General features: G+C 71.0%; 37 protein-coding genes and 1 pseudogene. 14 read left to right on the top strand and 24 right to left on the bottom strand.

Annotated elements, in window-relative coordinates; all coding sequences use genetic code 11:
* Window positions 1–117: 117 nt before the first annotated feature.
* Both HCA58_RS19155 and HCA58_RS19150 read right to left on the bottom strand, forming a co-directional pair.
* Entirely contained in the window at window positions 118–807 is a 690-nt protein-coding gene (locus tag HCA58_RS19155; RefSeq protein WP_205809101.1) for a TrkA family potassium uptake protein, read from the bottom strand.
* Between the two features lie 2 nt (window positions 808–809).
* Entirely contained in the window at window positions 810–1472 is a 663-nt protein-coding gene (locus tag HCA58_RS19150) for a TrkA family potassium uptake protein (protein ID WP_169599202.1), read from the bottom strand.
* A 152-nt stretch (window positions 1473–1624) separates the two neighbouring features.
* On the opposite strand from HCA58_RS19150, the gene HCA58_RS19145 reads away from it, so the two are divergent.
* The 3 genes from HCA58_RS19145 (at window position 1625) to dxs (ending at window position 7065) form a co-directional block, all read left to right on the top strand.
* Complete coding sequence (locus HCA58_RS19145; protein WP_169599201.1) at window positions 1625–3688, top strand: APC family permease; 2064 nt, start codon at window positions 1625–1627, stop codon at window positions 3686–3688.
* Window positions 3689–3734: 46 nt separating this feature from the next.
* A complete protein-coding gene (locus HCA58_RS19140) occupies window positions 3735–4955 on the top strand; it encodes a TRAM domain-containing protein (protein WP_169599200.1) in 1221 nt (406 codons plus the stop codon).
* A gap of 169 nt (window positions 4956–5124) precedes the next feature.
* On the top strand, window positions 5125–7065 hold the full coding sequence (dxs, locus tag HCA58_RS19135; protein WP_169599199.1) for a 1-deoxy-D-xylulose-5-phosphate synthase: 1941 nt from the start codon (window positions 5125–5127) through the stop codon (window positions 7063–7065).
* Window positions 7066–7177: 112 nt separating this feature from the next.
* Here dxs and HCA58_RS19130 read toward each other — a convergent pair whose 3' ends face one another.
* Window positions 7178–8353 (bottom strand): hypothetical protein, encoded by a 1176-nt coding sequence (locus HCA58_RS19130; protein ID WP_205809097.1) that lies wholly within the window; start codon window positions 8351–8353, stop codon window positions 7178–7180.
* A gap of 359 nt (window positions 8354–8712) precedes the next feature.
* Between HCA58_RS19130 and HCA58_RS19125 the strand changes: the two genes are divergently transcribed.
* Together HCA58_RS19125 and HCA58_RS19120 are read left to right on the top strand one after the other, a co-directional pair.
* Window positions 8713–10512: a hypothetical protein gene (locus tag HCA58_RS19125; RefSeq protein WP_169599215.1), complete on the top strand. Its 1800-nt coding sequence runs from the start codon at window positions 8713–8715 to the stop codon at window positions 10510–10512.
* Window positions 10512–12335 (top strand): hypothetical protein, encoded by a 1824-nt coding sequence (locus HCA58_RS19120; protein ID WP_205809068.1) that lies wholly within the window; start codon window positions 10512–10514, stop codon window positions 12333–12335. The genes HCA58_RS19125 and HCA58_RS19120 overlap by 1 nt, the downstream gene beginning before the upstream one ends.
* 48 nt (window positions 12336–12383) lie before the next feature.
* On the opposite strand, the gene HCA58_RS19115 is transcribed toward HCA58_RS19120, so the two are convergent.
* Window positions 12384–14219 carry a hypothetical protein gene (locus HCA58_RS19115; RefSeq protein WP_346776042.1) on the bottom strand — a complete coding sequence of 612 codons (1836 nt, stop codon included), beginning with the start codon at window positions 14217–14219 and terminating at the stop codon, window positions 12384–12386.
* 82 nt (window positions 14220–14301) lie between these two features.
* On the opposite strand from HCA58_RS19115, the gene HCA58_RS19110 reads away from it, so the two are divergent.
* From HCA58_RS19110 to HCA58_RS19100, 3 genes are all read left to right on the top strand, one after another.
* A complete protein-coding gene (locus HCA58_RS19110) occupies window positions 14302–15594 on the top strand; it encodes a PQQ-binding-like beta-propeller repeat protein (RefSeq protein ID WP_169599195.1) in 1293 nt (430 codons plus the stop codon).
* A 124-nt stretch (window positions 15595–15718) separates the two neighbouring features.
* Window positions 15719–16387, top strand: a complete 669-nt coding sequence (locus tag HCA58_RS19105) for a response regulator transcription factor (protein ID WP_169599194.1) — start codon at window positions 15719–15721, stop codon at window positions 16385–16387.
* Between the two features lie 20 nt (window positions 16388–16407).
* Entirely contained in the window at window positions 16408–17559 is a 1152-nt protein-coding gene (locus HCA58_RS19100) for a HAMP domain-containing sensor histidine kinase (RefSeq protein WP_169599214.1), read from the top strand.
* A 129-nt stretch (window positions 17560–17688) separates the two neighbouring features.
* On the opposite strand, the gene HCA58_RS19095 is transcribed toward HCA58_RS19100, so the two are convergent.
* The gene (locus HCA58_RS19095) at window positions 17689–18561 is read right to left on the bottom strand and encodes an aldo/keto reductase family oxidoreductase (protein ID WP_277351277.1); all 873 of its coding nucleotides are present in this window, start codon (window positions 18559–18561) and stop codon (window positions 17689–17691) included.
* Between the two features lie 130 nt (window positions 18562–18691).
* Here HCA58_RS19095 and HCA58_RS19090 point away from each other — a divergent pair, with 130 nt between their 5' ends.
* A complete protein-coding gene (locus tag HCA58_RS19090; RefSeq protein ID WP_169599212.1) occupies window positions 18692–19117 on the top strand; it encodes a helix-turn-helix domain-containing protein in 426 nt (141 codons plus the stop codon).
* A gap of 138 nt (window positions 19118–19255) precedes the next feature.
* On the opposite strand, the gene HCA58_RS19085 is transcribed toward HCA58_RS19090, so the two are convergent.
* The 5 genes from HCA58_RS19085 to HCA58_RS19065 all read right to left on the bottom strand — a co-directional run bounded on the left by HCA58_RS19085 (window position 19256) and on the right by HCA58_RS19065 (window position 25744).
* Window positions 19256–20086, bottom strand: coding sequence for a hypothetical protein (locus tag HCA58_RS19085; protein ID WP_205809067.1), 831 nt, complete (start codon window positions 20084–20086; stop codon window positions 19256–19258).
* Between the two features lie 134 nt (window positions 20087–20220).
* Complete coding sequence (locus HCA58_RS19080; RefSeq protein ID WP_169599193.1) at window positions 20221–22320, bottom strand: 3-hydroxyacyl-CoA dehydrogenase NAD-binding domain-containing protein; 2100 nt, start codon at window positions 22318–22320, stop codon at window positions 20221–20223.
* Window positions 22317–23528 (bottom strand): acetyl-CoA C-acyltransferase, encoded by a 1212-nt coding sequence (locus HCA58_RS19075; protein ID WP_169599192.1) that lies wholly within the window; start codon window positions 23526–23528, stop codon window positions 22317–22319. The genes HCA58_RS19080 and HCA58_RS19075 overlap by 4 nt, the downstream gene beginning before the upstream one ends.
* A gap of 224 nt (window positions 23529–23752) precedes the next feature.
* On the bottom strand, window positions 23753–25093 hold the full coding sequence (locus HCA58_RS19070) for a ribonuclease D (RefSeq protein ID WP_169599191.1): 1341 nt from the start codon (window positions 25091–25093) through the stop codon (window positions 23753–23755).
* Between the two features lie 78 nt (window positions 25094–25171).
* Window positions 25172–25744, bottom strand: coding sequence for a DUF3000 domain-containing protein (locus HCA58_RS19065; protein ID WP_169599190.1), 573 nt, complete (start codon window positions 25742–25744; stop codon window positions 25172–25174).
* 179 nt (window positions 25745–25923) lie between these two features.
* Here HCA58_RS19065 and hemE point away from each other — a divergent pair, with 179 nt between their 5' ends.
* Genes hemE through hemQ form a run of 3 tightly spaced genes read left to right on the top strand, consistent with a single transcriptional unit; the run spans window position 25924 to window position 29128 of the window.
* On the top strand, window positions 25924–27021 hold the full coding sequence (gene hemE / locus HCA58_RS19060; protein WP_169599189.1) for a uroporphyrinogen decarboxylase: 1098 nt from the start codon (window positions 25924–25926) through the stop codon (window positions 27019–27021).
* A gap of 5 nt (window positions 27022–27026) precedes the next feature.
* Window positions 27027–28430 carry a protoporphyrinogen oxidase gene (gene hemG / locus HCA58_RS19055; protein WP_169599188.1) on the top strand — a complete coding sequence of 468 codons (1404 nt, stop codon included), beginning with the start codon at window positions 27027–27029 and terminating at the stop codon, window positions 28428–28430.
* Window positions 28427–29128: a hydrogen peroxide-dependent heme synthase gene (hemQ, locus tag HCA58_RS19050; protein WP_169599187.1), complete on the top strand. Its 702-nt coding sequence runs from the start codon at window positions 28427–28429 to the stop codon at window positions 29126–29128. Before hemG ends, hemQ begins: the two co-directional genes overlap by 4 nt.
* Before the next feature lie 18 nt (window positions 29129–29146).
* Here the strand turns inward: hemQ and HCA58_RS19045 are convergent, their stop codons facing one another.
* Both HCA58_RS19045 and msrB read right to left on the bottom strand, forming a co-directional pair.
* Window positions 29147–29614 (bottom strand): GNAT family N-acetyltransferase, encoded by a 468-nt coding sequence (locus HCA58_RS19045; protein WP_169599186.1) that lies wholly within the window; start codon window positions 29612–29614, stop codon window positions 29147–29149.
* 9 nt (window positions 29615–29623) lie between these two features.
* Window positions 29624–30028: a peptide-methionine (R)-S-oxide reductase MsrB gene (gene msrB / locus HCA58_RS19040; RefSeq protein WP_169599185.1), complete on the bottom strand. Its 405-nt coding sequence runs from the start codon at window positions 30026–30028 to the stop codon at window positions 29624–29626.
* Window positions 30029–30075: 47 nt separating this feature from the next.
* Between msrB and ligD the strand changes: the two genes are divergently transcribed.
* Entirely contained in the window at window positions 30076–31101 is a 1026-nt protein-coding gene (gene ligD / locus HCA58_RS19035; protein WP_169599184.1) for a non-homologous end-joining DNA ligase, read from the top strand.
* An 80-nt stretch (window positions 31102–31181) separates the two neighbouring features.
* Here the strand turns inward: ligD and HCA58_RS19030 are convergent, their stop codons facing one another.
* The 12 genes from HCA58_RS19030 to HCA58_RS18975 form a co-directional block, all read right to left on the bottom strand.
* Complete coding sequence (locus HCA58_RS19030) at window positions 31182–32744, bottom strand: alpha/beta hydrolase (protein WP_169599211.1); 1563 nt, start codon at window positions 32742–32744, stop codon at window positions 31182–31184.
* A gap of 54 nt (window positions 32745–32798) precedes the next feature.
* Window positions 32799–33899 (bottom strand): ATP-dependent DNA ligase, encoded by a 1101-nt coding sequence (locus HCA58_RS19025; protein WP_169599183.1) that lies wholly within the window; start codon window positions 33897–33899, stop codon window positions 32799–32801.
* Between the two features lie 91 nt (window positions 33900–33990).
* Window positions 33991–34869, bottom strand: a complete 879-nt coding sequence (locus HCA58_RS19020; protein ID WP_169599210.1) for a DNA-3-methyladenine glycosylase 2 family protein — start codon at window positions 34867–34869, stop codon at window positions 33991–33993.
* Window positions 34870–35025: 156 nt separating this feature from the next.
* The gene (locus HCA58_RS19015; RefSeq protein ID WP_169599182.1) at window positions 35026–35700 is read right to left on the bottom strand and encodes a hypothetical protein; all 675 of its coding nucleotides are present in this window, start codon (window positions 35698–35700) and stop codon (window positions 35026–35028) included.
* 214 nt (window positions 35701–35914) lie between these two features.
* A complete protein-coding gene (locus HCA58_RS19010; protein WP_169599181.1) occupies window positions 35915–36691 on the bottom strand; it encodes a zf-HC2 domain-containing protein in 777 nt (258 codons plus the stop codon).
* Window positions 36688–37380: a sigma-70 family RNA polymerase sigma factor gene (locus HCA58_RS19005; protein WP_169599180.1), complete on the bottom strand. Its 693-nt coding sequence runs from the start codon at window positions 37378–37380 to the stop codon at window positions 36688–36690. Before HCA58_RS19005 ends, HCA58_RS19010 begins: the two co-directional genes overlap by 4 nt.
* An 86-nt stretch (window positions 37381–37466) precedes the next feature.
* On the bottom strand, window positions 37467–38324 hold the full coding sequence (locus HCA58_RS19000) for a fused MFS/spermidine synthase (RefSeq protein WP_169599179.1): 858 nt from the start codon (window positions 38322–38324) through the stop codon (window positions 37467–37469).
* On the bottom strand, window positions 38324–39292 hold the full coding sequence (locus tag HCA58_RS18995) for a hypothetical protein (RefSeq protein WP_169599178.1): 969 nt from the start codon (window positions 39290–39292) through the stop codon (window positions 38324–38326). The genes HCA58_RS19000 and HCA58_RS18995 overlap by 1 nt, the downstream gene beginning before the upstream one ends.
* A 7-nt stretch (window positions 39293–39299) precedes the next feature.
* Complete coding sequence (locus HCA58_RS18990; RefSeq protein WP_169599177.1) at window positions 39300–41774, bottom strand: SMC family ATPase; 2475 nt, start codon at window positions 41772–41774, stop codon at window positions 39300–39302.
* On the bottom strand, window positions 41774–42922 hold the full coding sequence (locus HCA58_RS18985; protein ID WP_169599176.1) for an exonuclease SbcCD subunit D: 1149 nt from the start codon (window positions 42920–42922) through the stop codon (window positions 41774–41776). Before HCA58_RS18985 ends, HCA58_RS18990 begins: the two co-directional genes overlap by 1 nt.
* Before the next feature lie 75 nt (window positions 42923–42997).
* Window positions 42998–44749, bottom strand: a complete 1752-nt coding sequence (locus HCA58_RS18980; RefSeq protein WP_169599175.1) for an ATP-binding protein — start codon at window positions 44747–44749, stop codon at window positions 42998–43000.
* 140 nt (window positions 44750–44889) lie between these two features.
* Entirely contained in the window at window positions 44890–45681 is a 792-nt protein-coding gene (locus HCA58_RS18975; RefSeq protein WP_169599174.1) for a pyrimidine reductase family protein, read from the bottom strand.
* A 151-nt stretch (window positions 45682–45832) separates the two neighbouring features.
* On the opposite strand from HCA58_RS18975, the pseudogene HCA58_RS18970 reads away from it, so the two are divergent.
* Window positions 45833–45943 (top strand): annotated as a pseudogene (locus HCA58_RS18970) (plasmid pRiA4b ORF-3 family protein); the annotation flags it as partial.
* Window positions 45944–46178: the final 235 nt, after the last annotated feature.

Raw genomic sequence — 46178 nt, 5'->3', positions numbered from 1 at the left:
ATCGAAGAGGTCCAGCTGCTGCGACGCTATGCCCAACGTCATCCCAGCAAACTACCCGAAATAGATTCAAAACGATGGCCGCCACGCCGATGGCAGCCATCGTTTAACACCAGTCACCTAGCGTGACTCGCGGGTGCGTTCGACGCTGTCCGGGCCGAGCACCACCGCCCGTACCGCGTCCTCCATCTCGGCGGTGCAGACGAAGACCAGTTCGTCGCCGGCCTCGACCGGGTCGTCCGGGCTGGGCACCAGAACCCGTTTGCCGCGCAGGATCGCCACGAGCGCGGAGTCCCGGGGCAGTGGCACCTCACGCAGCGGATGCCCGACGTAGGGCGCGGTAGGCGGCAGGGTGATCTCGACCAGGTTCGCCTCACCCTGCCGGAACGTCATCAGGCGGACCAGGTCACCGACGGTCACCGCCTCCTCGACCAGCGCCGCCATCACCCGTGGCTTGCTGACCGCCACGTCCACGCCCCACTGCTCGGTGAACAGCCACTCGTTCTCCGCCCGGTTGACCCGGGCGACCACCCGGGGTACCGCGAACTCGGTCTTGGCCAGTAGTGAGACCACGAGGTTGACCTTGTCGTCGCCGGTCGCCGCGACCACCACGTCGCAGCCATCCAGCTCGGCCTCCTCCAGGCTGGTCAGCTCGCAGGCGTCGGCCAGCACCCACTCCGCGTCCGGCACCCGGGCCGGTCGGAGCATCCGGGGCTGCCGTTCGATGAGCATCACCTGATGGCCGTTCTCGATCAGCTCCTGGGCGATGGAACGGCCCACGTTGCCCGCACCGGCGATGGCGACCCGCATGGTCACTGACCTCCTTCCGGCGTCGCCGTCACGGATGTGACCGCCGCCACCATGTCGTCGGTGACCAGCATGAAGACCTGATCGCCCTCCTGCACCACGCTGGCCACGGTGGGCAGGGTGCCGATGCCGAACCGGGTCAGGTACGCCACCCGGGCACCGGTCGCCTCCTCCAGAGCCCGCACCGGACGGCCGATCCAGTCCTTGTGTACGGGCACCTCGACGATCGAGACGGTGCTTGTGGGGTCGCGGAAGATTTCCACGTTGCCCTCGGGGAGCAGGTGCCGCAGCATCCGGTCGGCTGTCCACCGGACGGTGGCCACGGTGGGGATGCCCAGCCGTTCGTAGACCTGCGCCCGGCGCTGGTCGTAGATGCGGGCCGCGACCCGGACCACGCCGAAGGTCTCCCGGGCCAGCCGGGCCGAAATGATGTTGGAGTTGTCGCCGCTGGACACCGCGGCGAAGGCGTCCGCGCGCTCGATGCCGGCCTGGCGTAGCACGTCGCCGTCGAAGCCGGCCCCGGTGACCGTGACACCGGCGAAGTCGGGCCTCAGCCGGCGGAAGGCGTCGGCGTCCTGGTCGATGACGGCCACCGAGTGCCCCCGGGCCTCCAGGTTGTGCGCCAGGGTCGAACCGACCCGGCCACAACCCATGATCACGACATGCACGCTGCCTCCCACGATGCGTACCACTGCGCCTCGTTGCCTGCGAGCCTGCCACGTCGGGACCGCGGGCGGGGACCGACGGTACTCCGGCGCCGGACGGGCCCGTAGCCGACCACCCCACGAGCCCATTGTCGGTGGTCGTACGCTTGGCCGTTGTGGCCCGATCCACCTCCCTGCTGAAGCGGCTGCTCGTCGGCCGGCCGTTCCGGTCCGACCGGCTCAAGCACACCCTCCTGCCGAAGCGCATCGCCCTGCCCGTCTTCGCCTCGGACGCGTTGTCGAGCGTGGCGTACGCGCCGGACGAGATCCTGCTGATGCTCTCCATCGCGGGTGCCTCGGCGTTCGTGTTCTCGCCGTGGGTGGCCCTCGGCGTGGTGGTGGTCATGCTGACCGTGGTGGCCAGCTACCGGCAGAACGTGCACGCCTACCCCTCGGGCGGCGGCGACTACGAGGTGGCCACGGTGAACCTCGGCCCACGCGCCGGGGTGGGGGTGGCCAGTGCGCTGCTTGTCGACTACGTGCTCACCGTCGCCGTGTCGGTTTCCTCCGGGGTGGCCAACCTCGGCTCGGTGATCCCCTTCGTGGCGACCCACAAGGTGCTCATCGCGGTCTCCGCCGTGGTGCTGCTGACCGCGGTCAACCTGCGCGGTATCAAGGAAGCGGGCAGCGCGTTCGCGATCCCCACCTACGGCTTCATGATCGTCATCATCGGCATGATCCTCACCGGGCTGGTCCGTGTCGTCGTGCTCGGTGAGGACCTGCGTGCCCCCAGCGCAGACCTGGTCATCGCCGCCGAGTGGCACGACACCACCGGCTGGGCGATGGCGTTCCTGCTGCTGCGTAGCTTCTCTTCCGGCTGTGCCGCGCTGACCGGAGTGGAGGCGATCTCCAACGGGGTGCCGGCGTTCAAGGCACCGAAGAGCCGCAACGCCGCCACCACGCTGCTGATGCTCGGCCTGGTCGCGGTGACCATGCTCGTCGGCATCGTCTTCCTGGCCCGGCTCACCGGGTTGCAGTTCGTCGAGGACCCGGACCTGCAGATCGTCTCCGGCCCACCGGGGTACGTGCAGAAGACCGTCACCGCGCAACTCGGTGAGACGATCTTCGGATCGAACTCGGTGCTGCTGTTCCTGGTCGTCGGAGTGACGGCCATGATCCTGTTCGTGGCCGCCAACACAGCCTTCAGCGGCTTCCCGGTGCTCGGCTCGATCCTGGCCCAGGACCGCTACCTGCCCCGGCAGTTGCACACCAGGGGTGACCGGCTCGCCTTCTCCAACGGAATCCTCTTCCTGGCAGGTTTCGCGATCCTGCTGATCATCGGCTTCCAGGCCGAGGTGACCAAGCTCATCCAGCTCTACATCGTGGGTGTCTTCGTCTCGTTCACCCTCTCCCAGGCCGGAATGATCCGGCACTGGAACCGGCTGCTGCACACCGAGCGGGACCCGCAGGTGCGCCGCCGGATGGTCCGCTCCCGGGCGATCAACACCTTCGGGATGGCGATGACCGCCGCGGTGCTGGTGATCGTGCTGATCACCAAGTTCCTGCTCGGCGCCTGGATCGCCATCGTCGCGATGGGCCTGATCTACGTGCTGATGCTCGCCATCCGCCGGCACTACGACCGGGTGGCAGTCGAACTGGCCCCGGACGACGGACGCCCGGTGCTGCCTGCCCGCAACCACGCGATCGTGCTGGTCAGCAAGCTGCACCAACCCACCTTGCGGGCGGTGGCGTACGCGCAGGCCACCCGACCGGACACCCTCACCGCGGTCACCGTCAACGTCGACGACCACGACACCCGGCAGTTGCAGGCAGACTGGGACCGGCGTGGGGTGCCGATCCCGCTCACCGTGATCGACTCCCCGTACCGGGAGATCACCCGTCCGATCCTGAACTACGTGGCCGGGGTCCGCCGCGAGTCACCGCGCGACGTGGTCACGGTCTTCATCCCCGAGTACGTCGTGGGTCGCTGGTGGGAGAACCTGCTGCACAACCAGAGCGCACTGCGGCTGAAGGGTCGACTCCTGTTCGAGCCCGGTGTGATGGTGACAAGCGTGCCGTGGCAGCTCGCCTCGACCGCCGGCAAGGACCTGGACCGGATGGACGCCACGCTCGGTCGTGGGCCGGTCCGGGGCCCCCGGGTGGCGCCCCGCAGCACCCTGCCTCCGGTGGCCGCGTCGCCGACCCCGCAGAGTGCGGCCGGGGAGGGTGATCCACGATGAGCGTGCGGACTGCCCGGCGGGACGCCGGACGTGGCGAGGGGGCGCGATGAGTGGGTTGGAGGAGGCGCAGCAGGTCGAGTTGACCGTGGCGGCGGTCGCCCCCGGGGGACACTGCGTGGCCCGGGTGGACGGCCAGGTGGTCTTCGTGCGGCACGCCTTACCGGGCGAACGGGTACTGGCCGAGGTGACCGAGGTGCACCGGGGCTTCGTCCGGGCCGACGCGGTCACCGTGCTGGAGGCCGCACCGGAGCGGGTCACCCCACCCTGCCCGTACGCCCGGCCCGGACGCTGTGGCGGCTGCGACCTGCAACACGTCGCCCCGGACGCGCAGTTGCGCTGGAAGGAGGCGGCGGTCCGGGAGCAGCTCGTCCGCCTCGGTGGTCTGGACGAGGCCGTCTGCGACGCGCTAGGCCTACGGGTCGCCGCCCTGCCGGGTGGACCGCTGGGCTGGCGGTCCCGGGTCCGCTACTCGGTTGACGCGGCGGGTCGTGCCGGGCTGCTCAAGCACCGCTCCCACGAGGTGGTGCCGGTGGACCGTTGCGTCATCGCCCATCCGGCCATCCAGCAACTGCCGGTGCTCACCGCCGCCGGGGTGAGCTGGCCGGACGCCGAGGCGGTGGAGACCGTCGCCAGTACCGGCGGGGACGTGGCGGTGACCGCCGTGACGGCCGGGACCAGCCGCCGGGTGAGTGGCCCGGAACAGGTCCGGGAGCAGGCCGCCGGTCGGCAGTGGGTACTGCCCGCCTCGTCGTTCTGGCAGGTGCATCCCGCCGCCGCGGACACCCTCGTGGATGCGGTACTGGAGCTGACCGACCCGCGACCGGGGGACCGGGCCTGGGATCTCTATGGCGGCGCCGGCCTGTTCGCCGCCGCGCTGGCCGCGCGGGTGGGCGAGTCCGGGCGGACCATCCTGGTCGAGGCGGCCGGGGACGGCATCGCGGCGGCCCGGGAGAATCTGCGTGACCTGCCCACCGTCGAGGTGGTGGCGGCGCGGGTGGAGACCGCGCTGGCCCGCCGCCGGCTCACCGGCCCGGTCGACGTGGTGGTGCTCGACCCGCCCCGCACGGGTGCCGGCGCGCGGGTGGTACGCGACGTGGTTGCCGCCGGTCCGCGCGCGGTGACGTACGTTGCCTGTGATCCGGCGGCGTTCGCCCGGGATCTTCGGGTCTTCACCGAGTCGGGTTGGCGACTGGCCCAGCTGCGCGGGTACGACCTGTTTCCGATGACCCGGCACGTGGAACTGGTCGGGCTGCTGGTGCCGGCCTGACCGGCCGTCCGCCGGAGCGTGTGCCGTCGGGTGGCAGGGGTCCCGACGGGCCGGCGGACCGGTGCGGGGCGCCATGCCGGCTACGGGTGTCGGGCTGACCAGGCGCTCAGTACCGGTGGTCGCCGCGCCCGGGCTGCAAGGTGCGCGCGGGCCGATAGACTCTGCGGTCATGAGTGTTGAAGAGGACACGGCCAACCAGGGTCGGCTGCTGGCCACGGTGCACGGTCCCCAGGACGTCAAGCGGATGTCGGCCACCGAGGTGGACATCCTCGCCGCCGAGATCCGTGATTTCTTGATCGCCAAGGTGTCGCGTACCGGCGGGCACATCGGGCCCAATCTGGGCGTGGTGGAGCTCACCCTGGCTCTGCACCGGGTCTTCGACTCACCCCGGGACCGGCTGCTCTTCGACACCGGCCACCAGGCGTACGTGCACAAGATCCTCACCGGTCGGCAGGGCGGGTTCGACCAGCTGCGTCAGCGTGGTGGGCTCTCCGGCTACCCCAGCCAGGCCGAGAGCGAGCACGACCTGATCGAGAATTCGCATGCCTCGACCGCCCTGTCGTACGCCGACGGCCTCGCCAAGGCGTACGCGCTGCGCGGCGAACAGCGTAGCGTCGTGGCGCTGGTCGGTGACGGTGCCCTGACCGGTGGCATGTGCTGGGAGGCGCTGAACAACATCGCCGCCACCGACAATCCGCTTGTCATCGTGGTCAACGACAACGGCCGGTCGTACGCGCCCACCATCGGTGGTCTCGCCCACCACCTGTCGACGCTGCGGCTCAACCCGGGCTACGAGAAGGTCCTGGACGCCGTCAAGGACGCCCTCGGTTCGACCCCGCTGGTCGGCAGGCCGATGTACGAGGTGCTGCACGCGGTCAAGAAGGGCGTCAAGGACGCGGTCGCCCCGCAGGCGATGTTCGAGGACCTCGGAATCAAGTACGTCGGTCCGGTCGACGGGCACGACGTGGCCGCCGTGGAGACGGCGCTGCGGGCGGCGAAGAACTTCGGCGGCCCGGTCATCGTGCACGCGGTCACCCGCAAGGGCTACGGCTACCGCCCCGCCGAGGAGGACGAGGCGGACTGCTTCCACGGCCCAGGTGCCTTCGACATCGCCACTGGCGTGTCCACCGCCGCCCCGGCGGTGAAGTGGACCCACGTCTTCGCCGACGAGCTGGTCGCGGTCGCCGACGAGCGGCCCGACGTGGTGGGCATCACCGCCGCCATGGCCGAGCCGACCGGCATCGCGAAGCTGGCCCGGAAGCATCCGGAGCGGGTCTACGACGTCGGCATCGCCGAGCAGCACGCGGTCACCTCGGCGGCCGGTCTGGCGATGGGCGGGCTACACCCGGTGGTTGCGGTCTACGCGACTTTCCTCAACCGCGCCTTCGACCAGGTCCTGCTGGACGTCGCGATGCACAAGCTGCCGGTCACCTTCGTCCTGGACCGGGCTGGGATCACCGGCCCCGACGGGCCGAGCCACTACGGCATCTGGGACATGTCGGTCTTCGGGGTGGTGCCGGGCCTGCGGATCGCGGCCCCCCGTGACGCCGCCACCCTGCGCGAGGAGCTGCGCGAGGCGGTCGCCGTCGACGACGGCCCGACCGTGGTCCGCTTCCCGACCGGCGCGGTCGCCGCCGACCTGCCCGCCCTGCGGCGGATCGGGCCGGTCGACGTGCTGGCGGAGTCGGCGCGTACCGACGTGCTGCTGGTCGCGGTCGGTGCCTTCGGCCAGCTCGGCATGGACGTCGCCGCCCGGGTCGCCGAGCAGGGCTACGGGGTGACCGTGGTTGACCCCCGCTGGGTCCGCCCGGTCCCGGCGGAACTGGTCGAGCTGGCCACCGCCCACCGACTGGTCGTCACCGTCGAGGACGGTGTCCGGGTTGGCGGGGTGGGTGACGCACTGGCCCAGGCGATGCGTGACGCCGACGTTCGGGTGCCGCTGCGTGACCTGGGCGTAGCACCCGACTGGCACCCGCACGGCTCCCGTGGCCAGATCCTGGCAGACCTCGGCCTGACCGCCCAGAACGTGGCCCGCGACGTCACCGGCTGGATCTCCCGCCTCGACACCGAGCCCGCCGACTCTCCTCACCTGACCCCCACCCCCAACTGACCCCCCCAACCGCACCGCGCCGATCATGCAGTTGTGGTTGCCGTTCCGGGAGGTACGCACCTTTCGGTGGGTGCCGCAACTGCATGATCGCGGGCGCTGGGGGTGGGGTGGGTCAGGTGCGGGGGGAGCCGGCGGAGCGGTAGTGGGTCTTGTCGTCGGCGGCGAGGCTGAAGGTCTCGCGGCGGTCGGGCAGGGGTGTCACCACCAGACCGGGGCGGTCGACCAGACGAGCCGTGTTCGGTGGCACCGACAGCGTGGTGTCCTTGGCGGCCCGCCAACTCAGCACCACCAGCGGCCGGCCCGGCACCGGCAGCTCGTACACCTGCAGAGGGTCCGTCCGGTCGGCGGGGGAGAGGACCACCGGACCGCCGTCGGCGGGACGGTACACGACCGCGCTCATCGCCCCCTCGGCGCTGTCCCAGGTGAGCTGCTCCAGCTCGGCCGGCTCGCCACCGTCGAGCACGATCTCGCCGAGGGTACGCACCGCGAGTGCCTCCATCGGCCAGGAAGCCGGCACCAACTGAGGAAGATCCCGGTCGCCGACGCGACGCAGGATGCTGCCGAACGGGCCGTCCTCGCCGGCCAGCAGGCAGGTGTCGAGGCCGTTCAGGGCCCGTCGGCCCGAGCCGCTCTCGTCGCGTACCAGCGGATACCGGGGGGCGGCGGTGCCGGTACCGAGGTCGAGCAGTCGATCGTTGGCCCGGCCACGGGGCAGCGACTCGGTGGAACGCAGGGTGGCGGTGACGGTCACCGCCCGACATTCGGGCACCTCGACCGGATCGGTCAGACCATCGGTGCCGGAAAGGGTACGGCCGTCGGGCCCGACCAGCCGCCGAACCCGTTCGGAGGTCAGGTAGCGCCGCCCCCCGGGTGACTGTACCGGCAACACGTCGGAGTAGGCCAGGTAGCCGGGGTCGGTGTACTCGGTGGCGTGGCTGACCGTGTACCGCTCACCGTCGCCGGTGAGCTGGAGCAGCCAGGAAGCGGCCTGCCCGGGTACCGACGCCGCGACCAGAGCCAGCGGCGAGCCGTCGACCTGACCGGAGAAGAGAATGCCGGAGGAGGGTAGATGCGCGCGGTCGTCCACGGGTGAGCGCCAGTCGCGTACGGCCTCGGTGACCGCGGTGGTCGCCGTGGTGTCCTCGGCCAGTGCGCCACGCGGTGGCCACACCGTCAACGAACCGTCCCGGCTGTCGTAGCCCACCCGCAGGTCCTGCGGCTGACGCTGGGCGACCGGCCCGCAGGCGGTGGCGGCGAGCAGCAAGGTGGACAAGCCGGTGGCGGCCAAGCCGCGCCAACGGGCTGGAGCCACCTGTCACGCCTCCCGATCGGATCGCGTCGTCGTGTCGGAGGGCAATAGTACGAGACGTCCCGGCGATGCTTCGGGTGGCCATACGCTGCGTCGCGCGGTCGGCACACCGGCCACAGGAGACACCGCGTTGACTTGGGGCATTTTCCCCACTCGGGTAGACTCCGCCGACTGTGACGCCTGCCGAGACCCGCGCTGCCGCGCTGCCGCGATCCGCCGACGTCGCCGACCCACCGTCCGAAGTTGTCACCGTGCGTGACCGGACGGTTGGCGCTTCCCCTGCGGACCGGATCACCTCCGGCACCGACGAAGCGGCCACGCGGAAGACCGGACCGACGGTGTCCGACGGTACGCGGGAAGCCGATGCCGTTGCTCCCGAAGCGGAACCCCGCCGTCGGTTCCGGTGGACGCCCCGGCGACGGGATCTCGCGGTCTTCGGCGGTTTCCTGCTGACCGCGCTCTGGGTGACCAGTCAGATCTGGGTGGACCCGGCGGGGAGGGTCGCCTCGCTCTACAGCAGTGACCCGGCCCAGGTGCAGTTCTTCCTCGCCCACTCGGTACGGGTGGTACTGCACGGGGAGTACCCGTTCTTCACCGAGCAGCTCAACTACCCCGACGGGGTCAACCTGATGGCCAACACGGCCATCCTCGCCCTGGGCATCCCGATGGTGCCGGTGACCCTGCTCTTCGGACCTGCGGTGACCTTCGTGCTGCTGGTGACGCTCGGTCTCGCCGGGACCGCCTCGGCCTGGTATTTCGTGCTGTCCCGACACGTGGTGAGCAACCGGCTCGCCGCGGTGGTCGGTGGCTGGTTCTGCGGCTTCTCACCGGCGATGCTGTCGCACGCCAGCTGGCACCCGAACATCATCAGCCAGTTCCTGCTGCCGTTCATCGTCTGGCGGGTCATCGTGATCACCCGGTCGATGCGGCCGTACCGGGACGGCGTGCTGCTGGCTCTGCTGGTCACCGCGCAGGCGTTCATCAACGAGGAGATCCTCCTCTTCACCGCGATGGGCTGCGGGATCTTCCTGATCGCGGTGGTCGCCCAGCGGCCCGCGCTCTGGTCGGCGGCCTGGCGACCGTTGGCCAAGGCGCTTGTCACCTGCACGGTGGTCGCGGGCTCGCTGCTGGCGTACCCGCTGTACATCCAGTTCGCCGGCCCGATGGCGTACCACGGGCTCAGTGACGCGGTCCGCGACTACGGCAACGACATTGCTGCCTACTTCGCGCCCGGTTCACCCACCGTCGGCGGTAGCCAGCGGGCGAACGTCAACCTCGCGCCGAACTACTCCGAGGAAAACGCCTTCTTCGGCTGGAGTCTGGTGCTGATCGCGGTCGGGATCGTGCTCTGGCTCCGCCGCGAGGTGCTGGTCCGGGCGCTCGCCGTGACCGCCGCCTTCTACACCGTCCTCTCCCTCGGTGAGCGGATCAGCTGGTGGGACCGGGAACTGATGGTCGGCCCGTGGGAGTGGCTGGTACGGCTGCCGCTGCTCGACGCGGTGGTGCCGACCCGGTTCGGCATGATCACCAGCGTGGTCGTGGCGATCCTGCTGGCCCTGGCCATCGAGCGGACCGGCACGCTGTCCCTGGACCGGCGTACCGTCCGTACGTTGACCGCCGCCGGTCTGGTACTCGCGTTGTTGCCGATCACCCCCATGCCGCTGTCGATGACTTCCCGCCCGCCGGTGCCCGATTTCATCACCTCCGACCGGTGGCGCCCCTACGTCGGACCGGACCAGACTCTGGTGCCGATCCCGGTGCCGAGCATGGGCAACACCCACGGCATGCGGTGGGCCGCTTCCACCAACCTCGACTTCAAGATCCCCGGCGGCTACTTCCTCGCCCCACGCAACGGCAACACCGGTGACCCGGGTCGCTTCGGTGGTCGGCCCAGCGGAGTCGGGAAGCTGCTGGAGGAGGTGGCCACCACCGGGCGGACCCCGCAACTGGACGATCGTCAACGGCGACGGTCCCTCGACGAGTTGCGGCACTGGCGGGCGGCGATCCTGGTGCTGCCGGTCTCGCAGCCGCATTCGGAGCCGCTACGGCAGACCGTCGAGCAACTGGTCGGTCCGGCCCGGCTCGAACTGGACGTCTGGGTGTGGGACGTACGGTCCCTCACCGACCCCCGGGTCTGATGTCCATCGGTACGACCGGACCGGACGACGAGGTCGGCAGCCGTCGCCGGTGGCGGCTCCGCCCGCGTACGCCCGACGCGGTGGTGGTGGCCGGTTACCTGGCACTGGCCGTCTGGCTCACCAACCGGCAGTGGGGTCAGCCGGACCGGCTGTTCCATCAGGCCGGCGACCAGATCCTCTTCGAGTGGATGCTGGCCCACGCCGCACGCGCCGTGGTCCGCTTCGAGGATCCGCTGTGGAGTGACGCGCTGAACGCACCCGGCGGGGTGAATCTGATGGCCAACACCTCGGTGCTGGGCCTGGGCATCCCGTTGACCCCGGTCACGCTGCTGTTCGGCTCGCAGGTGGCTTTCGGGGTGGCGGTGGTCGGCTGCCTCGCCGGTACGGCCACCGCATGGTACGTGCTGCTGCGCCGACGTCTCGTCGAGTCCCGACCGGCCGCCGCACTCGGTGGGCTGGTCTGCGGATTCGCTCCCGGGATGGTCGCCCAGGCCGGATCGCACCTGCACATGGCCGCCCAGTTCCTGGTACCGGTGATCCTGGCTCTGGTGCTCGTCCCGGATAGGGCCGGGGGCACTGCCCGACCGGCGGGGAGCGCGTCGCGGGTGTGGTGGCCCGGCGTGCTGCTCGGTCTGGTCGTGAGTTACCAGGCGTTCCTCGGCGAGGAGGTGCTGCTCCTGGTTGCGCTCGCCACCGGCGTGATCACCCTCGGGTACGCGCTGGCGGACCGGGCCACCACCCGCCGGCTCGCCCCGGTCGTGGCCGGCCGGATCGCGGTCGGTGCGGCGGTGGCGGCGGCGCTGTTGGCCTACCCGCTGTGGTTCCAGTTCTTCGGCCCCGGGCACTACCGGGGGATGCCGTTCCATGCGCACGGCTTTCAGTTGGACGCCGCGTCGTTCACCGCCACGGCCCGGCAGACCGTCTTCGGGGACCACCGCATGCCCGCCCTGCTGGCCCCCAACGCGACCGAGGAGAATTCCTTCTTCGGGCCGGGTCTGCTGGTGCTGGCCCTGGTCGTGACGGTGTGGCTGTGGCGTCGACCGCTGGTCCCGGCCCTCGCCGCCTGCGGCGTCGTCTTCGCCCTGCTCTCCCTGGGCCCGCAGGTTCGCCTCGGCGGCACGGCGACGGATCTGCCGGGCCCGTACCGGCTGATCGCCGGGCTGCCGCTGCTCGACCATGTGGTGCCGGCCCGGTTCTCGCTGGTCTGTGTGCCGGTCCTGGGTGTCCTGCTCGCCCTCTCCGTGGACCGGGTGCAGCGACAGCCGGCGGCCCTCAGTGGTCGACCGGATGCGGTTCCGGTGCGGTTGCTCTGGGCCGGCACGGTGCTGGCGGCGCTACTGCCGCTGACGCCGACCCCGATCCGTACGGTGCCTGTGTGGCCGGTGCCAGCCTTCGTGGCGGAGGGAACCTGGCGGGCGTACGTGCCGGCGGGGCGGACGGTCGTCTCGGTGCCACCGGTGACGAACGCGGGCCGGAGCCCGGCGATGCTCTGGTCCGCCCGCACCGGGCTGGCGTTCACCGCACCAGGCGGCTTCTTCATCGGCCCACGTTCGCCGGAGGACCCCCGGGCACGTTGGGGTGCCCCCGACCGGCCCACCTCCCTGCTGTTGCGTCGGGTGGCCGACTCCGGCGAGGTGCCGGCGATCAGCGAGGTCGACCGCCGGCAGGCGGTGGCCGACCTGCGGCACTGGCGAGCAGCCGTGGTGGTCCAGGGTGGGCTGCACCACGGTGACCCGGTGCGGCGGACGGTCGAGGCCCTGCTCGGGCCGGCCCGGGAGATCGATGGTGCACTGGTCTGGGACGTACGGCACCTCGTGGACTGACGTGCCCGGCGGGGTCAGACCGTCCAGGCGGCCTGTCGTCGAGGCCCGTCACACCCGGTCGCGGACGTCCCAGAGCCAGACGTCGTCGACGCGCTGCGGCTCGTCGAGCAGGGCGGTGAGCAGCTCGCGCAGCACCGGCTCGCGGGGATGCGCGCCGAGCACCACCACCGACGCCCGCCAGAAGCGCAGGTCCTCCACCGCCTGCCGACGGTTCTCCTCGGTCAGCGGGGGAACCTCACCGGCATCCATCGTCCGGTAGATGAGGGTGCTCGTGGGGCGGTTCGGCGCGCCGAAGACACCCTGGCCGTCGAGGTTCGGGCCGATGAAGTAGCCGGCCGGGATCGGGAACTCGTGTCCGGACAGCGCGCTCCACCGCAGGGTCGACAGGCCGTGCACGTTGCTGGGGATGGGCACCGGCACCAGCGTTCGGCCGTCCGGAACGTACGGTCGCCAGGAACCGGAGGTGATGAAGTTCGGCGGCGGGTCGACCGGTTCAGCGGGCAGCGGCCGGGGCAGCAGCGGCAGCACGGCGAGGGTGATCGCGGCGTACCCGACGAGGTGCTGCCAGCGCAGCCGGCGGTCGGTGGCCGGCGCCTCCGGGGTACGCGGAGCCGGCACCGGCCGCCGGTGGCTGCCCGCAACCGCGTCCCAGGCCAGTGCCAGCAGTACGCCGAGTGCGGCGGTGGTCACCAGGGTCAGCCGGGTCGGCATCATCATCTCGACCAGGGGCAGATCCTCGGGGATGTACGACCACGGGCCGGCGATGCCGGTCAGCTCGCCGTTGAACCGGATTTCCGGGCCGAGTGCGGCGACCGAGAAGACCACCACGAGCACGGCCAGGATCCGGGCCATGAACGAGCGGCGGACCAGCAGGATCAGAGCGACCAACGACAACAGCACCAGCGGCCAGCCGAACCAGGTGTTCTGTTCGGTCATACCGATGGTCGCCTCCACCGCCTCGTCACCGGCGATGGTGTCCCGGGGGAAGGTGACGAAGGCGGCGACGTCCTCCCCCCAACTGTGGAACACTCCGCCCTGCAGGCCCCGGTAGGACTGCGGACCGTTGAACTGGAACCAGATCGGGTACGCGGTCAACAGCAGTGCCACCGCGCCGCCGAAGCCCAGCCCGGCCGTGAACGTGCCCACCCGGGCCCGCGCCTGACGCGGACGCATCGCCGCGTACGCGATCACGATGACCAGGCAGGCCAACGCGGTGAGCAGCAGCATCTCCTCGTTGATGAAGATCTGGTACGCGACGAGCAACCCGAGCACCAGCCCGTTGCGCCGCCACCGGCCCGGCTCGGCCAGCCGGAACACCCGTACCACGATCAGCGGCAGCAGGAAGTTGGAGACGAAGTTCGGCTGACCGTTGGCGTGGTGCACGATGCCGGGGGCGAAGCCGAGGAATCCGCCGCCGACGAAGGCCGCCGCCCGGGACCGCACCAGGTGTCGTGACAGCATCCAGTAGGAGGTGCCGGCGGTGGCGGCCAACGCCCCGCCCAGGTAGAGCGCGTAGACCACCTGAGGACCGAGCAGCATGGTGAGTGGCGCCAACGGCAGGGTCACCCCGAGCAGCGAGGTGTTGGCCATCATGTTCACCCCGTCCGGGGCGTTCTGCCGGGCGGTGAAGAGCGGGTTCTCCAGGTGCTGCACCGAGTACGCACCGTGTGCGAAGAGCCACTCGAACCAGCTGTGGTCGGTGGGCAGATGGGACGAAACCCGACTGTTCACGTCCGCCCAGTAGTTCAGGCAGACGACGACGCCGAGCAGCACGTAGGCTCCGATGGCCAGCGCGTCGCCGCGCGTCGGCCCCCGCCGGGGACGTGTTGTCGTTGATCGCGTCTCGACGGTCTCGGAGACGGGGTTCAGCGAGGTATTCACCACCGGCACAGCCACGACGGGCCATCGTACAGGCGGAAACCCGCCCGCCCGACGCGCCTCCGGTGTGTGTCAGGGGAGGACCGGCGTGACGTTGATCGACCTCGGCGAGTTGACCGAGCTACCCGATCCGCCGCGGCGTCGACGTTCCCCGCTGGACCGCAGCCGGGCGGCGGTCGTCGTAATGGCGCTGGTCGCGCTGCTGATGCTGGCCGGTGGCACGCCACCACCCGGACGGATCCACGCGATCGTGCCCGCCCCACTGGGCAGTGACCTGTTCCTCGCCGGGAACCAGATTCTCACCGTCTCCCCGTCGCCGGAAAGCGTCGACGGCAGCCAGCAACTCCTCGCATACGACCGGCCGGATCACCCGACGGCCGTGCCGCAGCGGCTGGAACCACTGTGGCGGGTGCCCGTGCCGCAGGGTAACCGGGTCTACCGGGTGCAGTCGGTCGCCGACGACGGGCTGCTGGTCGCCATGGGCCGCCAGGACACCGGCACCAGCGAGACCGCGCTGCTCGACACGCGCACCGGGCAGGAGCGTTGGCGGGTGCCCGGCATCTCCGTGCTCGACACGCGGGATCGAGCGCTGCTGCGCACGTACCGCGACGAAGCCCTCAACACGCTGCGGGCGATCGACCTGGATGACGGGGCGGAGGTGTGGTCCATGCCGCTGGCGGCGGCCAGTGTCGACTACCGGCAGCGCGACGACGGCACCGTCGACTCCATCGTGGTGGCCACCGTCGACGGTCAGGTCCAGGTGATCGATCCGACAAGCGGCACGGTACGGCACCACCTGCCCACGTCCACCGACCGTCGGGGTAGCTACCAGCAGGCGTGGGTGAGCGGTGACCTCGTGACGGTGGTGCGCAACTCCCACACCGTCGTCGCGCTCACCGTCGACGGTCTGGTACCTCGCTGGCAGGTGACCGTGCCGACGGCGACGTACGTCACCGGCTGCGGGCCCCTGCTCTGCGCCGGGCTGGCCGGCGGCGGACTGCAGGTCCTCGATCCGGCGACCGGGGCGACGCGGTGGAGCACCGAGAACGTGCTCGACATCGTGCTCGTCGGTGCCGACAACGCCCTCGCCGTCGACCGGAACACCGACAGTTTCGTCAGCCTCGACCTCGACACCCGTGCCCTGCTGGCCGAGCACGGGTCATGGGAGATGGTCGGCCGCTACGAGTACGCTCCGCAGCTGCTCGTGGTACGCAGGATCGCCGAGACCGGTCTGGTGCTGGCCCGGCTCGACCCGACGGGGGCACCGGCGCGCCGTATCGACGTCTTGCCGGGTGCCGGTGGTGACTGCCAGAGCCGGTACGACCTCGTTGCCTGCCGCCGGACCGACGGTGGCTACGGCATCTGGCAGCTGCCCGGCTGACAGCCGCCGTCGCCGTGCCGATGGTCGCCGCTGGTTGTCCGGCGGAGGCCCGACGGGCTCCCGTCGGGCGACTTGGCCGGCGACGTTACGTTGTCGGTGGTCGGTGGGCGGCAAAGGGGCGGGCATGCGGGTACTGGTGGTCGAGGACGAGCGCAACCTCGCCGACGCGATCGCGCGGGGGTTGCGTAAACGGGGCATGGCGGTGGACGTCGCGTACGACGGCGACAGCGGCCACGAGATGGCCTTCGTGACCCGGTACGACGTGGTGGTGCTCGACCGCGATCTGCCCGGCCGGCACGGCGACCAGATCTGCGCGGAGTTGGCGGCGTCCGGCGAACTGACCCGGGTGCTGATGTTGACCGCCAGCGGCACCGTCGCCGACCGGGTCGAGGGGTTGCAGCTCGGCGCCGACGACTACCTGCCGAAGCCGTTCGCCTTCGACGAACTGGTCGCCCGGGTGCAGGCGCTGGGCCGACGGGCGACTCCGGCGGCCCCGCCGGTGCTGGAAACCGCCGACCTGGTGGTCGACCCGGCCCGTCGTACCGCCACCCGGGGCGGAGTGCCGGTGGAGCTGACCAACAAGGAATTCGGTGTGCTCTGCGAACTGCTCAAGGCCAGGGGCGCCGTGGTTTCCAGCGAGGAACTGCTGGAACGCGTCTGGGATGCCAACACCGACCCCTTCACCACCATCGTCCGGGTCACGGTGATGACGCTGCGTCGTAAGCTGGGTGATCCACCGCTGATCGAGACTGTGGTCGGAGCTGGCTACCGGACGGCCGAGGTGGCGCAGTGACGGGCACCGCGCGCCGCCGGTTGACCGCCCTGCGGCTACGTCCCACGCTGCGGCTGCGGCTGACCCTGCTCAACGGCGTGTTACTGGTCGGTGCCGGCGCGATCCTGGTGCTGCTGGCCTGGCTGCTGGTGCGGGACGCGTTGCGCCCCACCGACGAGCTGCTGCCCGGCACCACCGTGGTGCTCGCCGACGGGAGCACGCTGGAGGCCGCCGCATGGCAACAGCGGCTCGTCGACGCGGCCTCCGGGGAACTGCTGGCCAAGGGGTTGGCCGCGCTGCTGGCGATCGGCGTGGTCGGGGTGGTCGGGGCGTACGCCGTCGCCGGCCGTGCGCTACGCCCGCTGCACCAGGTCACCGCGACCGCACGCCGGCTCGGCGAGACCACCCTGGACCAGCGGATCGGCTACTCCGGGGCGAACGACGAGGTGGCCGAGCTGGCCGACACGTTCGACGCCATGCTGGACCGGATCGCCGCCGCGTTCGAGGCGCAGAAGCGGTTCGTGGCCAACGCCTCGCACGAGTTGCGGACACCGCTGGCCGTGATGCGTACCGAGATCGACGTGACGCTCAGCGACGACGAGGCGGACCCGGCCGAGTACCGCCGGATGGCGGTCGTGGTGCGCGACGCCTCCGAACGCGCCAACGGGCTGGTAGACGCGTTGCTGATACTGGCGCGCAGCGAGGCGCAGGCCGGTCAACGGCTCGGCCGGCGCAGCGAGTTCGACCTGGCAGCTGGCACCGTCAACGCGCTCTCTGCCGTACGCCGGGAGGTCGAGCGGATCAAACTGGCGGTCCAGACGTCGCTGGAACCGGCACCGGTGGTGGGTGACCCCGGGCTGCTGGACCGGCTGGCCGGCAACCTGATCGAGAATGCGGTCCGCTACAACCATCTGCACGGTCGGCTCTGGGTGCGTACCGGCTCCGACGGGCAGCGATCCTGGCTGGTCGTCGGCAACACCGGCTTCGAGGTGGACCCGGCCGACGTGCCGGGGTTGTTCGAGCCCTTCCGGCGGGGCGGCCGAGAACGGACCGGGGCGCGCGGATCAGGCCTCGGCCTGTCCATCGTGCGGGCGGTCTGTGACGCGCACTGCGGCACGGTGACCGTTGTCGCACAGCCCGGTGGCGGCCTGGAAGTGACGGTGAGCCTGCCGGCGGCCGACGCCGCCCACTGAGACACGGCGAGTACCGTCTACGCCGTGAGGCCACCGAAGCTGCCCCGTCGAGGTGCGTCGATGGTCCCGGTCGCCTCCGCGACCGGGACCATCGACGGCATCAGGCTGAGGATGGGACGTGTGGACGGATCAGCTGCCGATGCCGTCCAGGGTGGCGATGTCCTCGGCGGGCAACGTCAGCCCTGCGCCGGCGATGTTCTCGCGTAGGTGTGCCGTCTTGGACGTACCGGGAATCAGCAGGATGTTGGGGGAGCGCTGCAACAGCCAGGCGAGGGAGACCGGAACCGGTGCCGAGCCCAGTCGGGCGGCGACGGTCGAGAGCGCCTCGGACTGCACCGGCGAGAAGCCACCGAGCGGGAAGAACGGCACGTAGGCGATGCCGTCGCCGGCTAGCTGGACGACGAGGTCGTCGTCGTGCCGGTGGGCGAGGTTGTACATGTTCTGCACGCACACCACCGGTGCGATGGTCCTGGCCTCGGTGACCTGCTCGGCGGTGACGTTGCTGACGCCGAGGTGGCGGATCAGGCCCTGCTGCTGGAGTTCGGCGAGGGTCGCGAACGCCTCGGTGATCGAGCCGGGTCGGGTACCTTCGGCGTCGCCCATGCGCATGTTGACCAGATCGAGTGTCTCGACGCCCAGGGAGCGCAGGTTCTGGTGGACCTGCTCGCGCAGATCCTCGGGGCGGCGGGCCGTGGGCCAGCCGCCCCGGGCGTCGCGGTTCGCCCCCACCTTCGTGGCGATGAGCAGCGACTCGGGGTACGGGTGCAGTGCTTCGCGGATGAGTTCGTTCGTGACGGTTGGCCCGTAGGCGTCGCTGGTGTCGATGTGGGTGATGCCCCGGTCGACGGCTTCCCGCAGCACGGCCAGCGCGGCGTTGTGATCGGCGGGCGGCCCCATCACCCACGGCCCGGCGAGTTGCATCGCGCCGTACCCGAGTCGGGTGACGGGTCGATCGCCGAGCGTCCAGGTGCCGCCGGGCAGTGAAGGAGTAGTGGTGCTCATGGTGTCGCTCTCTTCGGTTGGAGACAGTGGCATCTTTCGTACGTCTGCCTCATTCTTGGAGAGCTACTTCCCGTCGGGAAGAAGCCACTTCAAGGTGCGTAACACTCTGGGAGGAGCCTCGGTGACAACGATGCGGGCGGTTCAACAGCAGGTGCACGCCAAGGAGGACTACGACGCCTTCCTCGCCGTGTGCCCCAGTCGTCAGCTGCTCGACCGGATCTCCAACAAGTGGGTCGTGCTGATCCTGTGCGCGTTGGGCGGTGCCTCCCCGCAAACCGGTGCGTCGGAAGGGCCGAGGACGATGCGTTACTCCGAGCTTTCTCGCCTGCTGGCCGGGGTCAGTCAGAAGATGCTGACCCAGACCCTGCGGTCACTGGAGCGGGACGGGCTGCTGACCCGTACGGTCACGCCGACTGTCCCGGTCACCGTCTCCTACCGGCTGACCGATCTCGGATTGTCGCTACACCACCTGACACGCGAGATCAGAAACTGGGCGCAGGCACACATGGGCGAAGTCCTCGCACACCGCGACGACTACGACGCGGTCGCATCCTGAATCGAGCGGCGCCCGTCGATGCAGCTAGCTGGCGGTTCGGCGACGACGAGGCAGCGCCGCCGGCATGGCCCGCCCGGTCCCGCCGCGCCGGTGGCGGTCGGGACCGGCTCGTGTCCGCCGACCTGTTGTCGGCTCGGGTCAGTCGCGCTGCTGGATCTGACCGCGGATGGTCAGAAACTCGGCCTGGGCGTCGGCACGGGACGAGAAGAACAGCACCACCAGCCCGACGCTGCCCCGGTCCGCCCAGGTGCAGACGCCGAGCGGGACGCCCTCCGTCTCGCCGTCGCCGCAGCGGGCCTCCCCGCCGAGGGGCCCGGCATCGACCAGGGTCATGTTCTTGAGCGCCATCCCCGCGGCGAGACCCTCGACCGCCGCGTCCAGTTCCTGCCCGGGATCGGTTATCAGGCCGGAGGCACCCGCGATCATGACGAGGTTCTCGCCGGTCGGGTCGCCGTAGAACGCGCCCACCGCGCTCGTCTCGTTGCTCACCGTGGACCGGATGTCGCTGACCATCCCATCGGCGGCCTGCTGCAACTCCGGGTCCGTGAGCTTCGGTCGACCGGCCAGGGTGTCCGGGGCGACCATCCGGGTTCGGGTGGCGTCGATGGCTTCACTGACGTCCTCCTTGACCGCGAACCAGATGGCGGTGCCGCCACCACCGCAGAGCACCAGCAGGACCGCGAGAACGATCAGCACGATCACCCCCACCTGGAGTTTCTTCTTCTGCTGTCCGGCCGGCCCTGGACCGGGGAAGCCAGGACCGGGGTGCCCTGGGCCGGCGGAGTACGGCTGGCCCGGCGGCGGGTAGCCGCCGGGTGGGGGTTGCTGCGGCGGTACCGGCTGGGTGCCGGCCGGCGGATACGGAACGGGAGCGGCCGGAGGGTGGGCGCCCGGGTTCGGGTACGTGCCAGGGGGTGGGTACGGACCGGCGGCCGGCGGGTTCTGGTGCGCGTCCGAAGGGTGGGACATGCTGTCAGCTCCTGGATTCGGGTGGGGTCGGTCATCGTAGCCAGCTGCTCCATCCGCACCGGTCGGCACCGAAAGCGAATCGCGGTGGCCACCCTCGTCGGGTGACCACCGCGATCCATGTCGTTCGTCGCCGCTCAGCCGTCCAGGCTGGCGGCGCCGCGCGGCAGGAACCGCCCACCGGTGACCCGCTCGCTGGTGCCGGTGCGGTCCAGGTACGGCGTCACACCGCCCAGGTGGAACGGCCAACCAGCACCGAGGATCATGCACAGGTCGATGTCCTGCGCCTCTGCGACGACACCCTCGTCAAGCATCAGCCGGATCTCCTGTGCCAGTGCGTCGAGCGCGTTCTGGCGTACCTGCTCCTCGGTGAGTGGCTGGTCGCCGACCACCAGCAGCTTCGCCACCTCGGCGTTGATCTCGTCGTCGACGACGATCGGCTGACCGGAGTCGGCGATCCGCTTCAGGTTCTCGCTGACGTCGAACCGGTCCGGGAACGCGGTCTGCAGGGTGCCGCCCACGTGGTACGCGACGGCCGGCCCGACCAACTGGAGCAGCGCGAGGGGACGCATCGGCAGACCCAGCGGGTCCAGTGCCCGGTTCGCCACCTCCAGCGGGGTGCCGGCGTCGACGGCGGCGAACACGGTGCCCAGGAAGCGGGTGAGTAGCCGGTTCACCACGAATGCCGGGGCGTCCTTCACCAGCACACTCGACTTCTTCAGCTGCTTGCCGACCGCGAACGCGGTGGCCAGGGTGGCGTCGTCGGTCTGCTCGCCCCGGACGATCTCCAGCAGGGGCAGCACCGCGACCGGGTTGAAGAAGTGGAAGCCGACCACCCGCTCCGGGTGCTCCAGCTCCGCGGCCATCGCCGTGATCGACAACGAGGAGGTGTTGGTGGCGAGCACCGCCTCCGGCTTGACGATCTTCTCCAGCTCGGCCCAGACCTGCTTCTTGACGTTCAGGTCCTCGAAGACCGCCTCGATGACGAAGTCACAGTCAGCGAACGACGTGAGCTGGCCGGGTGCCGACGCGGCGAAGGCTTCTGCGTTGGGCGAGCCGGACACCAGGCCGTACAGCTTCGCGGCCGTGCCCTTGTCCATCCGGCCCTTGCTGACCGCCTTCTCGATCTGGGCGTGCACGTAGGCCACGCCCTTGTCGACTCGGGCCTGGTCCAGGTCGGTCAGGACGACCGGCACCTGGAGTCGGCGGGCGAACAGCAGCGCCAGCTGGCTGGCCATCAGACCGGCACCGACGATGCCGACCTTCGTCACCGGGCGGGCCAGGCCCTTGTCCGGCGCGCCGGCCGGCCGCTTGGCCCGCCGCTGCACCAGGTCGAAGGCGTACAGGCCGCTGCGCAGCTCCTCGGAGAAGACCAGGTCGGCGAGGGCCTCGTCCTCCGCAGCGGTGCCGGTGGCGAAGTCCGCGTCCTTCGCCGTCTCCAGCAGGTCGAGCGCCTTGTACGCGGCTGGTACCGCGCCGTGCAACCGCTGGTCCAGGGTTTGCCGGGCGAAGTACAGCACGCCGGCCCACATGTCCTTGTCGACCTCGGGCCGGGTCACCTCGACCTGCCCCCGGACCACACCGGCGGCCCACTCCAGGGACCGCTCCAGGAAGTCCGCCGGCTCCAGCAGCACGTCCGCGATACCCAGTTCGGCTGCCTGCTTCGGCTTGAGCATCTTGTTCTGCATCAGCGGGTTCTGAATGATCACCTGGGTGGCGGCGGGAATGCCGATCAGGTTCGGCAGCAACTGGGTGCCGCCCCATCCCGGGATCAGTCCGAGGGAGACCTCCGGCAGCGCCAGGGCCGCCGCACCAGCGGACAGGGTCCGGTAGTGACAGTGCAGAGCCAGCTCCAGGCCACCACCCATCGCCGCGCCGTTGACGAACGCGAAGGTCGGTACGGGGCTGTCCTTCAGCCGGGCGAAGACCCGGTGACCCAGCCGGCCGATCTCCAGTGCCTGCTCGCGGTCGGCGAGCTGCGGCAGGCCGGTGATGTCCGCACCGACGCAGAAGATGTACGGCTTGCCGGTGACCGCGATGAACGCCGGGTCGGCCGCCAGAGCGGTGCTGATGGCCTCGTCGAGGCTGGTGAGGCCGCCGGGCCCGAAGGTGTTCGGTTTGGTGTGGTCGAATCCGTTGTCCAGGGTGATCAGGGCGGCCGGCCGGTCCAGCCCCGGCACGTTCACCTGCCGCAGCAGGGCTCTGGTGACCACCTCGTTCGGTGCGCTGAGGCTCACTTGTCTCCACCCTCCTTGGCGGACCCGGTCCAGTGCGGGTTCTCCCAGATGACGGTGCCGCCCATGCCGATGCCGATGCACATGGCGGTGATGCCGTAGCGGACCTCCGGGTGCTCGGCGAACTGCCGGGCGAGCTGGGTCATCAGCCGTACGCCAGAGGAGGCGAGCGGGTGACCGATGGCGATCGCACCGCCCCACGGGTTGACCCGAGGATCGTCGTCGGCGATGCCGAAGTGGTCCAGGAAGGCAAGCACCTGCACGGCGAACGCCTCGTTCAGCTCGAACAGGCCGATGTCGTCGATGGTGAGGCCGGCGATGCGCAGCGCCTTCTCGGTCGACGGGATCGGGCCGACCCCCATCACCTCCGGCTCGACGCCGACGAAGCCGTACGACACCAACCGCATCGCGACCGGCAGGCCCAGCTCGCGGGCGGTGGCCTCGTCGGCGAGCAGGCTGGCGGTGGCACCGTCGTTGAGGCCGGCCGCGTTACCGGCGGTGACCTTGCCGTGCGGGCGGAACGGGGTCTTCAGGGTGGCCAGCTTCTCCATCGAGGTGTCCCGGGGGGCCTCGTCGGCCGTGGCCAGTCCCCAGCCGTTCTCCTCGTCGCGGATCGCCACCGGCACCAGGTCGTCCTGGAGCTTGCCGTTGGCGTACGCCTTCGCGGTCTTCTGCTGCGAGGCGAGCGCGAACGCGTCGGTGCGCTGCTTGGTGATGTGCGGGACCCGGTCGTGCAGGTTCTCGGCGGTGGAGCCCATCACCAGCGCGGACGGGTCGACCAGCTTCTCGGCGATGATGCGCGGGTTCGGGTCGACGCCCTCACCCATCGGGTGGCGGCCCATGTGCTCGACGCCCCCGGCGATCGCGATGTCGTACGCCCCCATGGCGATACCGCCGGCGACGGTGGTCACGGCGGTCATGGCTCCGGCGCACATCCGGTCGATGGCGAAACCCGGGACGCTCTTCGGCAGGCCGGCGAGCAGCGCCGCGGTACGACCGATGGTCAGGCCCTGGTCGCCGATCTGGGTGGTGGCGGCGATCGCCACCTCCTCGACCCGTTCCGGGGGCAGCTGGGGGTTGCGGCGCAGCAGTTCGCGGATGCAGCGGATCACCAGGTCGTCGGCGCGGGTGTTGGCGTACATGCCACCCGCCTTGCCGAAGGGGGTGCGGACGCCGTCGACGAAGACGACATCCCGGACTTCACGGGGCACGATGAGCCTCCTATCCGACCACGATCCGGTCGGTGTGCCGGACGGCACACCGGACCGGACGAAGGTCGCCAGCACTGGCGTTTCCCCGATGCTACTCGCCAGTAATAATCGCCGTGTCACCTCCCCCTGTAACCCACCCCACATTGCCGCCGGCACCCCCGCGAGGCGGTGACGATCCGGAGAATTCGGTCGGCCCCCGTCGTGGCGCCGACCAGACCTCCTGGTCAGCGAGGCGGGGGTGCGCTCTCGGAGGAGGGAGACAAGGCGGTGGGAAGGTCGGGGAGGAGAAGAGCGATCTGCCATTCGCGGGCATGGTGTCCGCGCATCGCATCCGCGACAGAGGCCTCGGTGATCTCCTCCGGAGGCTCCCAGGCGACCCGACGGATGGTGTCTGGAGAGATCAGGTTCTCCGGGGGCAAATTGTGCTCGCCGGCCAGCCGCAACACCACCTCGCGGCAACGGGCCAGCCGGGCAGCGGCAGCCGGATCCCGCTCCGCCCATCGGTGCGGCGGGGGCGGACCCTCCACGGTCGGTGCCACCGGAAGAGCGTCGTCCGGCAACTGCCGCGCGTCGTCGAGCGCCGCCAACCAGGTACGCGCCAACCGCCGAACCGACCGACCACCGAAGCCCGGCAGCGTGAGCAGCGACTTCTCGTCCCTCGGGTCAAGTTCCGCCGCCGAGACGATCGCCGAGTCGGGCAGCACCCGACCCGGTGCCGAGTCACGCCGGGCGGCAATCTGATCCCGGGCGTACCACAGGGAACGCACCCGGGCCTGCGCCCGCGCACCACGGACCCGGTGTATCCCGGAGGTCCGCCGCCACGGTTCGGCGCGTACCCGGGGCGGTCGGGCACCGCTTCGCACGAGCGCGGCGAACTCCTCCGCAGCCCACCCCGACTTGCCCTGCCGGGTCAACTCCGCGTCGAGCGCGTCGCGCAGATCGGTCAACAACTCCACGTCCAGAGCGGCGTAGGTCAACCAGGACTCGGGCAGCGGCCGACTCGACCAGTCCGCCGCAGAGTGGTGCTTCTCCAGGCTGAACCCGAGCAACTGATCGGTCAGCGCGGCGAGACCCACCCGCTCGAAACCGGCGAGCCGCGCCGCCAACTCGGTGTCGAACAGCCGCCGGGGCCGCAGCCCCAACTCCGCGAGACAGGGCAGATCCTGATTCGCCGCGTGCAGCACCCACTCCGCCTCGGCGATCACGGCGTCCAGGGCGCTGAGGTCGGGCAACGGCAGGGGATCGATGAGCACGGTGCCGGCACCGGCGCGCCGCAGCTGGACGAGATACGCGCGTTGGCTGTACCGGTAGCCGGAGGCACGTTCGGCGTCCAGGGCCACCGGCCCGGCTCCGCCGGCGAAGCGGGCAACCACCTCGGCATACCGCCCTGGATCGGCGACCGGCTCGGGGGTGCCCTCGCGGGGCGCGGTCAGCGGCACGGACTGGCCTTCGGTGGGCTCGGTCCCCGCGTCCGAGGGCTCCGACCGCGCCGACGGCGGGTACTGCGTGTCGTTTCCCGTACGGCTTGCGGCGGCCCGACGGCGCAGGGGTGGTTCGTCGGTCACCTGACAACCCTAGTGCGCGAGTGGATCGAGTGCCGCCACCCGCCCCGCCGCGTGTCGACCGGTGCCGCCCGAGTGTACTCAGCCAGTGGCGGCGGGGCGGCGTTCCGGCAGAGCGGTCACGCCGGGCGGCGGCAGGCCGGCAGTGGAGGCGAGCAGCGTGCACCAGGCGGACAGGTGCGCGGCGAGGCCGACGCCGGTCGGTGTCCAGGAAGCGCGGATCTCCACGTCGCCGGCTGCCGGCGGGCCGGCCAGCTCCCCGAATCGGGTCGACATGGTCTGCGTTATCGTGCCGCCGATGGCCCGGTAACCGGCGTCCTGTGCGTCGAGGGCATCGGTCAACCACGTCCACCCCACCCCGGGCAACAGCGGATCGGCGGCCAGGTCGACCTCCATCTCGGCCGTCACGTAGGTGACCAGTCGCAGTGTTCCCTGCCACGCCTCGTGGCCTGCCGGATCGTGCAGCAGAATGAGCCGCCCGCTGGCGATCTCCTCACCGTCACGCAGCACCGACGCGGACAGCGCGAACGAGTACGGGGCCAGCCGTTGCGGGGCGCCCACCTCCTCCAGCTGGATCTCCGCCCGGGGCGTCGCCGACCGGAGACCCGCCACCGCGCGGGCGAACGTGTCCGGAAGCGCGATCGGGGGGGCCATGCCCGCAGCCTAAGCCGCCGCACGGATCAGGTCGCGCCGGCACGCCGACGATCGCCACCTCGATGATCCACGGATGCCGACGGCGTTGCTCGTCAGGAAGGGACCCGTCCTTTCGCGTCAGGTCACGATGATGGTGGTGGGCGCGAGGTGACGATCGGCGGCGTGGCACGATTGCCGCGATGACCACCGACACCACGGGCACCGCCGCCCGAGACGACGCACCCCGCCCGAGTGGACCCGCAGATTCGCCCTTCGTGCGGGCGTGCCGCCGCCGGTCGGTCCCGCACACCCCGGTCTGGTTCATGCGTCAGGCCGGGCGGTCGCTGCCGGAGTACCGCGAGATCCGGGCCAACGTGGCGATGCTGGAGTCGTGTCGCCGTCCCGACCTGGTCACCGAGATCACCCTTCAGCCGGTACGCCGGCACGGGGTGGACGCGGCGATCCTGTTCAGCGACATCGTGGTGCCGGTGGCCGCCGCCGGGGTCGATCTGGACATCGTGCCCGGCACCGGGCCGGTGGTCGCCGAACCGGTACGTACCGGCGCCGACGTCGAACGGATCCGGCTCATCGGCCGGGACGACGTCGACTACGTCGACGAGGCGGTCCGGCTGCTGGTCGAGGAACTCGGCGACACCCCACTGATCGGCTTCGCGGGGGCCCCGTTCACACTGGCCAGCTATCTGGTGGAGGGTGGCCCGTCGCGTACCCACGCCAAGACCAAGGCGCTGATGTACGGCGAGCCCGAGCTGTGGCACGCCCTCGCCGGCCGGCTGGCCGAGGTGACCCTGGCGTTCCTGCGCGTCCAGATCGACGCCGGGGTCTCGGCGGTGCAGCTGTTCGACTCGTGGGCCGGCGCGCTCTCCGAGGCCGACTACCGCCGGTTCGTGCTGCCCCACTCGGCTGCCGTGCTCACCGGGCTCGCCGACGCCGGGGTGCCGCGCATCCACTTCGGGGTGGGCACCGCCGAACTGCTCGGTGCGATGGGCGAGGCCGGGGCCGACGTGGTCGGCGTCGACTGGCGTACCCCGCTCGACGTCGCGACCCGCCGGATCGGGCCGGAGCGGGCCGTGCAGGGCAACCTCGACCCGACCCTGCTGCTGGCACCGTGGCCGGTGGTGGAGGGTGAGGTGCGCCGCGTCGTGGAGCAGGGGCGGGCCGCGCCCGGACACGTGTTCAACCTCGGACACGGTGTGCTGCCGGAAACCGATCCGGCGGTGCTGACCCGGGTGGTCGCCCTCGTGCACGAGCTGTCAGCTCGACCGGCCGACCAGGGCTGACCGTCGTGGCGACGCGGCGGCGGGTGGCGGTGGTCGGCGGCGGCATCGCCGGCTTGGCCGCCGCGGTCCGGTTGCGCGACCGCGCCGACGTCGACATCACGGTGTACGAGCAGTCCGGCGCGCTCGGCGGCAAGCTGCGCACCGGCGAGTTGGCCGGCGGGCCGGTCGAGTTCGGCGCCGAGTCGTTCCTGATGCGTGACCCGGCCGGTGGGGAGTCCGCCGCCGTGGCCCTGGTCCACCGGCTCGGCCTGGCGGGACGGATCGTGCACCCCACCGTCGGGCAGGCGGCGCTCGCCGTGGCCGGCGGACTGCGTCCGATCCCCGGTGGCACGCTCGTCGGCGTCCCCGGTGACCTGGCGAAGGTGACGACGGTGGCGCAGCCTACCCGCGACGGCGACCGCGACGGCGGTGGGCCGCTGCTCGACCCGGTCCGCGACGTCTCCGTGGGTGCCCTGGTACGGGCGAGGTTCGGTGACGAGGTGGTCGACCGTCTGGTCGACCCGATGCTCGGCGGGGTGTACGCAGGCCGCGCCGACGACCTGTCGCTCGTCACCACCATGCCGGCGCTGGCCCGGGCCACCCGGGTGGAGCACACGCTGCTCGACGCGGTACGCGCGGCGCAGGCCGCCGTGCCGCGAGCCCCCGGCGAGCCGGTCTTCGGCACTCTCGACGGGGGGCTGAGCACCCTCGTCGACGCGGCGGCGACGGCCAGCGGCGCGGCGGTGCGCCACCACGCGGCGGTACGCGAACTCACCCCGACGGCGGCCGGCTGGCGGCTGGTCGTCGGCCCTGCCCGCGACCCCGAGTACGTCGACGTCGACGCGGTGGTGCTGGCGGTGCCGGCTCGGCCGGCGGCGCGTCTGCTCGCCGACGTCGCTCCGTCGGCGGCGGAGGAGATCGGCGGGCTGGACTACGCCAGCGTCGCACTCGTCACCTTCGCCTTGCCTGAGCCGGCGCTGCCGGAACTTTCCGGTTTCCTGGTACCCGCAACGGAGGGACTGCTGGTGAAGGCGGCCACCTTCTCCACCACCAAGTGGGGGCACCTACGCCGGCCGGACGGGCTGGCTCTGGTACGCGCGTCGGTGGGCCGGTACGGCGACGAGGCGCAGCTTCACCGCACCGACGAGGATCTGGCGGCCACCGTGCACCGGGAGCTGTCGGCGGTGCTGGGAACGGCGCTGCCGGCGCCGATCGCCGGGCACGTGCAACGTTGGGGTGGGGCACTGCCGCAGTACACCCCCGGCCACCTCGACCGGGTTGCCGCCGCCCGGTCGGTGTTGCGGCGGGCGCATCCGACGCTGCGGCTGGCCGGTGCCGGCTACGACGGGGTCGGCATCCCGGTCTGCGTACGCTCCGGCGAGACGGCAGCCGACGAGATCATCACAGCACTGGAAGGATCGGGGAGATGACCGAGCAGAGCAACGCGGCCCGACTGAAGGAACTGAACTCCACGGTCCGCTACACCATGTGGTCGGTGTTCCGGGCCAGCGCGCCGCTGCCGTCGCTGCGCGACAACGTCACCGGTGAGGTCGAGTCGCTGTTCGAGGAACTGGCCGGCAAGGACGTGGTGGTACGCGGCACCTACGACGTCGCCGGGTTGCGCGCCGACGCGGACCTCATGATCTGGTGGCATTCCTCGTCCAGCGATGCCCTCCAGGACGCGTACCTGAGGTTGCGGCGGACCGCCCTCGGACGGGCGATGACCCCGGTCTGGTCCCAGATGGCATTGCACCGGCCGGCAGAGTTCAACAAGAGCCACATCCCGGCGTTCCTGGCCGGCGAGGAGGCCCGCGCCTACCTCTGCGTCTACCCGTTCGTCCGCTCGTACGACTGGTATCTGCTGCCCGATGCCGAGCGGCGGGAACTGTTGGCCGAGCACGGTCAGATGGCTCGCGGCTACCCGGACGTACGCGCCAACACGGTGGCCTCGTTCGCGCTCGGCGACTACGAGTGGCTGCTCGCCTTCGAAGCCGACGAACTGCACCGGATCGTCGATCTGATGCGTGACCTACGTGCCTCCCGCGCCCGGCTGCACGTACGCGAGGAGGTGCCTTTCTACACCGGTCGGCGGCGATCCGTCGCCGACCTCGTCTCCGCCCTCGCCTGAGGTGCCGGGCAAGGAGGGCTACCCCTCGATAGGGAAAGCGGTTTCCAGTATTGGTCGGTGCATCGGCGTGTGTGGGATGCCGTCCTCGACGTACGCCGGCCCGCTCACCGTGAAGCCGTGCCGGGTGTAGAACTCCACCAGATGTGACTGGGCGTCCAGCACACACCGGCGGTCACCGATCTCGCCCAGCGCCGCCGTCATCAGGCGTCCCGCGTACCCGGCGCTCCGGGCGGTCGGCGCCACCACCACCCGTCCGATCCGGGCCACCCCGTCGGGCTCGGCCAAAATCCGCAGGTACGCCACCGGGGCGCCGTCCTGGGCCAGCCACAGATGCCGGGTGCCGGCTTCGACGTCGCGCCCATCGAGTTCCGGGTACGGGCATTCCTGCTCGACGACGAACACGTCGACGCGTAGTCGGGCCAGGTCGTGGAAGGTGCGGGCGTCCAGTTCGGCGAACCCGGCGCGGTGCAGCTCTGGGTCAGGCATCCCGGCAGGCTAGCTCGGGTCCAGGCGGATGGAGAGCGAGTTCACGCAGTGCCGGGTGTCCTTCTCCGTGAACCCCTCACCACGGAACACGTGGCCGAGATGGCTGTCGCAACGGGCGCAACGAATCTCGGTGCGGCGCATACCGAGGGAGTTGTCCTCGATCTCCCTGATCGCGCCCGGGATGGCGTCGTCGAAGCTCGGCCAGCCGCAGTGCGAGTCGAACTTCGTGTCGCTCGGGTACAACTCGGTACCGCAGGCCCGGCACCGGTACGTACCGGGCGATTTGGTGTCGACGTACTCGCCGGTCCACGCAGGTTCGGTGCCGTGCTCACGTAGGACCCGGAACTCGGCGGGGCTGAGCCGGACCCGCCACTCGTCTTCGGTGCGGGGCAGTTCACTGTCGGGAAGACTCACGGGTCAACGGTACGCCGCAGGTCGTACCCCTCGCATATCGTCGCGCCATGGGTGGCACGAAGGCTGCGGCCGAGCAGATCGAGGTGGCGGGGCACACCGTACGGCTGTCCAGCCCCGATCGGGTGATCTTCCCTGAGCGGGGTTTCACCAAATCCGACGTGTTCCGCTACTACGTGAGCGTCGGCGAGGGAATCATGCGGGCGCTGGGCGGCCGGCCGACGACGTTGCAGCGTTTCCCTGACGGCGTCGAAGGAGAGATGTTCTTCCAGAAGCGGGTGCCGACCCGGGGCGTACCGCCCTGGGTGCAGACTGCCGAGATCAGCTTTCCCAGCGGGCGCAAGGCCGCGGAGCTGTGCCCGGCTGACCTGGCTCACGTGGCGTGGGCGGCGCAGATGGGCACCGTGGTGTTCCACCCCTGGCCGGTACGCTCCGCTGACGTCGACCGGCCCGACGAGTTGCGGGTCGATCTGGATCCACAGCCCGGCACCGACTTCACCCACGCCGCGACGGCCGCCACCGAGCTGCGGCAGATCCTCGACGAGCTGGGCGTACCGGGCTGGCCGAAGACCTCCGGCGGTCGGGGGGTGCACGTCTACCTGCGCATCCAGCCACGCTGGACGTTCGTCGAGGTGCGCCGGGCCACCATCGCGCTCGCCCGGGAACTGGCCCGCCGCCGGCCCGACCTGGTAACCACCGCCTGGTGGAAGGAGGAACGCGGCGAGCGGGTCTTCGTGGACTACAACCAGATGGCGCGGGACCGCACCATCGCCTGCGCGTACTCGCTGCGCGCCAATGCGCGGGCGACGGTCTCCACCCCGGTCACCTGGGACGAACTGGCCGACGCCGACCCGGACGACTTCGACCTGCGTACCGTGCCGGAGCGGCTGTCCCAGCGCGGCGACCCGCACGCCGACATCGACGAGTCCGGGTGGGACATCACCCCGCTGCTGGACTGGGCCGCCCGGGACGCCGCCGCAGGCGAGGGTGACCTGCCGTACCCGCCGGACCACCCAAAGATGCCCGGCGAACCGAAGCGGGTCCAGCCGTCCAAGGACCGCGACCGTCCCCGCTGACCCACCCCTGCCGTGCTCTCGTCCCGGCCGCCCGGCGTCGAGGGCCGGGCGGCGGCCTCTCGATCTGGTCCGGGGGCCGGCTAGCGCGCCGGGCAGCGCTCACCCTCGGCAGGGACGGTCAGGTCGATCAGGTACGCGTCGACGGCCTCGGTGATGCAGGTGGTCTGCGGGTACGCGGTGTGGCCCTCGCCCTCCCAGGTGAGTACCCTGCCCACGCCGAGCATCTCGGCCAGGGCCGGAGTCTGCTCGTACGGGGTGGCAGGATCGCCCGTGGTGCCGACGACCAGGATCGGTGGGGCACCCTCGGCGCGCCCGGTCGGGTAGGGGTCACTACCGCCGGGCCATTCGGTGCAGGAGACCAGACCACTGGCGAGCGGTGCACCGAAGAGCGGGTACTGCGTGCGCCACTGGGCCTGGAGCTCACGGATGCGATCCAGGCCGGGACGTTGTTCCTCGTCGGCGCAGTTGATGGCCAGGTTGGCGTCGAAGAGGTTGCTGTAGGTGCCGTCGGAGTCGCGGTCGGTGTAGTTGTCTGCCAGCCGGAACACGTCTGTCGGATTGCCCTCGTCCAGCCGGTCGATGGCCTGGGCCAGCTGCTCCCAGCCGGGTTCCGAGTACAACGAGGAGACGATCGCGTAGAAGATCCAGCCGGGGCTGGCCTCGCGTCCGTCGGAGGAACGGACAGGGGAAACCTCGGCCTTGTCGATCGCGGAGGTGACCGCCGCCCGGGCGTCAGGGGCGATCGGACAACGCGCCGCATTCGCCGCGCACCACCTGGTGAAGTTGTCGAAGGCGCGCTCGAAACCCCTGGCCTGGCTCTCCGAACCTTCGATCAGCCCTAGTCGGGGGTCGACCGCGCCGTCGAGCACCAACGCCCGCACCCGCTGCGGGAACAGTTGGGCGTACGTCGCGCCCAGCAGGGTGCCGTAGGAGTAGCCGAGGTAGGTCAACTTCTCGTCGCCCACGGCAGCCCGGATCGCGTCCATGTCACGGGCTGCCTGTTCGGTGCCGTACAGGGGCAGCTGGTCGCCGTACCTCGCGCCGCAGCCCTGGCCGATGCGCTGGTTGAGCGCGACGAAATCGTCGAAGGCCTGTTGACTCTCCGGGTCGGGGTCGAAGCCGAAGACGGCGTCGAGGTCGGCGTCCGGGATGCACTCGACCGGGCTGGACCGGGCCACGCCGCGCGGGTCGAAGCCGACGATGTCGAAGCGTTCGAGGATGGCCTCGGGCAGACCGCCGTACTGCTCGCCGAAGGACAGATACACGGCGGTGTCGACGCCCGAACCGCCGGGGCCGCCCGGGTTGACCAGCAGGGAGCCGATCCGGTCGCGCTGGTTGGCGGAGCGGGCCCGCAGCAGGGCGATCTCGAAGGTCTCCGCGGCACCGGGACCGGTCGTGGCGGCGCTGCCGCCGGCCCAGTCCCGGGGCACCTCGATTCGGGTGCACTCGTAGCGGATGTCCGGAGCACGCCGGCCGACGACCTCGTCGGCGACCTCCGGGCAGGCACGCCAGGTCGGCGCTGTCCCCGGTGCCGCGGCTTCACCGTCGCCGTCGGTGCGAGGGGCGAACGCCGGCAGGGTGCAGCCGGCGGTGACCACCACGGCGGCGGCCAGGCAGGCCACGGTGAGCCGGGAAAAGTGGATCCGGTGCGGCGTACGGGTCACGAACGAGCCTCCGTGATCAGGTCGGCGGCCAAGCTACGCGGGCCCGGGCGGAACCGCCGGGTCACCCCGCAGCACCTGGTCCACGTCGAACCGGACCGGCCGGTCGAGTTGATCGTATCGGCAGGAGCGCGGGTCACGGTCGGGTCGCCAACGAACGAAACGCGCCGTGTGCCGGAACCGGTCGCCTTCCATCGCGTCGTACGCCACCTCGACCACCAGTTGTGGGCGCAGCGGCTCCCACTCCAGATTCTTCGTGCCGGTCCACCGGCTGACCCCGCCCGGGATGCGCTGCCCGCGTTCGTGGTCGCCGTGCACCCACGGGTGCTCGGGCCCGGCATCACGGTAGGGGGCCAGATCTTCCAGTAACTCGGCGCGGCGGGCCATGGTGAACGAAGCGCTCACCCCGACATGGTGCAGCACTCCGGCGTCGTCGTGCAGGCCGAGCAGCAGCGAGCCCACCACCGGACCGGACTTGTGCCACCGGAACCCGGCCACCACCACGTCGGCGGTGCGGGCATGCTTGACTTTTGCCATGAGCCGCTTACCCGGCTCGTACGGCAGGTCGGCGGGCTTGGCGATCAGCCCGTCCAGGCCGGCGCCCTCGAAGACGTCGAACCAGCGGTGCGCGACCTCGGCGTCGGTGGTGATCTGGGTGACGTGCACCGGGGGACGAACTCCGGCCAGGGCCTGCTCCAGCCGGGCGCGGCGGGTCGGGTAAGGCTCGGCGAGCAGGCTCTCCTCGCCGAGCGCGAGCAGGTCGAAGGCGACGAAGTCGGCGGGAGTCGTCTCGGCGAGCAGCTTCACCCGGGAAGCTGCCGGGTGGATACGCTGGGCGAGCAGCTCGAAGTCGAGCCGGGGCTGCCCGTCCGGGCCGTCACGGCGGATCACGATCAGCTCGCCGTCGACTGCGCAGCGCGCCGGCAGCTGCCGGCGGGCCTGCTCCACCACCTCGGGGAAGTATCGGGTCATCGTCTTGCCGCCCCGGCTGGCCAGCTCCACCTCGTCGCCGTCGCGGAAGACGATGCAGCGGAAACCGTCCCACTTGGGCTCGTAGGTCATCCCCGGGCCGGTGGGGATCGAACTGACACTGCGGGCGAGCATCGGCTCCACCGGCGGGTTGATCGGCAGGTCCACGGCGCTCAGTCAACCAGACGGCACCGACAGTCGTGAGCCGGATCACCCTCGCTCCGTGGTCGGCGAGTCAAGAATGCCTGAGGTCGGCGAGTCAGTAGTGGGCGAAGGAACGGATCGGGGCCCGGGGGCCGAACTTCGGAGCCTGCACGGCGGCGGCCTCCAGCAGCCGGCAGACCCGGCCTCGGTGACCCCGGAAAGGCTCCAGCAGCTCCAGCATCCGGGCGTCGTCGCCGCGCGGCTCGCCGGCCAGTGCCCAGGCGACTGTGTTGGGCACGTGGTAGTCGCCGACGCTCACCGCGTCCGCGTCGCCGTAGGCGACGCGGACCACCTCGGCGGCGGTCCACGGCCCGACCCCCGGCACCGACCGCAACAGCCGGACGGCCTCCGCCGAATCGGCGCATCGTTGCAGGCGGTCGGCAACCCGCGCGGCCCGCGTCAACGTCTCGGCCCGGCGCTGTTCCACCCCGAACGGGTGGAACACCCAGTACGGCGCCGTGGCGAGTGCCGCCGGGTCGGGTGGTAGCAGCAGCCGCAGCGGACCCGGTGCCGCCTCGCCGAAGTGGCGTACCGTCGCCGCGTACCCCCGGTAGGCCTCCTTACCGGTCACCTTCTGCTCCAGCACCGCGCGCAGTACACGAGGAAAAATCAGTCCGGTGGCGGGCATCCGCAGCCCTGCCTGTTGGGCGGCCAGCCGCGCCACCACGGGATGACTGGCGGCGAGCTCCGCGAAGCCGGTGAGGTCGTCGCGGAGCCCGGCCACCGAGTCGGCGTACGCGACCACCCAACCGGCACCTGGGCCGTGCCCCTCAGCGACCAGATCGCCGCTGTCGGGCCGTAGCGCCAGGGTCGCCGGTCCGTCAGGTGTGCGTGCCGCCCACCAGAGGACGCCCCCGACGATGCGCGCACACGGGTCGTACGAGCTGAAGATGAGCGGGCGCACCGAAGCCGCGAAGCGGTAGCCGGGCGGCATCCGCAGCTTTCGGGTCGCGGTCGGTGCCCATGGAATCACCGCCTCACTGTGTCACCTGGCGGTCCGGGGCCGAGGCGTACCCCCGCAGCCGGTCGAGAACGCCGGTGGCCGGCCGCGCCATCGCTGGCTGCGGCCGGCCACCGGCGCGCTGGTGAATCAGTAGTCCGAGTCGCTCGAATCGCTCTTCGACGGCGGGGCGACCGCCTTCGGGGTGCCCTTGGGCAGGCACTCCAGGTTCTTGCTGCCGTCCGGGTTCACCACGAACCAGGTGCCGCCGACGCCCTGGCCCTTCCACTGGCCTGCTTCCTTGTCACCGATGTAGGTGTAGAGTGGCCAGCCGTCGAGAGTGATCTGGCGGGTGCCGTCCTCACGGGTGATGGTGCCGACGGCGTCGTCGGAGACGCCCGTGAGTTCGGGCGCGCCATCGGTCAAGGCCGGCGGCCACACCTCGGCGCACTCGCCGTCGCAGTTGGACGACGGCGGGTCGTTGGTGTCGCGGTCGAAGCGGTACAGGATGTATCCGTCCTGGTTGACCACGGCGCTACCCATCCGGGCGAACTTCTTGCCGGTCAGGCTGTCGGTCAGCTCGACGCCGTCGGGCAGGGGAGCGTCGATCTCGGCCTCCGCGCCCGGGGACGCCGAGGCGCCAGGCTCGGCACTGGCCTCGGGGTCGGCGCTGATCTCGGGATCGACGGCCACGGTGGGGTCGGCCGCGGCGACGGCGACCGGCTCGGCCGCGCCCGCGTCCGCCCCGTTGTAGCCTGCGGGAGCGCAGGCCGTAAGTGCGAACATGGCGCCCACGGCGATGACGGTCCGCTTCATCTGTGCCACGTGCCCTCCTCAAACTTGACAAGTTCACCGGGGAATACGGGATGCACGCTGTCAAGGTTGAACTTGAAAGGGTGGTCAAGTTCATAACGACCTGTTGAACCGTCTGGTCCTTCTGTCCGTGTGAGTCCGTATCCCCAGGTGAAGGCACCTGTCGGCGGGAGTCCGACAATGACGAAGGCCCGCCTCGACCGAGGCGGGCCTTCATCGACGCAGATCATGCTGTCGGTATCGTCACCAGCGTGTTCTGAGCACCGCGTGAGTCGATCTCCTGCACCTCGAAGTGCTTGATGCCGTCCAGTTTCGTCGACGTGACGGCCGACAGGGTGAGCAGCTGCGGGTTGCTGACGGTGCCGTACCCTCCGTCCGGTACCGACCAGGTGGAGACGACCTCGGTGGCGCCATCCTCGCGCAGCACCACCAGGCGGCAGGTACGCGGCCCCGGCAACCTGCTCAAGCTGAAGTCCATCCTCGTGCCGAAGTCCTTCGAGATGAGGAAGAACGTCGCCCGCACACCCGTCGTCGGATCGGTGACGTTGACCTGGTCGCCCTCCTGCTCGTTGCCGCCCGTACCCGGGTCGCCCGGGTCCGCGGGGCGGTTGCTCGGTGTGTTCGACCCAGTCGTGGGCGGTGCGGCGCTCGGCGGTGCCGTACTGGTGTCGTTGAGGTTGCTGAACACGACGCCGGTCAGCCCACCGAAGACCACCACGGCCGCCGCGGTCGCGAGGACCTGCCGGAAGCGGGCCCGGCGGCGGTGTGTCCGCAGTGCCACGAGCGTCCGGTCCAACAGGACCGGTTCCGTGTAGGTCTGCTCCAATGTCGTGATCGACTCTTCGTCGATGTCGGAGAGCAGCCCGACCACCGGCACCATCGTCTCCAACTCGGCGGCACAGGCCCAACAGGTTGCGAGGTGTTCCTCGAACCGCTCCATGTCCTGTTCGTCGAGTACGCCGAGCGCATACGCGGCGACGTCCATGTGATCAACCCGGCTCATTCCGTCACCCCCCTCTCCTGCAGAGCTGTGCGCAACGCGCGCAGCGCGTAGTAGACCCGCGACTTCGCGGTGCCCAGCGGTAGACCGAGTTCCTCGGCCGCCTCCGGCACCGTCCGGCCCCGGAAGTACGTCGCCACCAGGATCTCCCGGTGCGACTGACTCAACGTTCGGAGTGCGTCCGCCACCGTCATCGACCGCAGTACCCGGTCGGTGCTGTCGGCCTCGGCGAAAGCGGTCAGGTCCCGGTCGTACGTCTCGGCCGGGCGGGCCTGCTCACTGCGATGCTCGTCGATGGCGATCCGGCGCGCCACCGTCACCAGCCACGGCCGTAGCGACCCCTGTCCCTGCGTGCCCAGCCGGTGCGCGTTGCGCCAGGCCCGCAGCAGCGTCTCCTGGACGATGTCCTCGGCCCGTTGTCGGTCTCCGCCGGTCAACCGCATCACGAACATCAGCAGCGGCCCGGCGTGTTCCGCGTAGAGCGTGCGGACCAACTGGTCGGAGTGGGCGGCTTCGGTGGTGGAAGCCTGGTGGCGGCCAGGGGTGGGTCGCGGCGTCACCGGGCTATTCTGGCGATCCGACGCAGGAGAGTCGAGTCCACGGGTGGACGTGGTGGGCCGCGACTGGGACCGGGCGGACATCCAGTCCACCCGCACCCGGTCGCCCGGCCAACTGACCGCCAGTGCGTGCATGCAGACCTCCGACGTCCATGGACAGAAAGCCGTCCCCCCCCAACGGGCATGGCTGCTGACTGGTACGGAGGGCAGGGCTGAGCGGATCAACGTCGAACGGAGAAAATCCCCGGCGGAGGTGGCGTCGAGTCGACGGCGTCGCCGTCGTGCACCACCGTGACACCTCCGGTGAAGCGATCGAGTTCCGCCTCGGCCAGCACCCGACCCGGGAACCAGTCACCGGCGGCCCGGCGGGTCAGCGCGGCCACCGGTGGATTCAGCCGACCGGCGACGAGTACCAGATTGCCGTAGCGGCGACCACGGAGCACGGCGGCGTCGGCGACCAGACATGCGTGGGGCAGCACCGTCCGCACCGTGACCACCTGCCCCCGGGTGTGTCGCAGTGGCGGACCGTCGGCGACGTTGGCCAGGTACCAGCCCGCCGGGTGCAACACCCGGGCCACCTCGGCGGCGTACTCCACCGAGGTCAGCCGGGCCGGTGTCCGGGCACCGGCGAAGACGTCGGCGACGATCACGTCGTAGCTGCCCGCCCGGCACGAGGCCAGCACCGCCCGCGCGTCTCCGACCCGGACCTTCAGCCGAGGATCGGCCCGCCACGGCAACGCCCGCCTGACCAGATCGACGAGCGCGCCGTCCACCTCCACCACCCGCTGTGTCGACCCCGGCCGGGTGACGCCGACGTACCGGGGCAGGGTCAGCGCACCACCGCCCAGGTGCAGCACCCGTAGCGGGGCACCCGCCGGTGCCACCGAGTCGATCGCAGCGGCCAACCGACGGACGTACTCGAACTCCAGGTACGTCGGATCGGTCAGGTCCACGTGCGACTGTGGTACACCGTCGAGCAGCAGCGTCCACGAGCCGGACCGGTCCGGATCCGGCACCAGCTCGGCGAGTCCCGTGTCGACCGGCCCGGTGATCCGGTCGGTGTCGCGCCGTCTTCCCATCAGCGACCGGTCCGGTCGGCGGCGGTGCGGGCGGCGACCGTCAACGCGCGGTGCAGCAGTCGCGTGTCGCCCAGCCTGGAACGCAGCAACCGTTCCAGGCCGGCGATCGGGATCAGATTCTGCGGAGCCCGGGGATCCTTGTACGGGCTGGAGGCGAATCGGGGCAGGGTGACGAGCGACAGGTCGGCCAACCGCACCGCCTCGGCGACCTCCAGCTCGGCAGAGCACTCAAGCCGGACGATTCCCGCCCAGGGTGCCCCCGCGGCCACCGGCAACCGCAGATACCACGACCAGCCACCCCAGGCCGTGCCGAGCCGGAACACCGGCGAGCGGTGGCCCGGCACGAGACCGGTGACCACAGCGGTGAGCCGAGCGTCGAGGTACTGGCTGTGCTGGGTCTTGATGTAGCCGAGGGTGCGGGGCAGCTGCCTGCGGTTACGCAACGGCCCGTCCACCACCAGTAGGTCGTCGTCGGTGCGAGCGGCGGCCGAGACCTGCACCTCGAGGGCGGTCAACGGCCCCTGGACCGCTGCCGGCAGCTTGGCCAGCTCACCGCTGCCACTCACGCGGTGCACCGGATATCGGACGTTGCCGGCCACCACGTCGGTGGCCGACGGGCTGGCGGTGAACAGACCCCGCCCCACGGTGGCGCCGGCCACCTGTGCCGCGCCTCGATCCAGGTCGCACCGCACCACCCCGGCCGCGTACGAGGCGGCCAGGCCGGGAAACGAACCGCCGTCCTCCTCGGCCGTCCAGATGCTGGCGTCGATCCGGCGTACCCCGTCGACAAGCAGCACCACGTCGGGTGCCCGGACCCCCGGGCGGGGCCCGATCGCCCGCCAGTCCACCGCCGGCAGCTCGTGTTCCGCCTCGACCTGGGCGCTGCTCGGCGCGGCCGGACCAACCGGCGACGCCTCGAACGACGCGCCGTAGCCCGGATCCCAGGCGTCGACGTGGAAGCGGTTCACGCCCACATCACCGGCCGGTCCGTTCCACCCGGGCCGAGCGGGCGTCCTTGTGCACCTCGAAGCGGACCGGGATGCGCTCGGCAAGCGCCGGCACGTGGGTGACGACGCCGACCATCCGGTCACCCCGGGCGGCGAGGTTCTCCAGAGTCGCGGCCACCGTGTCGAGGGTGGCCGCGTCGAGGGTGCCGAAACCCTCGTCCAACACGATCGACTCCAGGCTGGCGGCGGTGGTGGACATCCCGGCCAACTGTTCGGACAACGCCAGCGCCAATGCCAGCGACGCCTGGAACGTCTCACCGCCGGACAGCGTCCGCACTCCGCGACGAAGCCCGGCGTCGTGATGGTCGACAACGAAGAACTCACCCTTGTCGTGGACCAGGTCGTACTGGCCGCCGGAAAGTTCCCGCAGAATTCCCGACGCGCCGTCGACGAGCAGATCCAGCGCCTCGGCCAGCAGCCAGCGTTCGAAGTTGTTGGCTCGCAGGTGCCCCGCCAACGCCCGGGCCACCTGCGCCTCGCGTTCGTGTCCGGCCCGCTGCTCGCGCAGCGCCACGGCCTGCTCCCGCCGCTCGGTGAGCCGGCGCAGCTCGGCCTCGGCCCGCTCCACGGCGACGGTGGCGGCCCGGACCGGATCATCAGGGGTAGGTAGCCCGACGTCGGCGAAGATGCCGGCGATGAGGTCGGTCGCCGCGCCGGCCGCCGTTTCGGCCTCGACCACCGCTGCGGCCAGCCCGTCCCGCTGCGACCGGCGCTCCCGCGCCTGTTCCCGTGCCCAATCAGCCAACGTGGTCCACGCGGCGGCGACATCGTCACGGTCGGCGGTCGGCGGCGCGAAACGGGCCACCGCGTCGCGGGCGCCGTCGAAGCGTCGCCACGCCGCCCGTAGCCGCTCCTGGGCCACTTCCACCGCTGCCCGGGCCTGCCGGGCGGCCTCCCGGCCGGCGCGTACCGCGGAGGTCGCCTCGTCGAGCCCCCGCCGCAGCCGGGCCAGCTCCGCCAGCCGGGTCCGTAGCGTCGCTGCGGTGGCCGCACCGGTGAGCCGTTCGTCCAGCTCCGCGAGCCGGGCCCGCAGCCCGTCATGTTCGGTACGGGCGCGCAGCAACACCCGTTCCAGGTCGCGAGCGGTGGCGTCCCGCTCGGCGACGGCCTTCCTGGCCGACTCACTCGCCACCCGGGCCGCCTTGCCGGCCGCCACCGCCCTCGCCACCGCCGAGCCGGCCGGTACCGTCGGCACCCGGGCCACCGGTTGCTCGCACACCGGGCAGGCGTCCCCGTCGTTGAGGTGAGCCCGCAACGCCGACGCCTGATCGGCGGTCTTCGCCTCCTCGTGTGCCTGGAACGCCGCCGCCAGCTCCGCCTCGGCGCGTTCGGCAGCCGCCTGCGCCCCGGTGAGTGCCAAGACCGCGGCGTCGTGCTCCACGTCGGCCGTCGCCATCCCGGCCCGAACCTGATCCACCTGGGCGGACAGCTGCTCCCGGTCGGCGTAGGCCCCCAGCAGCATCCGCAGGGCACTCTCGTCGCCGGCGGCGGTCAACTCGCCGCGCAACTTCTCCTCCCGCTCCTCGGCCAGCGCCACCGCGGTGGCCGCCATGTCGGACTCGGCCCGTGCCGCAGTGACCGCCCGCGCCACCTCGGCCACCCCGTCCGGTGCCCGTACCTCCTCCAGCATGGTCAGTTCGGCGTCGAGGGTGGCCAGTGCCGCGTTGGCGTCCCGCACCGTCGCGCGTGCCGCCTCCAGCCGTGGTATGGCGGTAGCCACCGACCCGGCCAGCTGCCGCATCCGGTCGGCCTGAGCGGCGGCCCGCTCCAGCGCGTCGTCGTCGACGTCGGTCAGCCCGGCGAGCAGCTGATCGACCGTCTCCAGCTTCGCCTCCGCCTGCCCGGCCCGGGCGGTAGCCCGCTGCTGGACCTGCTCGTACACGCCGAGACCGAGCAGGTTGACCAGAATCTGCTGCCGGGTGGCCGGACGGGCGTGCAGAAAGTCGGCGAACTGGCCCTGCGGCAGCACCACGCAGCTGGTGAACTGCTCGTACGGCAACCCGACCGCCGCCAGCACGGCCGCGTCCATTTCGGCAGGCGTGCCAGCGACCACCTCGCCGAGGTCCTCCGGACTGAGTCCAGTGTCGAGTTTGGTGACGTCGAACCCCTCCGGCATCAGCTGCAGGCCAGCCCCGGCGGTCTTGACGTTGCCCCGGCTGTCGCGACGCACCACCCTGGTGGCGACGTAGCGGGCACCGCCGGACTCGAACACCAGCCGTACCCGCGCCTCCGTGGTCGACGGTGCGAGTGCGTTACCCAGCCCTCGGGTGCCGCCCCAGCGTGGCACCGTGCCGTACAGCGCGAAGCAGATCGCGTCGAGCACCGTCGACTTGCCCGAACCGGTCGGCCCGACCAGGGCGAAGAAGTCGGCATCGGTGAAGTCGATGGTGGTGGCGTCCCGGAAGACCGTGAACCCGGCGAGGTCCAGCCGCATCGGCCGCATCAGTGATCGACCTCCTCGATCAATTCGTCGAAGAGTTCACGAACACCCTCGTCGGCGTGGCCCCGGCTGTCCAGGTAGTCGGCGAACAACTGGCCGGGCGAACGACCGGACCTTTGGGCCACCCGGGTGCCGGTGCCGGGTGCCGGCACCAGCTCCGGGTCGATCCGGATCTCCAGTGCCCCGGGTAGCAACTGCTGGACCTCCTCCCGCAGGCCGGCACGGGGCTGTTCCCGCACATACACCCGCAGCCAGCCCTCGGGCGGGGTGATCGCGGCGAGCTGCGCGAGGGTGCCACGCACGGTGCGTAGCGAGGTCGCCGCGGTCACCGGCTCCTCGCGGATCCGCGCCGCCGTCGTCGCGGTGACTTCCACCAGGGTCACCGCCGGGACGTTCTCCTGCTCACCGAAGTCGACCGCGAGCGGGGCACCGCTGTAGCGGATCGGGCACGGCCCCGCCACCCGCTGGGCGCGGTGCAGGTGCCCGAGCGCCACGTAGTGCGCGGTGCCGGGAAAGACGGAGGCGGGCACCGCGTACCCCATGATGGTGTGCGCGTCCCGCTCACCGCCGCCGGTGGCCGCGCCGACCACGGTGAGGTGGGCGGTGACCAGGTGCACCCGGTCCGGCTCGTCGAAACCCTCGGTCAGCCGGGCCAGGATGCGGCCCAGATGGTCGGCGTACGTCTGGGTGGTCTCGGCTGCGGTCAGCTCGTACATCTCCACGGCGCGAATCGCGTACCGCTGGGACAGGAACGGCAACGCGGCCAGCCGCCAGCGTTCCCCGGTGGCGGTGGTGCCGTCGATGACGTGTTCGGCGGGATCTTCCCGTACCCCGCCGCGCAGGGTGATGCCGGCTGCCTCGGCCCACGGGCGCAACGCGTCCAGTGCGGGACCGTTGTCGTGGTTGCCGCCGATCGCCACCACGTCCGCGCCGGTGCGGCGCAGCGCGGTCAACGCCCGGGTCACCAGTCGGGTCGCCTCCGGTGTCGGCGCTGCCGTGTCGTAGAGGTCACCGGCGATGACGACAAGGTCGGGTCGTTCCAGTTGGGCGATCTCGATGACCCCGGCCAGCACCTGTTTGTGTTCCTCGGCCCGCGACTGCCCCTTGAGGACCTTGCCCACGTGCCAGTCGGAGGTGTGCAGGATCTTCACTGTGCCCACCTTTCGTGTGTGACCGCGTGGCTCCGCTGCGCTGCACTCCGCACTCTCATCGGAACCGGCCGAGGTCTAGAACGGGATGTCGTCGTCGGTGCCGCCGCCGGAACCGACCACCGCGAACGGATCGGCGGACTGGGTGATCGACCGTAGGGTTTGCGACGGTGCCGCCCCCGCCTCGGACACCCGCGTCGCCCAGGCGGGGAAGGGGAACTCCAGACAGAGCGGCACCGGGATGTCCGGCTGGTTGACGAACATCGTGCCCGGCTTGGCCAGCAGCGCGCGTTGCCGCTGCGCCGCAGGGAGGAAACCGTACTCCGGCCGGGACGCCTCAGCCGGATCCAGCCGGCCCACCACCCGGACGGCCGAGTTGGTGACGATGCGTCGTTCCACCTCACTGGCGGTCTGCTGCGCACCGATCAGGATCACCCCGAGCGAACGGCCCCGCTCGGCGATGTCGAGCAGCACCTCCTTGATCGGGGAGGATCCCTCCCGGGGGGCGTACTTGTTCAGTTCGTCGAGCACCACGAACAGCAGCGGTTTGGCGGTGCCGGCCTTCTCCTTGCGCTCGAACTCGCTCTTGAGCGTCACACCGACGACGAAGCGTTGCGCCCGGTCGGGCAGGTTGTGCAGGTCGACCACGGTGACCTGAGCGGACTCGGCGGTGTTGATCGAGTGCGGTCGGCGGGTGGCCAGGTCGCCGCGGATGAGTCGGGACAGGTCCTTCTTGCTGCCGATGAGTCGACGGGCGAACGCGTTCACCGTGCCCAGGCCGACCGCGCTGCCCGCCCAGGCGCCGCGTGTCTCGTCGTCGCTGAGCTGCTCGACGACGTGGTCGACCAGGTCGCCGTAGCTGCCCAGCCGGACCCCGTCGATGCTGACCCCGCCGTCGGCGGGCTGGGCGTAACGGGCCAGGTGGGCGGCGACCGAGTGGACCACCATCGTGTACTGCTGACGTTCGTCGTCGGCATCGGCGAAGACGTACGGCAGGAGCCGGTCGGCGCAGAACTCGGTGAGCGTCCAGTAGAAGCTGTCCACCCCGGTGAGTCGACTGCTCACGTCCGGCGTGCCGGCGGAGTCACCGACCCGGGGCGGCGCGTAGACCCGCACGTCGGGAAAGGCGTCCGCGCCGAGCCCGAGCCGGGCGTACGCGGCCCGGGTCGGATCGTCGAGTCGAGCGTTCGGGTGGTCGAGGAAGAGCAGATCCTCGCCCTTGACGTTGAAGATCAGCGCCTTGGCGTTCACCGCGTCGCCGCCGAGCTGACCGGAGCGGAACACCGAGTAGAGCAGGAAGGTGGCGAAGCTGGTCTTGGTGGCCACACCGGAAATGCCGGAGATCGACACGTGGGCGCCCCGGGTGCCGTCGAGGAAGTCGGCGTTGAGGTAGACCGGGACGCCGTCGCGGCCGGTGCCCATCGGGATCCGCCGTTCCATCCGGTCGAAGTGCAGCGCCCGGGCGCGGGCGTCGCCCTCGGCCCGGTGCACCACCGCACCCGGCTGCGGCGGAACGTACAACTCGGGATCGACCCGGGTGGTGGTGATCTCGGCGGCCTCCTGTACCTGCGCCGGCAGGGTGCCGTCGGCGATGGCGAAGACGTCGGAGTCGAACTGGGCGCCCTCGTGCCGCGCCCGGACCTGGGTGACCACCCCGGCAATGGTGACCGGCTCCCGCTCGGGCAGCTCACGCCGGGTCACCACGACATCGTCGAGCTGGAGGTAGCTGCCCGGGGCGACCGCCGTCCAGAACTGCAGGGGAGTGGCGTCGGCGGTGCCCAGCACCCGGCCCACCCCCTCGCCCGGGCCGTCGAACCCCTCGTCGATCATCGGGCAACTCCTCGGGGTCGGGGGGCGAGGTCGGCACACACGCCCTGCATCCTGCCCGAGATGTACGACAGGTCGCCACGCGACGCGGCACAGACCACGTCGTGGCGGGCGGGTCGAGGTGTGGCGTCAGTGCCGTACCGTCACCGCGTCGGGGTGCCGGACACATCGGGCTGGGGTAGGGGGCGGGGTTCGCGGGCGTAGCGGAGCATCAGCACGCCGTCGGTGGCGACGAGCACCTGCCGCAACGGTAGGTGTCGGATGACGCTGGTGTCACCGGCGACGATCCGGCCGGGACCGGCACCGGCGAGCAGGGGGGCGACGGTCAGGCAGACCTCGTCCACCAGGTCGGCGGCGGTCAGCGCGCCGAACAGCTGCGGCCCGCCCTCGCAGAGCACCTGGTCCAGCCCACGGTCGTGCAGTGTCCGCAGCGCGGCGGTGAGGTCGACCCGCTCCGCGCCGCAGCGGACGACGTCGGCCACGTCGGTGAGGCCGGCAGGGGCGGTGGCGGCGGCGTGGGTGAGCACGATCGGGCGTACCGGCGCGTCGGCGAGGGCGGCCTGGTTCGGGTCGAGGTCGAGGGATCCGGAGACCACGACGAGAGTGGGGAACTCGGGCAGGCCGTGGTGTCGACGCCAGGCGCGGCGTGGCCCGTCGAGGCGGACCGCCCGGTAGCCCTCGTGGCGCAGCGTTCCGCCCGCGACCAGCAGGGCGTCGCAGAGCATCCTCAGTACGCTGAACACCCGCTTGTCCGACGCGCCGGAGAGCCCGGCCGAGTACCCGTCGACGCTGACCGCACCATCGATGCTCGTCACGAAGTTCATGCGCAGGTGCGGTCGGTCGGTCCGGCCGTAGCCGGCAGCGAGGGCGGCGTCGTCGAGCGGCTCCGCCGACGGCGTCGGCCAGAAGGCGGAAATTGGTGCCGGGTCGTTCATGTGCCGGCGGGACCGGTGACGGGAGGGGTGGGGCGGGGGGTGCGGTGCTGGCAGTCGCACCAGTTCCGGCCCGGGCAGTCGTCGTGCCGCCGCGCCCGGCACGCTCGGCAGATCATGCTCGCAGCTTATGCCGAGGGAGGGTGGGACACCTGTGCCGCGTCAGATCTTCCAGCTGAGGAGGTTCCTGTCCGGAGTGCGTCCGGTGATCTGGCGCCGGGTGCTGGTCCCCGGCGGCTACACCCTGGATCGGGTTCACCGGGTGGACACACTGTTACGCCGGCTCTGCTGACGCCGCGGTTCGACGGGCCCTGTCCAGAGCCACGGATCGACGGGTTTACCTGGCTGTCTGGCAGGTCAGACAAGCTGCGTGGTAACGATCTGGGATCGCTCCCACTGGACTATTGACACTCCCGACACCTGCCGGCAATCTCATGGGAGCGTTCCCAGGAGGCGTGGATCACACAGCGCGCCTTGGACGTCGATCTCGGCTCACTGAG

This window comes from Micromonospora sp. HNM0581, assembly GCF_012726175.1.
Classification (GTDB): Bacteria; Actinomycetota; Actinomycetes; order Mycobacteriales; family Micromonosporaceae; genus Micromonospora.
Note: the sequence above shows the minus strand (reverse complement) of the source record. Positions and strands in the feature narration are given on the sequence as shown.

Excerpts from the sequence above, each read along its gene's own strand:
- HCA58_RS19155 (WP_205809101.1), bottom strand. The coding sequence starts at position 807 with ATGCGGGTCGCCATCGCCGGTGCGGGCAACGTGGGCCGTTCCATCGCC.
- HCA58_RS19140 (WP_169599200.1), top strand. The coding sequence starts at position 3,735 with ATGAGTGGGTTGGAGGAGGCGCAGCAGGTCGAGTTGACCGTGGCGGCG.
- dxs (WP_169599199.1), top strand. The coding sequence starts at position 5,125 with ATGAGTGTTGAAGAGGACACGGCCAACCAGGGTCGGCTGCTGGCCACG.
- HCA58_RS19120 (WP_205809068.1), top strand. The coding sequence starts at position 10,512 with ATGTCCATCGGTACGACCGGACCGGACGACGAGGTCGGCAGCCGTCGC.
- HCA58_RS19105 (WP_169599194.1), top strand. The coding sequence starts at position 15,719 with ATGCGGGTACTGGTGGTCGAGGACGAGCGCAACCTCGCCGACGCGATC.
- HCA58_RS19095 (WP_277351277.1), bottom strand. The coding sequence starts at position 18,561 with ATGAGCACCACTACTCCTTCACTGCCCGGCGGCACCTGGACGCTCGGC.
- HCA58_RS19090 (WP_169599212.1), top strand. The coding sequence starts at position 18,692 with ATGCGGGCGGTTCAACAGCAGGTGCACGCCAAGGAGGACTACGACGCC.
- HCA58_RS19085 (WP_205809067.1), bottom strand. The coding sequence starts at position 20,086 with ATGTCCCACCCTTCGGACGCGCACCAGAACCCGCCGGCCGCCGGTCCG.
- HCA58_RS19065 (WP_169599190.1), bottom strand. The coding sequence starts at position 25,744 with ATGGCCCCCCCGATCGCGCTTCCGGACACGTTCGCCCGCGCGGTGGCG.
- hemE (WP_169599189.1), top strand. The coding sequence starts at position 25,924 with ATGACCACCGACACCACGGGCACCGCCGCCCGAGACGACGCACCCCGC.
- hemQ (WP_169599187.1), top strand. The coding sequence starts at position 28,427 with ATGACCGAGCAGAGCAACGCGGCCCGACTGAAGGAACTGAACTCCACG.
- HCA58_RS19045 (WP_169599186.1), bottom strand. The coding sequence starts at position 29,614 with ATGCCTGACCCAGAGCTGCACCGCGCCGGGTTCGCCGAACTGGACGCC.
- ligD (WP_169599184.1), top strand. The coding sequence starts at position 30,076 with ATGGGTGGCACGAAGGCTGCGGCCGAGCAGATCGAGGTGGCGGGGCAC.
- HCA58_RS19020 (WP_169599210.1), bottom strand. The coding sequence starts at position 34,869 with ATGCCGCCCGGCTACCGCTTCGCGGCTTCGGTGCGCCCGCTCATCTTC.
- HCA58_RS19010 (WP_169599181.1), bottom strand. The coding sequence starts at position 36,691 with ATGAGCCGGGTTGATCACATGGACGTCGCCGCGTATGCGCTCGGCGTA.
- HCA58_RS19005 (WP_169599180.1), bottom strand. The coding sequence starts at position 37,380 with ATGCACGCACTGGCGGTCAGTTGGCCGGGCGACCGGGTGCGGGTGGAC.
- HCA58_RS19000 (WP_169599179.1), bottom strand. The coding sequence starts at position 38,324 with ATGGGAAGACGGCGCGACACCGACCGGATCACCGGGCCGGTCGACACG.
- HCA58_RS18990 (WP_169599177.1), bottom strand. The coding sequence starts at position 41,774 with ATGCGGCCGATGCGGCTGGACCTCGCCGGGTTCACGGTCTTCCGGGAC.
- HCA58_RS18980 (WP_169599175.1), bottom strand. The coding sequence starts at position 44,749 with ATGATCGACGAGGGGTTCGACGGCCCGGGCGAGGGGGTGGGCCGGGTG.
- HCA58_RS18975 (WP_169599174.1), bottom strand. The coding sequence starts at position 45,681 with ATGAACGACCCGGCACCAATTTCCGCCTTCTGGCCGACGCCGTCGGCG.